The organism is Anaerococcus provencensis (assembly GCF_000312365.2).
Classification (GTDB): Bacteria; Bacillota; Clostridia; order Tissierellales; family Peptoniphilaceae; genus Anaerococcus; species Anaerococcus provencensis.
Genome location: NZ_HG003686.1, coordinates 161555 through 218930, shown reverse-complemented (window position 1 = coordinate 218930; position 57376 = coordinate 161555). Strand labels below are relative to the sequence as shown.

Genomic DNA, 57376 nt, shown 5'->3' with positions numbered 1-57376 from the left:
TGTTCATCAAGTTCTGCCTTTAAAAGTTCTTCCATAGTGTCTCCTAGAAGTTCTTTTAACACTTCTTGAATGTCTTGAGCGCTTTGAGGCTTGTATTCTTCGATTAACATTTTTGCTATCTTACTTCCTCTTGATTCGGGCCTTTTTCTTGGCATAAAAAATCCTCCTGATTAGTTGATTTTACCCTAATCAGGAGGTTTCTATACACAAAATTTTACACAGTCTCGAATTTTATTTTTTCTTGCCTTTGTTTTGAGAAGCAGATTTTTCTTTTTCTTCTCTACGTTTTTTCATAGATTCTTGGATTCCTTCAACTATGGCATCCATATCTGGTTCTTTCATACGTTTTAGTGAACTTACGATTTCTAGTTGTTCTGGTAGAACGTCCATCAATCTCATTTCTTCATCTAAGTATTTTTCCATTTTTTCTGCAGCTTGTGGTGCCCAAGATCCGTTTCCTATGATAGAAACTGCTCTGTTTTGTACGTTTAGAGCCTTCATATCTTCTATGAAGTTTTGCATTGGAGGATATACTCCAAGGTTATAGGTTACAGATGCTAAAACTATGTTAGTATATTTAAATGCTTCTGCTATAAGAGTTGATACGTGTGTGCTTGATACATCTCTTAGGCTAATATTTGTTATGCCTGCTTCACAAAGTTTGCTTGCTAGTGCTTGAGCAGCGTATTCTGTGTTTCCATACATTGATGCATATACTATTAGTACACCTTCTTCTTCTGGTTCATATGTTGCCCAGTGAGTGTATTTATCAAGGATATAGCCGAAGTTATCTCTCCATACCAAGCCATGTAGTGGACAGATGTATTTGATGTCAAGTGTTCCAGCTTTTTCAAGAGCTTTTTGTACGAAGGTACCGTATTTTCCTACGATATTTGTATAATAACGTCTTGCTTCGTCTAAGTAATCACGATCCCAATCAACTTCATCTGCAAATAATCTACCGTTGTTTGCTATAAATGATCCGAAGGCATCTGCTGAGAATAATACGCCATTTGTTGTATCATAGGTCATTAGTACTTCTGGCCAGTGAACCATTGGTGCTTCCACGAAAGCTAGGGTATGTTTACCAAAGTTCATGGTGTCGCCTTCTTTAACTTCGATATATCTATCGTCTACGTGATAACCAAATTGTCTCATAAACATTACTCCTTTTTCAGAAGAAATGATTTTAAGATTTGGATATCTTTCTAGCATCAATTCGATTGATGAACAGTGGTCTGGTTCCATGTGGTTGATAATCATATAATCTAGGTCACGTCCATCAAGAACACGGCTTACATTTATGATATATTCACGAGTGATTGCCCAGTCTACCGCATCTACTAAAACTGTTTTTTCGTCCATTAGTAGGTAAGAGTTATATGATACACCTTCAGGAATTGGGAATATATTCTCAAATAGGGCAAGTCTTCTATCATCCCCACCTACATAGTATAAATCTTCTGTTACTTTTCTAACTGTATACATATTTACCTACTTTCTATCTTCTGGGAATTCTACTTTGATAAATTCTTCTTTAGCTTCACCTGATACTGGTGATACCCAGCTATCTGGCAATTTATCAAATGGTGTTCCAGGTTCGATACCTTGTGTTGGATCGCCAACTTCTGGGTCATATTCATAACCTGAACCTAAGTCAACATAAACATCTTCTTTTGGAGCCATCTTACGTGGTTTGCTTCTTTTTACTTTCTTCATTGGTGGAGCTGGTTTCTTTTCTTCACCATTGTCAAGTTCTGCTATTAGTAGTGGTAGCACTTCTTTGAAGTCTCCAACTATACCGTAGTCAGCGTTTGCAAAGATTGGAGCGTTTTTGCTGTTGTTGATTGCAACTATTGTAGATGCATCACGGATTCCCTTTAAGTGTTGGCCTGCTCCAGATACTCCAACTCCGATGTAGAGGTTGTTTTTGAAGTTTTGTCCACTCATACCTACGTATCTATCAAGTGGAACGTATTTTAATGTTTCTGCTACTGGTCTAGATGATGATATAGCTGCACCTGCTTGGTAAGCTAAATCTTCTATTAGTTTCATATTTTCTTTTTCGCCAATACCACGACCAGCTACTACTATTCTTTCAGCTTCTGTTACTGGTGTCCATGGATCGATTCCTACTGTGAAGTCATATCCGTCTTTTTTAAGGGCTGCAACTAGATTTTTAACCGCTTCTTTAGGATCTCCCTCAAAGATTTCGCCCTTTCTAACTCCTGCGATTGGACCTTGTTTAGATTTTCTTCCAACTGCTTGGACTCTGGGAGCACGACCTACTGTGCTAGCTCCAACTACTACTCTCATGATTTCGTTAGTACCTTCATAGATTTGAGTGATTTTTGCGTCTCTGAAGAATCTTTCAACGTCAACACCCTTGATAAAGCCAGAACCACCGTATAGTTGGATAGCTTCAGTTGTTATTTGCATAGCAAGATCTGATGCAACTTGTTTTGCCATAGCAGCTTCTGCAGAATATCTTTCGTGGTGAGTCTTAAGGTCTGCTGCATGATAAATCATAAGTCTAGCGCCGTGTAGGTATGTTGCCATATCAGCAAGTTTAAATGTATTTCTTTGTAGATGAGCTATAGGCATACCAAATTGTTCACGTTCTTTGGCATAAGCTAGAGCTGATTCATAAGCACCTTGTCCAATACCTAGAGCTTGAGATGCTATACCAATTCTACCTCCGTCAAGTGTAGCCATGGCAATCTTAAATCCTTGACCTTCTTTGCCAAGTAAGTTTTCTTTTGGAACTTTAACATTGTCAAAGTGAAGCTCTGCTGTAGAAGATGATCTGATACCTAGTTTGTCATAGTGATCAGAGAAGGTAAATCCTTCAAATTCTTTTTCTACTATGAAAGCTGAAATACCATGTGTTCCAATACCTGGTGTTGTTACTGCAAATACAACATATGTGTCAGCTTTTGGAGCGTTTGTTATAAATATTTTTTTACCGTTTAATATGTAATGATCTCCGTCAAGTTCTGCTGTGGTTTCTGTACCGCCTGCATCTGAACCTGCGTTTTCTTCTGTAAGACCAAATCCACCTAGTTTTTCTCCCTTAGCAAGTGGAACTAAGTATTTTTGTTTTTGTTCTTCTGTACCAAAGGCAAATATTGGCCAGCTTCCTAGTGAGGTATGTGCCGAACAAATTACACCAACACCGCCGTCAACTCTTGATAATTCTTCTACTGTTATAGCATAAGAAATTGCATCAAGGCCTTGGCCACCGTATTCTTTTGGATATGGAATTCCCATAAATCCTAGTTCGCCCATTTCTTTTACAATGTCATCAGGAAATTCGTTGTTTTGATCTAGATCAAAGGCAATTGGTTTTACTTTTTCTTCAGCAAAAGCTCTAACTTTTTTACGTAAAGCTTCATGCTCGTCTGTTGTTCTAAATAGCATTGAGACCTCCTTTATTTATCACTACTATTTTACTATAGTATAAACCGAAGAAAACGTTTTGTCAATACGTATTTGCATTTTATTTTTAGCTCGCTAATATTCCTTAAATTATATTATTAAGAAAAAAAAGACTGACAAAAATAAATCTATTTTCATCAGTCATAATTCTTATAATTTTTCTATTTCGATTTTTATCTTCTTATCATTTAGGTCTATTTCCTCTGCTGACAAGTCTTTGTTACTTAGGCTATCTGCTAGGGTTTCTTTCTTGATTTCATCGGCAAATTTTTCTAATGATTTGCTTAGCTCTTCTTCTGCTCCATAAGAGATATTGATCCTATCAGTCACTTCGAAGCCAGAATCTTTTCTCAAGTTTTGGATTTTTGATATGAACTCACGAGCATAACCTTCATCTTTAAGATCTTCTGTGATTTCAGTGTCTAAAACTACAAAGACATTGCCGTTCATTTCCACATCAAAACCTTCTTTGGCAGAAATTCTTACATCTAGGTAGTCGCTTGTAACTTGGTATTTATCACCAGCAAGGTCAATTTCCACAGGGCCCTCGTTTGTTTGATTTACAAAGTCCTTGGCATCTACACTAGCCAAATATTTTGCAAAATCATTTACCTTTGATTGGAAGATGCGACCAACAACTCTGAAGTCTGGTTTTAGTGAGAAGTCCATAAATTCAGAAAGGTCATTTGCAAATTCTACTTCTTTTATATTTAGCTCTTCTTTGATTAGAGGGATTAAGTCAGAAATCCTATCTTGGTAAGAACCATCTACTATGATTTTTGCTAGTGGTTGGCGAACCTTGATAGATTCTTTCTCACGGCTTGCACGGCCAAGAGTTACAATTTTACGTACTAAGTCCATATCAGCTTCTAGATTATGGTCTATTAGCTCATCATTTGCTTCTGGCATAATTTGAGTATGAACTGTCTTTTCATCTGTTAGATTTCTATAAACTTCTTCTGCAATGTGAGGTGTGATTGGTGCAATTAGTTTTGCAATAGTTATTAGGGCATCATAAGTTGTTTTATAGACTGCCTTTTTGGAATCTGTAAGTTCACTCATCCAGAACCTCTTTCTATTGCGGCGAATGTACCAATTTGATAAGTCTTCTACTACAAAGTCTGAAATCAAGTGAACAACCTTGTTGTAATCAAATACTTCCATTTGTTCACTATATTCTTTGATAAGTGTGTTTAGTCTAGAGTATAACCACTTATCAATTTTTTCTAATTTTACTTCCCCAATATTTTTAAGATCTTCTATACCAAGATTGTCTGTATTTGCATATAGGCTAAAGAAATTGTAGACATTTTCATAGGTTCTAAAGAAATTGTTTCTCACTTCCACCAAACCAGATTCATCAAATTTTGTTTGCATCCATGGTGGTGATACATATAGGGAATAGAATCTCACTGCATCTGCTCCGTACTTGTCAAATAGTGCAAATGGGTCTAGGGTATTGCCCTTTGATTTAGACATTTTTTGGCCGTTTTTGTCAACTACAAGGTCATTTACCAAAACATTTTTGTATGGTGCCTTGCCTGTTGTTATAGTTGATATAGCCATAAGTGAGTAGAACCATCCACGAGTTTGATCTATACCCTCACAAATAAAGTCTGCTGGATAATAATTTTCAAATAACTCCTTATTTTCGAATGGATAGTGTAATTGGGCAAATGGCATAGCTCCTGAGTCAAACCAAACGTCAATTACATCTGGTACACGGTGCATAGTTCCATTGCAGTGGTCACACTTGATAGAAACTTCGTCCACATATGGTCTGTGAAGTTCTATATTCTCATCTATATCTTCTATGGCAAGCTCTGCCAGTTCTTTTCTTGATCCAACGGTTCTAGTATGGCCACAATCATCACAACGCCATATGTTTAGAGGTGTACCCCAATAACGGCTTCTAGATATTGCCCAGTCTTTTACATTTTCTATCCAATTGCCAAAACGCTTTTCACCTATAGTTGGTGGATACCAATTTACAGACTTGTTGTTTTCAACTAACTTATCAGAAAACTTGCTCATCTCTATATACCAAGATGGTGTTGCATAGTAGACAAGTGGTGTGTGGCATCTCCAGCAGTGTGGATAGTTGTGCTCTACAGTTTGTTTTTTGAAGACTTTGCCTTCGTTTACAAGGTGGTGCCAGATATCTTCGTTGGTATCAAAAATAAATTGACCCTTCCAAGGAGTTTCTGTAAACTTACCCTCTTTATCAACAGGTTGAACGAAGTCTAGGCCATATTTTCTACCAATTTGATAGTCGTCCTCACCAAAGGCAGGTGCAGAGTGAACTATACCTGTACCATCTTCTGCAGAAACATAGTCTGCAAGGGTTACTATAAAGGCCTTTTCTTCGTTGACATCTACATATGGAAGAAGCTGCTCATATTTCATATATTCCATATCGGAACCCTTGAGAGTTTCTACCACTTCGTATTCATGATCTGCCATCAGGCTTTCGCACAAGGATTTTGCCATATAATAATATGCATTGTCAGTTTTATCGAAGACTTTTACATAGTCAAGGTCTGGATTTACTGATAGGGCCACGTTAGATGGTAGGGTCCATGGTGTTGTTGTCCACGCTAAGAAATATTCATTATCTGTATCTTTTTTCTTAAATTTGACTGTAAGGGTGATGGTTTTATCCATTTGGTAACCTTGGGCTACCTCATGGCTTGCAAGACCTGTACCACATCTTGGACAGTATGGCATAACTTTTGCCCCTTCGTAAATGTAACCATTTTTGAAGGCCTTATCTAATAGATACCATTCTGTTTCTATATAGTCGTTGTCCATGGTTACATAAGGGTGGTCCATGTCATATAAGAATCCCATGCGATCAGACATATCGCGCCACATATCAGAATAGGTCCATACTGATTCTTTACAAAGCTTGTTGAACTTTTCTATACCATAGCCTTCGATGTCGTTTTTGTCGTGGAAACCTAGTTTTTTCTCAACTTCGATTTCTACTGGCAGGCCGTGGGTATCCCAGCCTGCTTTTTTTAGGACCTTGTAGCCTTTCATATTCTTGTAACGGCTAGTCATATCCTTTAGTGTTCTTGCTATAACGTGGTGGATACCTGGCTTGCCGTTTGCTGTTGGTGGGCCATCATAGATTATGTATTCTTCTGCACCCTCACGTGTTTTGAAAGTTTGATATAATAGGTCAATTTCTCTCCAATATTCTTCTATACTTGCTTCACGATTTTTTGTATCGCTTGTATTTAGAGATTTGAATTCACTCATTTTTACCTCCTTAATAAAAAAAGAACCGTCCATACAGACGGTCCACTTATTGATAGTTTTGCTCTTAACGATTGGCTTTCGTACAAGGCTAATAATTTCACCTTGCAAACTAAAAGATGATATTCGCTTATCCTTCCCTTAGCGCTTTTCACCAGCCAGCGCCTCTCTATAAGTTATTGATAAGTTACTGTTCTCTATAACGTTGATATTCTACATAGATAATACTAATCTCACCCTACTTGTCAAGGGCAAAAGCCTTAGATATGTTTTACCACCTTGAATTTATACAGGGAGAACACATCTTGACTATCTACATTTGCCTTATCCAGGGCATCTTCAAACATTTGATAGTCAGACTCATAGTCATTTCTAAACACCATAGTGTCTTCGTTGTTGTATTTGACAACAAGGCCATGGTACATACCAAATTCTTCCATATATTGGATTTGTTGGACCTTAACTACTTCATAAACCATGATGTACAAATCATCTATGCCATAGTTTACCAAATCAATGGCATTGTTAAATATAGTAGCGTTGACAGATTCATAGATTACATCAAGGCCTATATCAGAACGAGTTGGGTAGATAGAACCACTTGTTTCGATTCTATCTTCCTGGCTAACAACAATAATCGCCCCATTGTTATTGCCCTTAAACTCATCATCATAGTCCTTTAGATAGGTCTTGTTTTCCTCATAGTATTTGATTGAATCTTTTGCTAATTGTACTAGTTTGTCCATATCAGTCTTCCAATAATTTTTCTATATCTTTAGCGATATTTTCTGGCTTTTTTTGAGAAGCGTAGCGATTTACTACATTTCCATTTTTATCTACAAGAAATTTGGTAAAATTCCACTTAATTTTATCCCCAAAAATGCCCCCTTTAGCATTTTTTAGGAACTTAAATAAGTCTGCTTCATTTTCTCCATTTACATCAATTTTGGCAAATCTATCAAAAGTTGTTCCAAAGTTTGATGTGCAAAAATTAGCTATCTCTTGGTCACTTCCTGGAGCTTGTCCTCCAAATTGATTGCATGGGAAGTCTAATATTTCAAAGCCTCTATCTTTGTATCTTTCATACAAATTTTGCAAGGCATCGTATTGGGGAGTAAATCCACATTCTGTTGCAGTATTTACTATCAAAAGTACCTTGCCTTTATATTTTTCAAGGGATATATCATCACCATTATTATCTTTTACAATTATGTCATAAATCTCTGTCATAGTAACTCCTTATTTTACGATGATATTACTATACGTGATTTTTATAACATTTAAAGATTTTACCAAACTGGGATTGATGATCCCTTTGTTGTTTCATCCACTATTTTCTTGGTTTCATCCGTGTGATAGTAATTGTCAATCAAGTCCTTTAGGGTTGGGCTATCCTTTTTATCTTGTGTTGTTGCTATGATATTTACATAAATATCTTTACCTGGTTCATTGTGGTCTTCTAGGTAAATTGCATCTTCTGTTGGTATGAAGCCAGCATCTACTGCCATTCCAGAGTTAACACAAGCTATGTCCACATCATCTAGAGATCTAGCTGTTTGGGAAGCTGATAGCTCTACTATTTCAAAGTTTCTTGGATTTGATGTGATTTCATTAAGAGTGATGGAATCTCCATCTTCGCCTTCTACTTCTATAAGTCCTGCTGATTGTAAGAGGAATAGTGATCTTGATCCATTTGTTGGGTCATCAGGTATTGCTATTCTTGCACCATCTTCTAGGTCAGCTAGGTCCTTTATTTTTGATGAGTATATACCAAGTGGAGCAATTGATGTATCTGCAATTGAAACTATATCTGATCCACTAACTTCGTTAAAGTCTTGGAGGAATTTTTTGTGTTGAAAGGCATTTATATCAATGTCTCCTGATAAAAGAGCTTCGTTTGGCTCTCTATATTCGCTAAATGTGACTATTTCTATAGTTTTTCCTGTGCCTTCTTTGTATCTTTTTGCTACATCTTCCCAAGCTTCGTTATTTTCTCCGACCACACCAAGTTTTATCACATCTTTATCTTTTAATGGATCTGTTTCATTTTTAGCTTCTGTTGTTGTTTCTGTCTTTTCTGGCTCTGCTGTTTGTGCGCTTTCGTTATTTTTTGCCCCACAAGCACTAAGTCCTAAGATTAAGGCAAGGCCTAGGCCGATTTTACTGATGTTTTTCATTGTTATTCTCCTTATAATTTTTTACCAGGATGCTATCCAAGCACCATTTGTATATGTGTCGTAGTCTTTCTTTGTTTCATCTGTTTGATAGTATTTTACAAGTTCCTTGTAGGCTTCATTGTCCTTATCTTCTGCCCTTGCCGCTATCACATTTACATATATTTTAGCATCTGGATTTTCTGGGTCTTCTAGAAATATTGCATCTTCATTCGGACTTAATCCAGAGTCTAGGGCATAGTTGTCATTAACTGCAGCCACTTTTACATCATCTAAGGCTCTTGCAGTTTGAGCTGCATCCATTTCAATAAATTCAAGATTTTTTGGATTTTCTGTTATATTATCTAGGGTGATAGCTTCACCAGGATTTCCATTTACTTTGATAAGCCCTGCTGCTTGGAGTAAGAATAGAGCTCTTGGTCCATTTGATGGGTCATTTGGTATAGCAACCTTATCTCCATCTTCTAGCTCATCTAGGCTTTTTATTTGATTTGAATAATAACCTAATGGGGCAAGCATAGTGTCAGCTATGGCTACTAGTTTTTCTTCTCCTTGGGCATCGTTATATTCATCCAAGAACTTGTAGTGTTGGAAGCTATTTACATCTATATCCCCACTAGCCAAGGCTTCATTTGGCTGGGTATAGTCAGAAAACTTTACTAGCTCAGCTTTTTTGCCTGTGCCTTCTTCATATCTTTTGATAACTTCTTCCCATACTTCATTTTTCTCACCTACAACACCGATTTTTATAGTATCAGCAACTTCTGTTGGAGCTTTTTCTCCTGAACTTGCTTCATTGTTCTCTCCATTTGATCCACATGAGCTAAGTCCTAAAACTAGGGCCAATCCTAAAGTTAATTTTCCTAAATTTTTCATATTAAAGTCCTCCTTAATGACTTGTTTTCCTTATTAAATGATTTGCTATAGCCTGGATTAAAAATACGACTATTAGTATCAAAACAACACTTACTATTACTACATCATCCTTGTAGCGTTGGTAACCGACTGCTATGGCCAAGTCTCCTATACCGCCTCCACCTACAAGTCCAGCCATGGCTGTTAGGCCAAGTAGGGAGATTAGAGTAATTGATCCTGCACGCAAAAGTGATGGTAGGCCTTCTCTAAGATAGACCCTTGTTATTATTTCAAAAGGTGACGCTCCCATGGCTTCTGCCGCCTCAACCTTTCCTGGTTCTACACTTGCTAGGGCTTGTTCTACTTGTCTAGCAAAAAATGGCACACAAGAAAATACTAGGGGAACTATGGCTGCATTCGGGCCAATTCTTGTTTTTACAATTTCCTTTGTAATTGGTGCAATAAGAGCGACCAAGATTACAAAAGGTATAGACCTAAATATATTTGTAAGTTTATCCAAGATGCTATAAATAACCTTGTTTTCCAAAATCCTCTTATGGTCTGTGACAACCATTATTATGCCAATTACAAGTCCAAATATTCCAGCAAATATTGCTGAGATAAACAACATATACAAGGTCGTTTTAAAGTCTTCGATTATCCTATCTCTTATGGACCATGAGTAATCAAAAAATCCCATCTTTACCTCCCAATACTTCTGCACTAACTTCTCTTTCTTCTAGGTAATTTCCAAGCTTGCTTAGGGAATCCGGATCCCCAGAAATACTAACTATTAGATTACCAACAGGAACTCCTGTGATAAACTCAATATTTCCTGCAAGTATATTTGTCTTTATACCAAACTTTTGGTAAATATCATTTATAAGTGGTTCTGTTGTAGATTCTCCAACATAGTTTAGCTTAACCAAGAGTTCATTTTCCTTAAGGATTCCTATATTTTGTTTAACTTCCTCTATGGTATCTGTAATATTAGTTGAAGTTTCAACGAATTCTTTGGTTAGAGTATCTCTTGGATTGGCAAATATGGAAAGAGTTGAACCGGACTCTACGATTTTGCCATCTTGCATAACTGCACACTTGTTGCAAAGGTCTTTTACCACTTCCATCTGGTGGGTAATAATTACAATGGTAAGTCCCAAGGATTCATTAAGGTCTTTTAGTAGTTTTAATATTTGTTTGGTTGTCTTTGGGTCTAGGGCACTTGTAGCCTCATCGCAAAGAAGTATCTCTGGATCTGATGCAAGGGCTCTAGCTATAGCACATCTTTGTTGCTGGCCACCAGAAAGTTCCCTAGGGTAATTGTCAGCCTTATCTGCTATACCTACTAATTCTAGTAGCTTTCTTGCCTTTGCTTCTTTCTCTTCTTTTGGTATCTTTAATTTCCTTATAGGAAATATTACATTATCCAAAATAGTGATGTTATTGAGCAAATTGAAATGTTGGAAAATCATTCCGATGTTTTTTCTTTTTGCTCTCAAATCCTTGTTGGAAAGGTCCAAAAGATTTTCGCCATTTATCAAAACCTGGCCACTTGTAGGTCTTTGGAGAAGATTTATGGTCCTTACCAAGGTCGATTTACCAGCTCCAGAAAATCCTACAATTCCATATATATCATTTTTTTCCACCCTAAGGTTTACATTATCGACAGCCTTAAAGCCGTCAAAGTCAACTGTTATATTTTTTAAATCAATCATCAAAAACTCCATTTAAGAAATCACTGGCAAATTTTACTTGTAGACCTACTGCATATTTGATACCTTCTGGGTCTAAGTCAAATTCTGGCGTGTGAGCACCTGCACTGATTCCTTTTTCTTTATTTCCAACACCAAATCTAGTATAAACTGAAGGGCAAAGTCTAGAATATCCAAAAAATGATTCTGAACCATAACTAGTTGCTGCTTCTTCGAAAGCATTTGGATAAATATCACTTAGTGACTTTCTAACATCTTCTGATAGGTCTGGGTCGTTTATTGTTGGGTAGGCTACTATCCTTGTGTAGTCTGTAAATTCTATATGGCACTTGTGAGCCTTGGCAGTTTGCCTTGTTACTTCTTTCAATACTTCTAGGGCATCTTCTCCAGCCTTATCATCAAAAAATCTCAAGGTTCCTTTTACATTGCAGCTATCAGGTATTACATTTGATGCTGAACCACCGTTTATAGCTCCTAGGCCAAATGTTACAGTTTTACTTATGTCAAGCTGGTTGACCCAAGCTGTTGTAAGGGCTGTAACAATGTTTGCTGTTGCTGTAAGAGGGTTTATACACTTATCAGGACGAGAACCATGGCCACCCTTGCCTATAACATTAAATTCCACACCAGCACATCCTGCATGAGATGGGCCCTTGATTACAGAAATCTTTCCAATTTCCATAAAGGGTGATTGGTGGTTGCCATAGCAAGCATCTAGATTTTTGTCTCTAAGGTGGTCTACCATTGCTTCAATTCCACCGCCTGTCTCTTCGCCTTCTTCAAAGATAAAATAAATTTTTCCTTTAAGTTCATCTTTTAAATCAAGAAGGATTTTTGCTGTTGTAAGAAGTGTTGCCATGTGTGAGTCGTGCCCACAAGCATGACTTACTCCATCAATTTTTGATACAACTGTCTTTTTGTTTTTGAGATTGTATTGACTTTCTCCTATTGGGAGTGCATCAATATCTGTTCTTATCCCAATTGTTTTGCCAGGCTTTCCAGTATCAAGTAAGGCCGTAAAGCCAGTTGTATTTGCAGCATCTTCTACTATAAGTCCAAGCTTCTCACACTCAGCTTTAAGGTATTTTGCTGTTTGGTATTCCTTATCACTTACTTCTGGGTTTTCGTGCAGGTAAGTTTTCCAGGATATGGTATCAGTAAAATACTGGTCTATTTTTTTCTTTATCACTTCATTGCTGGTCATTTTTTCACCTTTCTAATTCGCATAAAAAAATCGTCCCTAAATTCTAATAATAGAATCTAAGGACGACATTAATCGCGTTACCACCTTAATTTATGTATACTCACGCATACATACTCTCATCAAGTACAAACATACTCTACTTCTATAACGGGAAGTCCCGTGTGAATCTAACTATCGACTCACCCCAATCCAAGGCCATCTTCATCTAAACTTGTATCCACCCATCTCACCAATACTGGGCTCTCTGTAGAATATCCATCTAGACTACTCTTCTTATCATTTGGTTTTGTAAAATCTATTTGATGGGATTATAATACCACCATAAAAAAACTATGTCAAATTTATTTAATAAATTATTTTACATTATTATCAATATTTTTTCTTTTGTATCATCGAATTTTGCAAGCAAAAACGCCCATATTAATGAGCGTTTGCAAATACTATACTATTTTTTGAGGGTCATTGCGTTGATTTGATATTGAGCTGGCCATTCTGGTGTATTTAGATCGAAGCCTTCTACCCTGTTTGTATATCCTGTGTGGTATTGGTTAGAATATAGTGGGATTTCTGGCAAGTAATCATTGTACCATAATTGGAAGTCAACCCATTTATCCAAATATCCTTCTTTATCTTTTGGATCTGTCTTTCTCAAAGCTTCTGTTACTTCATCAGCCTTTGGATCATTTGTCTTTGTATGGTTGTCAAAACCTTTTGAGTTGTATTGGTAGTATGGGTCAAATGGTGGTTCGAAAGATTGGCCCATGTTGAATGCTGTGTATTCAGCATTTTCTTTTGGAGAATAGTAGTAGTCTAGCAAGGTTGCAAAGTTTCCTGCTGTTACGTTGTATTCCATACCTACTTGCTTAGCGTTGTTTGGAACTTGGTTAGAGATTAATGTTGTAATTGGAGATTCATCAGAACCAAATTGGTTTACAACTAGTCTATTACCATTTTCATCATATCTGTAGTAATCATAGCCATCAGGATCATTTTTAAATGCTTCTTCAGCCTTTGCTATATCCCAAGGAGTTTTACCATCTTCTTCAAATGTATATGGGGTCTTATCTAGCAAGGCATTCGCTTCATCTAGGTTTAATTGATAGTTTGTAAGCTCTGGATTGCTTTCTAAGTCTGGTCCTTTTTCCTTATACATCCATTGGCTTGCACCATAAAGACCATTGGTTACAACTCCATATCCACCTGCAAATTGTTGTACGAAAGTATTTCTATCCATTAGGTGGGCTATGGCTTGTCTTACTTCTTTATATTTTGTAGATCCACGATCTGTTAGGAATGTTACGTTACCATAACCGTTTCTGTCATATGAATTGTATTTGATTTTACCTGCATCAGCAGCTGCTCTGATTTGGTCAATCTTGCCGCCTTCAGTTTCATCTTGCCAAATATCTATATCTCCATTTTCAAGAAGATCTACAGCTATATTAGCATTTACAATTTGTACTATAACATTTGGTATAGTGGCTTTTTCACCCTTGAAGTTACCCTTGTAGTTAGGGTTTAGGGAAAGTTTAACCATGTTGTTTGAATAGCTATCAAATACATATGGTCCACATACTACTGATGGTGCCAATCTGTATTCATTAGCAATCTTAAGCATAGCTTGTTCTTTCAATTGTTCAGTAGGGTCTACGTCTCCCTCTAATCTATTTTCTAGGTCTGCTATAGCGTCATCGTGAGCTTTTTGTGTTTCTTCGTCGACTTCTGCCCCTTCATTATCTTCTTCAAATTGTTTATTTAGATTATCAATTTGAGTTTTTATAGACTCTTGGTAGGCTTTTTTATCTTCTTCTGTTACTTCATAGCCTTCTTTTGCAACAAGTTTCTTACCATTGTCGCTTATAGACAAGTTGTCAGTAACTGCATGCATTGGGAATGGCGATTGTTGGGAAAGGTATGATTCTTCGTAGTATGGCAAGAATGATGAATCGATTGTTACAGAAAATGTATAATCATCAATCTTTTCCAAACCTTCAAACTCATCCACATCACTTTTTGGATCATGGAAGGCTTCATAGCCCTTTAGTGCATCTTTACCAACTGTTGAAGCCCCAGACACCTTACTATAATTTGCATCGGAAAATAGTAGGGAATAGAATAGGTAGTCATCTGCCGTTACAGGCTCGCCGTCAGACCATTTTAAGTCTTCATTTAGCTTATATGTAATAGTCTTTGACCCATCATCATTTTCCTCTTCTTTTGGTTTTTCAGCAAGAACTGTCATATTATCTTGCCATTGACCAGCATCATCAACTACAGCTGTATTATAAGCATTGGTTCCTTGGGTACCTATAAGTTGTCTAACTATTACATCATAGGTGTTGTTAGCCCAACCTTCAAAGAAGTCACCATTCATTGGACTTGTACCAATAACTAGGGTATCATCAGCTGTCACATTGTCGAAATCAGCTATTTCTTTTTTGTCGTCATCAGACATAGCTTCTTTGTCTGTATTCTCATCATCACTGTTTTCATCTGTATCTGTAGATTCATCAGTAGATTCAGAATTATCAGTTTCTTCATTAGTAGTCTCTTCGCTACTTTGACTTTCTTCTTTTTTTACATCTTCTTGTTTTTCAGTATTATCTCCACCACCACAAGCTGCAAGGCTAGTTGCCAAACCTAAAGCCATTAGTGAGGAGAATATTCTTTTCATTTTCATTTTGTGTCCTCCTAATATATATTCTATATATTGCTGTTATTCTATTACTTAAAATTCCTTTTGTCAATAGCTTTAATGGCTTTTTATTAACGTTGGTGAATTATTATCCATAGTGTTGTTGGTATTGCTATATCATTGCTAATAGATTGCAATTTCTTCCATATTTCTTTAATACTTTATCTAATTATATAACTAAATCAAATTTACTTTCTTAGCTAGTTTCTTAAAAATCCAGCCTAAATTTGCACAAAAAAAGAGGAGGTAAAACCCTCCCCAATATGGTAAAATAAATTCATTTATAATATACGTTAATATAAGACTTTTGCAATGGTATTTCCTATTTTCTATAAAGATTGTAAGGAAATTTGTACCATCTTTCCCTAGGCATATATTTTTCTATTGGTTTTGTTAATTTTTTTTGAAAATATTCCTCAAGCTCATAAAGTCTTTTTTTCCTATCTTCAAAATATGGGTTAGATCCATGCTTTTCCAAAACTCCCTGGGCCCTTTTTTCTATGCCAAGGTATTCTGTCTTTATTAGTCCATCTAGAAGTTGAATCAATAAATCATAATCATTGTAATGATTATAGGCTAGAAAATCTCTTACAAAATCTTTTTCTTGGTCACTTACATTCCAATCCCCCACATAAGCATCGACATTTTTTATTTGAAAACTGTGGCTTAGGGCAATTCTTGCCGGGAAAAAATAGGAATCACCCCTTAAAATCTTATATCCTCTTATGAAATGTGCTGCATTGTCTAAGGCTTCTGATTTTCCAAAATCGTGCAATGCTCCGCAAGCAAAGGCAATGTCTGGATCCAGTCCTAAGTCTTTTGCCATATTTTTGGCAGTTTGGCCGATAATCCAAGAGTGCAAAACCCAGTTGCCAGGATTATTATTATATCCTTCTTCAAGATATGATATTATTTTGTCTCTATTTGCTATATTTCCATATCCTTCTTTATACATTTTTTCTAATCTTTCCGTATGTGTAAATTGTATTATCTTCTACAGACCTTAATCTAAAATCTATAACTCCATCACTTTCAACAAATTCTCCCAAAATAGATTCCTTGTTTCGGATTTCATTTTTATAGACTATATTAAAAAATGCCAAATCTTTTGTATCTAGCTTGCATAGGTCACATATATAATCAAAATATACTGCATTGTTGACGTGAAGATTGCTATCTATATCAGTATATCTTACCATAATTTCCTTTGAATTTGTAAAGTCATTCCTATATGATAAGTCATTTTTACCATAAATCTTATCGTCAATTTTGTAAGCTGATATTAGATCTTTGCTCATTTTTATAGGACGCATCCTATCTATATCCACTAGCATAAAGACTCCATAGGCCTTTGCTATCATATTTCCATCTCTTTTGATGTAGGCATTACGATAAGCATAGAACTTATTCATTCCCAATACTAAGCTTGTAACTTCTATCTGGTCATTTGCTTTAATTTTTTCTTCTAATTCAATATCCCAAGAATATACTATCCACCTAAGTCTAGTCATATCTATGTTTTTTTCTAGAATATGTGAATGGCAAATTAGAACTTCACCCATCAAACTAACTAGATTTCTTATTGATAGATTCCCATCTTTATCGCACATTACTTCTGGTATATTGTATATTTCGCTATAGGCCATAAATTCCTTCTTTCTACATATACTATATTTTAAAGCTTTTGCTATGGCAAATATTGTTCTCAAGACAAACATTAAAAAAGAACCAGCAAATGTGGTTCTTCTCGTACTTATACTTATTATAGGCCGCCTATGAACATTTTTGCTATTGAAAAATAAACAATTAATGATAGGGAGTCCACTATAGTTGATATTAGTGGGCTTGCCATTATTGCAGGGTCTCCTCCAAATTTCTCTGCTATGATTGGAAGTAGAGATCCTACAGTTTTGGCCATTACAACTATTCCAACTATGGTAATGCCTACTATTATAGAAACTTGCACGCCTACCTTGTCAAAGAAAAAGCATTTTAAAAATGCAACTATGCCTAGGGCTAGTCCACATATTAGGCCTACTAAGATCTCTTTAAGAACTACCTTAGCCCAATCACTTGGCTCAATATCGTGGGTTGCCATAGCACGAATAATTAGGGTTGATGATTGGCTACCAGCATTTCCCCCTGAGTCTGTAAGCATTGGTATAAACATATTTAGAGCTATTACTGCTTGTAGGACATATTCATAACCTCTTAGAATGGTTGATGTAAATGTAGCAGATATCATCAAAAACATTAGCCATGGTATCCTATTTTTGGCAAGGTCCCAAGGACTTTTTTTTGAGTAGTCTTCCTCATCTGGTCTGGTACCAGCCATAAGTTGGAAGTCCTCTGTTGCCTCTTGTTCTATAATCCACATGATATCATCTACAGTGATTATACCAACTAGTCTAGATGTATTATCTACCACCGGTAGGGCTGTAAATCCATATTTTTGGAATTTGCGTGCTACATCTTCTTGGTCGTCTGTTGTCTGAACTGTGATTACATCCTCATACATCAAGTCTTCTATTATAGTATCTGGTGGACTTGTTACAATTAACCTTAGTGATACGTAGCCCAAGAGTTGTTTTGTAGGGCTTGTGACATAGCAGGTATAGACTGTTACACTATCATTGCCAACTTTTTTGATATGAGCTAGGGCTTCTCTGACTGTCATATAGGCTTTGATTTCCACAAATTCTGTGGTCATCAAGCTACCAGCTGAATCCTCTGGAAATTTGAGATATTCATTTACTAGCTTTCTAGTTTCTGCATCAGAAGACCTTAGTATTCTTTGAACCAATGCAGCTGGCATTTCTTCTAAGGTATCGATCATATCATCGAAATTTAGTTCTCTTAGTAAGGCCTTAAATTCATTTTCATTTAGGGCTTTTTGTAAATTTTCCTTTTGATCTGAATCAAGCTCAGCAAATACTTCAACTGCGTCATCTTTTTTCAAAAGCCTAAATACGACCAAGGCCTCTTCGGCTGTCAAGCCTTCCAAAAATTCTACTATATCTACTGGGTTTGTCCTTCTTAGAAGTTCGGATAGTTCATTAGATCTTTTCTTTTCTAGAAGATAGGATAGTTCTCTTATTCTATCTTCTGTTGATTTGTACTTATACATCCTATCCTCCTTCTACACACCTAGTCCTGGTAAGATCATTTGAGCTATATTAAAATAAACGATCAGTCCCAGTGAGTCTACGATTGTTGTTATAAGTGGACTTGCCATAATTGCTGGATCTGCTCCAAATTTTTCTGCTATAATTGGTAGCAAGGATCCGATTGCTTTTGCAATCACTACAATTGAAAGAATAGTTAGAGCTACTACAAAGGCAACATTTATAGCAACCTTATCAAAGAAATAACACTTTAAGAATGCTGCCAAGGCTAAGATTGCTCCACATATCAAACCTACCGATATTTCCTTTAGAACAACTTTTGCCCAATCACTTGGCTCTATGTCATGGGTTGCCATGGCACGGATGACAAGGGTTGATGCTTGGCTTCCGGCATTACCACCAGAACCTGTAAGCATTGGTATAAACATATTTAAAGCTATAACAGTTTGGATTACATCCTCGTATCTTTTTAGGATTGTCGATGTAAAAGCTCCCGATATCATCAAAAACATCAGCCAAGGTATCCTGTTTTTGGCCAAGTCCCAAGGACTCATCTTTGAATAATCTTCTTCTTCTGGTGAAGTACCTGCCAAAAGTTGGAAGTCTTCTGTTGCCTCTTGTTCTATAATCCACATGATATCATCAACTGTGATTATACCGACAAGTTTATTGGTTAAGTCTACTACTGGCAAAGCAGTAAAACCATACTTTTGGAATTTGTGAGCTACATCTTCCTGGTCTTCTGTGGTTTGAACAGTAATAACGTCCTCATACATCAATTCTTTTATTTTAACGTCCAAATCACTTGTTACAATCATCCTAAGTGATACATATCCCAAAAGTTCTTTTGTGGGACTTGTTACATAACAAGTATAGACCGTTACCTTATCTTTTCCAACTTCCTCTATATATGCTAGAGTTTCGCCAACAGTTGTTTCCGGGCTTACTTCTACAAACTCGGTCGTCATTAGACTTGCAGCAGAATCTTCTGGGAATTGCAAGTACTCGTTTACAAGTTCTCTTGTTTGATCATCTGATGCCTTTAAGATATTGTCTACAACTGCTGCAGGCATTTCTTCTAAGGTATCAATCATATCGTCAAAGTTTAAGTCGTCAAGAAGTTCCTTAAACTCTGTATCATTTAGTCCAGCTTGTAGTTTTTCCTTATCTTCGCTATCAAGCTCTGCAAATACTTCTCTAGAGTCTTCCTTTTTTAGAAGCCTAAATACTATAAGGGCTTCTTCCGCTGGTAACTCTTCTATAAATTCAACTATATCTATTGGGTTGGTCCTGCGAAGCAAGTCTGATAGTTCATTTACTTTTTTTCATCTAGCAAATGTTTAAGGTCATTGAGCCTTTTTTCTGTATCGGTATAGGAAAACATATCTGCACCTATTTAATTTCTTCTAAAAGCTCATTTAGTGCGTATACAAACTGTTTATCATTTGCTAAGTCTTTTTTGCTTATATCAAAGTCTTCTTCTGCTTCAACCTCGATATCTGGAGTAACACCAACCTTATTAATCTGAGTTCCATTTGGTGTAAAATATTCACTTATAGTGATTTTTGCACCAGCACCATTTTGAAGATTGAAGATTTTTTGAACAACTCCCTTTCCAAAAGATTGGGTGCCAACTACCTTAGCTCTTCCTCGATCTTTTAGAGCTCCAGCAAGGATTTCACTAGCTGATGCTGAGTTTTCATTTTGGATGATGGTTAGTGGTATATCATCAAAGTCAGCGTTGCTCTTTTCAACAGTTTCACTGCCATCTTTTTCCTTTGTAGTTACAATTGTTCCTTCGTCTAGGAAATTATCAGCTATGTTAATTACTACATCTAAAGCGCCACCAGGGTTGTTTCTAACATCTAGGATAAGTCCATCAATATCTTGGCTCTTAAGTCTATTAAAGCTTTCAGAAAAGTCATTCCAAGTCACATCGTCAAATGCCATTATGTGAATATAGCCAATTTTCTTTCCATCGATTTCTACAATATCATCATCAATAGTATCTACATTTACATCAGCCCTATCAACCTCGACATCAAACTCCTTAGAATTTGTAGAATTTTCCTCCACTCTTAAGATAGTCAAATTAACACTAGTACCTGGTTCGCCTTTGATTTCTGCAACAGCTTCTTCTAGCTGATCTGCACCAAAAGCAGTTCCATTGACCTTTGTTATATAATCACCAGGCATAATACCAGCTTCCTTGGCAGGGGAATTATCAAAAACAGAAATAGCTTTTATATATCCTTCCTTGCTAGCTTGGACAGAAACACCAATACCTTGGTATCTACCGTTTAATGTTTCCATAAGCTTTGAAAACTCATCTGGTGAATAATAAGAAGTATAAGGATCACCTAGGTTTGCAAACATCCCTTTTAATGAACCTTCATATATTTGATCATCTGTAAAATCATATAAATAATTTTGTTTTAATAATGCCTTTAGTCCTTGCATATCGGCTATGTGTTCACTATCCCTATTATCTGCAGTAGAAACACCACCCATATTGCCACCTATTGTATAGCCTGTGTATCCGACACCAGCTACAATAAGTAAGGCTAAGATAAATTTGCCAAATTTTTTCATAAAACCTCCAATCTATTACTCAAATAAAGTAGTAATTTTTAAAGAATATAATAATATAACTATACAATTTTTCAGCTATTTTTAAACAGCTACTTATTAATATTAGCTATATAGACACCCACCATAATCACAATAGCTCCAAGGACTTGATAAAGCTCAAATCCCTCATTTAGTATCCAAATCCCTGCAAGGATCGAAACTGCTGTAGACACCCCAATAAAAGAAGAAGTTCTATTAACGCCAATCCTTGCAATAGCCATATTAGATAAGAAAAATGCCAAAACAGAACAACCAATAGCTTGGTATAAAATCGCAATCAAAAAATTCCTATCATTAAATGGAAGACTTATTAGATTTTGCATACTACCATTAGCAGAAGCCTCGATTAATGCAAGAATCGTAAAAAATAAGCCTCCACAAATAAGCATCATATATGTGACCTCAGACTCTGTGTAAGTTTTGACCTTGCTAACAAAAACGCTGTATAGAGCATAGGAGATAACAGCAATAAGCAAAAACAAATATCCGATTACAGAAAAACTTGATGATAATCCAAGAGATAAAACAGTAATCAAGACTCCAATTAGAGTTACAATTATACCAGTAACTTGTCTTTTGCTAGGCTTTTCGTTTAAAAGTAAACTTGATGCAATAAGAGAAGCTATAGGAATAGAGGCCAGAAAAATACCACTTTCAGAAGCCGTCGTGTGATCAATACCAATAGTCTCAGCTATGTAATAAATACAAGGAGAAAATAAAGCAACAGGCAGAAGTTCCTTAATAGACTTACCTCTAAAATCAACCTTAATAACTTTAAACAAAACAAATAAAGTCATCACAATATCCCCAAGCAAAAACCTCCAACCGAGAAGGGCAAAAGCAGTCGCTGATTGAGTAGCCTGTTTTGTAAAAATATACGATAGACCATAGAGAGTTTCGCAGAAAAAAGCCGCCAAAATCCCAATAGTTTCATTCTTTTTATTAATATCTGTCATAAGCATCTCCAAAAAAAATCAATTACCTACTAATCATTATAACAAATAAAATAGAAATATAGAAAAGTAAGGATATCTAACAATAAAATAATATATACGTTTAATATAAGAATCTAAAAAGAACAAATAGATTTTAACTGGATCCTTCGGTCGTTATCACTCCATCGAGGATGACAAGTTTTTACTGCCAAAGATGATTATAATAAAACTAAACATCCTTATATAATGATCCAATATATTTTCTATAGAAAAGTATGCTTGGTGAAAAAATAATTGTTATAAGCTAAGGATGGTATGATTCTGACTAATCCAGATAAATATAACTTTGCAGCATATTTACCTCGAAAATTTAACACAAAAGTGCACAAGAGTTTTGAAAGAAAGGTAGCCTAAAAAGGATCCAACCTTGGTGGGCTAGCACAAGTGCGACCACTCCGTGGAGGGTCCTCTATCAGCCAGACGGGCTTGCCTCGTCGCTACACTCCTGCGGGTGCTCCGCACAGGTCCTCCCTTAGCCGGACGGGCTTTGCACTTCGTGCAACCATTCCATGGAGGCTCCTCTATCAGCCGGACGGGCTAGTTATGAACTCTAACCCTGGACGCAGTCTGCAGTGCAGTTTCAGATGCTTGCATCTGAAATCTCTGAGGTGAACGTAGTGAACCCAGAGAACTGTTATGAGCGTGCTCATAACCGGTACCTCAAACGAAGTCGATATGTAGATAATAAGAAAGGCACCCTACAAAGGGTGCCAAACTTGGTGGGCCTCCAGGGACTCGAAACCTGGACGCAGTCTGCAGTGCAGTTTCAGATGCTTGCATCTGAAATCTCTGAGGTGAACATAGTGAACCCAGAGAACTGTTATGAGCGTGCTCATAACCGGTACCTCAAACGAAGTATAAACGTATATAAAAAGAAAAGCACCATCAATAGATGGTGCTAGTCTGGTGGGCCTCCAGGGACTCGAACCCTGGACCTACCGGTTATGAGCCGGGCGCTCTAACCGACTGAGCTAGAGGCCCACAAATAAAATGTGGTATTAAATTTACAAATAAATTAATTATGGTGGACCTGAGTAGACTCGAACTACCGACCTCACGCTTATCAGGCGTGCGCTCTAACCACCTGAGCTACAGGTCCATATGGCAGGGGAGACAGGACTTGAACCCGCGACATCCGGTTTTGGAGACCGACGTTCTACCAACTGAACTACTCCCCTAGATGGTAAAAACTAATTATGTAATTTTGGGCGATTTATCCTTTATATACAAATAATAATAACTAATCAAATAAGAATTAATGTTCGGCAACTTTGACAAAATATTTTATGGTCCTCGTCGCTTCGCTCCTGCGGTAATTCCGTGCCTATTGGGCACGGGCCCTCTCAAGACGCCGGGCAGGCGTGCTATGGTGCCCAGAGGCGGAATCGAACCACCGACACGAGGATTTTCAGTCCTCTGCTCTACCGACTGAGCTATCTGGGCATAAATAAAAAAATGGCGGAGAAGGAGGGATTTGAACCCTCGCATCCCTATTGAAAGGATCTACTCCCTTAGCAGGGGAGCCTCTTCAGCCACTTGAGTACTTCTCCATTAAATAAAAATGACCATTTGGCTTATATTGGAATACTTCGTTACAATGGTCTGAAGAAGTCTCCTCGCCATCTATTTTTAAATTTTTGTTTATAAAATAATTGGCGGAGAGGAAGGGATTCGAACCCTTGTGAGCCAAAGACTCTAACGGTTTTCAAGACCGCCCCGTTATGACCGCTTCGGTACCTCTCCATTGATAAATTATTGTTATAAAATTATATTAGATTAGCCTATCTCATAAGAAATAGGCTTATCTTTTTTGGTGACCCATCGGAGATTCGAACTCCGGACACCCTGATTAAAAGTCAGGTGCTCTACCGGCTGAGCTAATGGATCATATGGCTGGGATAGCAGGACTCGAACCTACGCATACCAGAGTCAAAGTCTGGTGCCTTACCGACTTGGCTATATCCCAAAATACAGTATGCAGATTATATCTAAAAGGTAGTGTTGGCGCGCCTGGGAGGAATCGAACCCCCGACACACGGATTAGAAGTCCGTTGCTCTATCCAGCTGAGCTACAGGCGCAAATTTTTGTGGAGCGGGTGAAGGGAATCGAACCCTCGCAACCAGCTTGGAAGGCTGGGGCTCTACCACTGAGCTACACCCGCATATCCGGCACAATTTGAAAATTTAGTTTGTGCCTCTTTCGCACTACGTGCGACCATTCCATGGAGGGTGCTCCAAGAGCCGCACAGGCTTATTCTCGGCCTAGGGCCTGCGACCACTCCGTGGAGGGTCTTCTCAGGGCCAGACAGGCCTGCATTTGGTGGGGATGAGCGGATTCGAACCACTGAAAGCAAAGCTAACGGATTTACAGTCCGTCCCATTTGGCCAACTCTGGAACATCCCCAAATTTATTTAAAAATTTTATTTTGTATCATAAAAGGTTCATATTGGAGCTGATGATAGGACTTGAACCTACAACCTATTGATTACAAATCAATTGCTCTGCCAATTGAGCTACATCAGCACATTGGATTACTATTGCAATCCAAATGGCGACCTGGATGAGATTCGAACTCACGACCTCCGCCGTGACAGGGCGGCATTCTAACCAGCTGAACTACCAGGCCATAAACACGCCTCTCCGGCGCTTAGAGGAGCCCCCACTGAGTGGCCTCAAATAATGAACCAACTCTAATGTTGACTACTTCATGGTGGAAGTAACAGGGCTCGAACCTGTGACCCCCTGCTTGTAAGGCAGATGCTCTCCCAACTGAGCTATACTTCCGAATAAGCAACACCGGCATTCAAACAATATTTTTGTCCTCGGACTTTCGTCCTGCGGTATTTCGCACTGTGGTGCGACTCCTCCATTAGCCGGAGGGGCTTGCTTGGTGACCCTACCGAGATTCGAACTCGGGATACCACCGTGAAAGGGTGGTGTCTTAACCGCTTGACCATAGGGCCTTGTGAAACGACTTTATTAGTATAACATAAAGTTTGACATAATGCAAATATTTTTTTAATAAAAACATATTGGTTGCGGGAGCTGGATTTGAACCAACGACCTCCGGGTTATGAGCCCGACGAGCTACCAGACTGCTCTATCCCGCGATATAAATATCAGTTCTTAATGCAAGTCCTCCAAGGACCATACCACTAGTTTAATGGTGCCGAGGACCGGAATCGAACCGGTACGATGTTTGACCATCGCAGGATTTTAAGTCCTGTGCGTCTGCCTGTTCCGCCACCCCGGCAAATACTATGTTTTACTAGGTATCAGTCTTTGAGTAAATACTTAAAAACCAATTTTGGCGCTCAGGGTGGGACTCGAACCCACAACCTACCGGTTAACAGCCGGGTGCTCCACCATTGAGCTACCTAAGCATATTTATATTTCATCTATTACTAGTCTAGCATTTTAGGCTAGCTTATATTCTCGGGCTAACGCCCTGCGACCATTTCATGGAGCCCCAATATGACGGGGATTATTTCCTCCATGAGCTGGCCGGGCTTGCCTTTGTTTAGCGACTTCCTACTCTACCGGGAGGTCACCCTCCGAGTACCATCGGCGTTAATGAGCTTAACTTCTGTGTTCGGTATGGGTACAGGTGTATCCTCATTGCTATCGTCACTATATATTTAATTGATGAACCTTAATCTGTTCGTAAATTCCTTGGCAAGCCAATTCGTGCCTTGGGGAATTCCGAACGACGACCTGTCATACATTTTGCTTCGCAAAATGTGACTAGGTCTGTCAAATAGCAATCAATATTTCCAGTCAAGATTTAAAGTTTAGTATCCTTTAGCTTAATACATTACTGTACTTACACCTTGGACCTATCTAAGGTATTTTCTTTACCTTCTTTTAGAAATCTTATCTTGAGGGTTGCTTCGTACTTAGATGCTTTCAGTACTTATCAATGCCATACTTAGCTACCCAGCTATGCTTCTGGCGAAACAACTGGTACACCAGTGGTATGTCCATCCCGGTCCTCTCGTACTAGGGACAGCTCCTCGCAAATTTCTTACGCCCACGCTGGATAGGGACCGAACTGTCTCACGACGTTCTGAACCCAGCTCGCGTGCCTCTTTAATGGGCGAACAGCCCAACCCTTGGGACCTACTTCAGCCCCAGGATGAGACGAGCCGACATCGAGGTGCCAAACCTCCCCGTCGATGTGGACTCTTGGGGGAGATAAGCCTGTTATCCCCGGGGTAGCTTTTATCCGTTGAGCGATGGCCCTTCCATGCGGTGCCACCGGATCACTAAGTCCGTATTTCTACTCTGCTTGATCTGTATATCTCGCAGTTAAGCTCGCTTGTGCCTTTGTACTCTGCGAATGGTTTCCGTCCATTCTGAGCGAACCTTTGAACGCCTCCGTTACTTTTTGGGAGGCGACCGCCCCAGTCAAACTGCCAAACTGACAATGTCCATTGCCCAGGTTCATGGGTCAATGTTAGAATTTTGATATTAGAGGGTTGGTATCCCAAGGGTGACTCTGCCTACACTGGCGTACACACTTCATAGTCTCCCAACTATCCTGTACGTCTAATCTCAAAATCCAATATCAGCCTACAGTAAAGCTCCACGGGGTCTTTCCGTCCTAGCGTGGGTAAGTCGCATCTTCACGACTACTACAATTTCACCGGATCCTTTGTTGAGACAGTGCCCAAATCGTTGCACCTTTCGTGCGGGTCGGAACTTACCCGACAAGGAATTTCGCTACCTTAGGACCGTTATAGTTACGGCCGCCGTTTACTGGGGCTTAAGTTCTAGCCTTCGATTGCGCTAAGCCTTCCCCTTAACCTTCCAGCACCGGGCAGGTGTCAGCTCCTATACGTCATCTTTCGATTTTGCAGAAACTTGTGTTTTTGGTAAACAGTCGCTTGGGCCTGGTTTCTGTGGCCTGATCGCTCAGGCTCCCCTTCTCGCTAACTTACGGGGACATTTTGCCGAGTTCCTTAACAAAGGTTCTTCCGCGCGTCTTGGTATTCTCTACCTCCCTACCTGTGTCGGTTTTGGTACGGGCGCTTTGGTCTTGATAGTGACTTTTCTTGGCAATTTGAAGTCGGCTATTTCTCTACTTATGTTTTCGATGCCTATTACACATTAGCTTTTTGATTAGCGGATTTGCCTACTAATCAGCCTTTGTGCTTAGACTGCCATCCATCGGGCAGCTAGCTTATCCTCTTGCGTCATCACGTCTCTTTAGCGACTTTAAGCGGTACAGGAATCTAAACCTGTTGTCCATCGGCTACGCCTTTCGGCCTGGCCTTAGGGCCCGACTTTCCCTGAGGGGACGAGCCTTGCTCAGGAGTCCTTAGGGTTTCGACGGGAGAGATTCTCACTCTCCTTCTCGCTACTCATGCCAGCATTCTCTCTTGTATTAAGTCCACGCTTGCTTTCGCTTAGGCTTCTTCCCTAATACAATGCTCCTCTACCACTGATAGAGAGTTTAAATCTATACATAAGTAACCACTTTTTTGGTTTTTGAATACGCTTAACCAGGGTCATACTTTTTTGTATGTCTGTTTTTTTCGGTGATATCGTAGTTATCTTGTCATTGTTTTTTTAGTATGACGATCTTACCTTTATCTTTGTTTGATATTTGCGTAATTTGTTTAGCTGACTCGTTCGTACCTCTGACGCCACTCCGTGGGTCTCATGATGTGGAGACACGAAATGTCCTCTATTGGCCGGACGGGCCTGCTTTTGATAACTCGTTTTATCTTGATTGTGTGTTTTAATATTTCCTAGTTAAGTTTTTTCTTTTTCCTTTTTTATGGTTTCCTTTATGTGATAGGTTTAAATTCTCTATCAATCCGAAGCTTCGGTACTGGATTTTAGCCCCGTTTATTTTCGGCGCAAACCCACTTGACCAGTGAGCTATTACGCATTCTTTGAATGTATGGCTGCTTCTAAGCCAACGTCCTGGTTGTCTTGGTAGGTTCACATCCTTTTCCACTTAATCCAGATTTTGGGACCTTAGCTGTCGATCTGGGCTGTTTCCCTTTCGACTTAGGAGCTTATCCCTCTAAGTCTGACTCCATGACCTGATTTTTTGGCATTCGGAGTTTGATAGGCTTTGGTACGGTATGCCGCCCTAGGCCATTCAGTGCTCTACCTCCTAAAATCTTTAGTCATAGGCTAGCCCTAAAGCTATTTCGAGGAGAACCAGCTATCTCCGGGTTCGTTTGGTTTTTCGCCCCTATCCACAGTTCATCCGATGCGTTTTAAACCGCACCCGGTTCGAGCCTCCAGTGAATTTTACTTCACCTTCACTCTGACCATGGATAGATCACCCGGTTTCGGGTCTATCATATCTAACTAATCGCCCTGTTAAGACTCGCTTTCGCTTGGACTTCGCATCTTAAATGCTTAATCTTGCTTTATATGATAACTCGCTGGCCCATTCTACAAAAGGTACGAGATCACACTATTGTGCTCTCTCTGCTTGTAGGCACTAGGTTTCAGGTTCTTTTTCACTCCCCTTGCGGGGTTCTTTTCACCTTTCCCTCACGGTACTTGTTCGCTATCGGTCACATGTTAGTATTTAGCCTTAGGGGATGGGCCCCCTGTCTTCACAGCAAATTCCTCGTGTTCACTGCTACTTGCTCCCAAAAATATTTTGGCTTTCGTCTACAAGACTTTCACTTTCTTTGGTTCATTTTCCCAAATGATTTGACTTGCTTTCATATTTCTTATTGGGTTGGGCTGTTTTCTTTTCGCTCGCCGCTACTTGGAAAATCGAGTTTTCTTTCTTTTCCTCCTGCTACTTAGATGTTTCAGTTCGCAGGGTCTTACTTCATTAAGCTATGTATTCACTTAATGATGACTGTGTCTTCCACAGCCGGGTTTCCCCATTCGGAGTCCTAGGGGTTATGGCTTTTTGTGAGCTCGCCCTAGTTTTCGTTCACTTACGTCCTTCTTCGTCTTCATGTGCCAAGGCATCCACCTGGCGCCCTTTCTTTCTTGACTGGAAATATTGTTTGCTATTTAGTTTTAAGCCTAAGCTGATGGGGTTCGAAATCTTTGATTTCGAATCTTTTTGATTTCTGATATCTTTAGATATCAGAGGCAAAAAGACGCTAGTACTTTGTTTGTACTTTCCTTTCCTCTGTTAGGTGGTTCATATTTTTAAATAGTAATTTATGTAGCTAACTAGACTTGCTAGTAGCTACAAGATGCGTCGGCTTGCTGACAAAGTTGCAAGCAACTTTGAAACGCCGCGACGTCTGACCTTCCATCAATTTTGCTTTGCAAAATTGGGATAGGTCATTATGGTGGACCTGAGTAGACTCGAACTACCGACCTCACGCTTATCAGGCGTGCGCTCTAACCACCTGAGCTACAGGTCCAAGCAATTAATAGGTACCAATTAATTTGTTTCTAAAAGTTAGGAAACAACGTATCGTTTCCCTGCTCCGGTTACTGGTGTTTATTCCTCTGCGATTATGGTAACTATGATAGTTACTTGTTTAGAGGCGTAATTTGTCGTTGCTTTGCAACTGACAAATTATGGTAAATCGCTTCGCTAATTTGCCACCCAGTATGCCGGGCTTCCTTAGAAAGGAGGTGATCCAGCCGCACCTTCCGATACGGCTACCTTGTTACGACTTCACCCCAGTTACTGACCCTACCTTCGACTGCTGCGTCCAAATGGTTCGCTCACAGGCTTCGGGTATTGCCAACTTCCATGGTGTGACGGGCGGTGTGTACAAGACCCGGGAACGCATTCACCGCAGCATTCTGATCTGCGATTACTAGCAACTCCAACTTCATGCACTCGAGTTGCAGAGTGCAATCCGAACTGGGACAGGCTTTTTGAGGTTCGCTTGACGTCACCGTCTCGCCGCCCTCTGTACCTGCCATTGTAGCACGTGTGTAGCCCAAGTCATATAGGGCATGATGATTTGACGTCATCCCCACCTTCCTCCGGTTTGTCACCGGCAGTATTGCTAGAGTCCCCAACTTAATGATGGTAACTAGCCATAGGGGTTGCGCTCGTTATGGGACTTAACCCAACATCTCACGACACGAGCTGACGACAACCATGCACCACCTGTATTACAGTTATCCGAAGATATAGTGTCTTATCTCTAAAACACGCCGTAATATGTCAAGACTTGGTAAGGTTCTTCGCGTTGCTTCGAATTAAACCACATGCTCCGCTGCTTGTGCGGGTCCCCGTCAATTCCTTTGAGTTTCACACTTGCGTGCGTACTCCCCAGGCGGAGTGTTTATTGCGTTAGCTGCGGCACCCAGATTTACTCCAGACACCTAACACTCATCGTTTACGGCGTGGACTACCAGGGTATCTAATCCTGTTTGCTACCCACGCTTTCGTACCTCAGCGTCAGATAATGGCCAGAAAGTCGCCTTCGCCACCGGTATTCCTCCTAATATCTGCGCATTTCACCGCTACACTAGGAATTCCACTTTCCCTTCCATCTCTCAAGTTAAACAGTTTTAAAAGCTTACTATAGTTGAGCTATAGCCTTTCACTTCTAACTTTTCTAACCGCCTACGTACCCTTTACGCCCAATGATTCCGGACAACGCTCGGTCCTTACGTATTACCGCGGCTGCTGGCACGTAATTAGCCGGACCTTATTCGTATAGTACTGTCATTTTCTTCCTATACAAAAGATTTTTACAACCCGAAGGCCTTCTAAATCACGCGGCGTCGCTGCATCAGGGTTGCCCCCATTGTGCAAAATTCCCCACTGCTGCCTCCCGTAGGAGTCTGGGCCGTGTCTCAGTCCCAATGTGGCCGTACACTCTCTCAAGCCGGCTACTGATCGTTGCCTTGGTGGGCTGTTATCTCACCAACTAGCTAATCAGACGCAAGTCCATCTTACACCGCTAACACTTTGATTAATGCTTCATGCGAAGTATTAATATCATAGGGTATTATTCTCCGTTTCCAGAGGCTATCCCCTTGTGTAAGGCAGGTTACTCACGCGTTACTCACCCGTTCGCCACTAATCCAATTAAAATCATTCCGAAGAATTCATTTAAGTTTCATCGTTCGACTTGCATGTGTTATGCACGCCGCCAGCGTTAATCCTGAGCCAGGATCAAACTCTCATGAAAAATATTTTTACTACTTATATTGTAGTTTTAAGTTTATTTCATAAGAACTTTTTGATTCAAGCTCTTTTCATTTACACTGATTATTAATCAATGCGTGATTTATTTAATCGTCCTTTTCAAAAGAATCAACTTGGATAAGTTGTCAATAACTTATTTAAAGTTTTTTTGATAGGTTGATTATGTTTTGTTTTTACATAATCATTGATATTAAATTTCATTGTAGATAACGAGTCCTCAGGCTACGCCTTGCGGCAATTCCATTGAGGGTCCTCTTCTGGCCGGACGGGCCAGTTATCTGGTTCAGTGTCGTTTATTTGTAACGACTTTAATAGTCTACTACTAAAAAATACTTTTGTCAAGACTTTTTAAAATTATTTTTAAAAAATCTTTTTTATCATCTTCATTTCTTAGAAGCGACTTATAAAAGTATACACCCTTTTATTTTGAATGTCAAATGTTTTTTATTATTTTCTTTTTAATATATATTCTGCTGTCTTAATACCATCTATAGCTGATGATACTATACCTCCTGCAAAGCCTGAACCTTCACCTATTACATATAAGTTTTCAACATCCTCTGCTTTATTTTCGCCATCCCTTAGCATTTTTATTGGAGATGATGATCTTGTTTCCACTCCAGCTAGTATAGCATCGTAGTCATCAAAACCTTTGATCTTATTACCCCAGTTTTCCACTGCTTCTATGATCATTGCTTCAATTTCTTCTGGATATAGACCCCTTAGATTGCTTTTTTGATAAAAACCTTCAATTGATGGTTTTATATGACCAAATTCTTCAGTAGCTTTATTATTTTTATAATCTATATATTTTTGAACAGGTACTTTGCCACTTCCTAGTTTATATGCCTTTGCTTCTATTTCTCTTTGGAATCTCATTCCATCTAATATATTTTTACCGTATATATCCTCGCCAACAGTGACTATTATTGCTGAGTTGGAATTTTCTCCATCTCTTGCATGATAGCTCATTCCGTTGACACAAAGTTCACCTTCTTCACTACTTGCATTTACTACATATCCACCTGGGCACATACAAAATGTATAGGCAGATAAGCCCTTTTCTCTATTATTATAGGAGAGATTGTATGAAGCAGCTGGCAAGGGATTATTATCTATATCAGTTTCTTTGCCATTATATTGGGCATCATTTATAGTTTTTCTCTTGTGTTCAATTCTAAATCCAACGGCAAAGTTTTTGTTTTCCATTTTTATTTTATCTTTTAACATCTCAAAACTATCTCTTGCAGAGTGTCCCAGGGCTAGGACATAGGAATCACTAACCAACTTATTACCATTGATGGTTAAATCGCTTACTTTACCATCATTTATACTTATATCGTCCATATGGTGGGAGAATAAAAATTCGCTTCCATTATTTATAATCTCTTTACGCATATTGACAATTACATCCCTTAATAAATCTGTCCCTATGTGCGGCTTGGAATCTATTAGTATATCATCTGGTGCTCCATGTTTGTGAAATGTCTCAAGAACTAATCTAACCCTTGGGTCTTTGGATCTTGCGGTAAGTTTTCCGTCTGAATATGTTCCTGCTCCACCTTCTCCAAATTGGATATTACTTTCTGTATTGAGTTTGCCAGTTTTTTTGAATTTTTCAATAGTTTTTATCCTGTCTTCTATTGGCTCACCTCGTTCGATTACTTTTACCTTTACTCCGTTTTGAGCTAAGATGTAGGCACAGAATAATCCAGCTGGTCCAGATCCAACTATGGCAACTTCTTTTGGTGGATTGTTAATTTCTATAGAAAAATCTTTATAGGCAAAGCTCTCAGCACCCTTTATCTTCTTAATTTCCTTATCTGGCAAATCTATATCTACTAAAACTTGGTAGTTAAATTTTATTCCCTTGCGAGAATCAATAGATTTTCTAAAGATTTCATATTCAAAATCTTTGCGTCTGATTAGTTTTGCAATTTTTGCCCTTAGCTTATCTTTGTTGTCTGATTCTAGAATAATATTTCTAATTATTATCATAATTCCTCACTAAAAAAGACCCCTAGAGGTCTTAGATTTCAAATTGATTTTTGATTATCATCAAGTTATGCCTTATCTCATCGCTTAAATCATCGAAGGTTAGCAATTCTTCAATATCTTCTTTTGCCTTGTTAATATTTCCTATAACTAAGTTGATTTGTATTTTGTTATAGGAAAGCCTTGGATCTGATGGATATTTGCCTAAGCCTTCTTCTATTATATTTAAGGCATCGTATGGTTTTTCATTTAGATATAGGGAAACTCCGTAGTCATTGTAGACTTCCCTAAAGTCTGCACCTGCATCAAGGGAATTTTCGAAAGCCATAATAGAATTGTCGTATTGGCCGATATTTTGGTAGGCAACTCCCAGATAATAATATGCATCAGCACGTTTCTTATTTGAAAGAAGCCCAGTCAATTTTTTGATTGCATCATCATACCTAGATTTACCTATGAAATAAAGAGCTTCTTCAATCTCTGCATTGTCATTTATTTCTGTAAGCTTATCCCTTATTTCATCCATGGCTTCTGGTGAATCAGTTTTTTGCAAGGCATTGTTATAATAGCTTCTTGCCTTGATATATTCTCCCAAGTTTTTGTAAATATTGCCTAGTTCATAGTAAGCTATAGCAAAGTTTTGATCCCTAGAGATTATATCTTGCAAGATTTTAAGGCTTTCTTTTACAAATTCGTCTGCATTTTCTTCTTCTAGGTCAAAAGCAATTGGCCATAGATATCTGGCGTATAGATATGAATTGTAATTATCTTCTGGATTTAGAATATATCCACCCCTCAAAAACAAAAGGGACTTATCTCTATTGTCACTTGCCAAGGCCTTACTTGCAGTGTATTTGGAAATGGCTGGAATGTAATTGTTCAAAATAACCTTGTACTCGCCCGCATGGATAAAATCAGGATCAACACCAATATTTATAATCATCCCATCCAAGAATTTTTCCAAGGAAATTTCTTCTTGCATCTGACCCGTCATAATGCCAGTTTTCATATCGTCGATATATACTGGCAAATCTAGGTCTTTTAATAGTTCATTGGAGGAAGTATCCTTTAAGTTCAAATATGCCAAGTTTTCTGTATATTTTCGAAAATAATTATTCATATTAATATCTCATAAACTTTCTTTGGCGGTATGGGTGGTCGTTTAAGTATTTGAATAGATGTCCCTTAACCAGATAAAATAATAGTTCAAAAACTGCATATATCAGAATATATCCAGCCTTTGTGAGTCCTAAGCTTAGTCCATAGGTAAAGTTATAAGTAAAATAAACTCCAATTATTATAAATATTAATGATAATAAACCATAGGTTATTACATTGTCGCAAACAAATTTTGCTGATGATTTTATTGCATCAAATCCTGACTTGCCATTAATATAAACTTCTTCTACCATTGCCGACATAAAAAATTCAAATGCTACCATGGTTATCAAATAGCCCGCAAAGTTCATGCCTCTTTGGATGATTGATAATACCATGCTTATAAGATAATAGTAGAAGACTGTACTTAATATTGGCTGAAAAAAATTGCCTAGGGAGTTTCCTATAGATTTTTTGCCTGGGTTGCCGTAAACAACAAGGCTTCTCAAGGCTTGTGCTACAAAGCAAAGAAGGGCTGCATCAATAAAGTAGTTGATTAGCCCGCCTGCCATAGTTCTTGAGAACATCCCATTCATTCTATAATTCTGGTAAAAGGCTCTAACTAATATAACTATAAATGCTATATATACTTTGTCTAACTTGGCAAAGCTTTCTTTAAAAGCCTTGCCCGTTACTTCAATAAAGTCCTTTAGCCTATCATTCATTACATTTTCTCAACAGTTTTGATTCCAAGTAATGCTAGTCCTTCTTTGATAACAATAGAAGCAGCATATGTTAGAGCAAGTCTTTCGTTTTTAACATCTTCATCTTCTACCATGATTTGGTGAGCATTGTAGAATTTGTTGAAGTTCTTAGCTATTTCCATAATTTGTCTTGATACAATTGATGGTTCGTATTTATCGTGTGCTTTGATTAGTGAATCTTCAAAACCAGCTATTGATTTGATTAAGGCCATTTCTTCTGGAGTATTTAAGTTCTTGAAGTCAAGTTCTGCAAATTCTTCTTTGCCTGCTTTGGCAAGAACAGATTTTGCACGAGCGTATGTGTATTGTACATATGGACCTGTTTCTCCGTTGAAGTTTAGTAGGTTGTCCCAGTTAAATACATAGTCTTTGATTCTGTTATTGTATAGCTCTTGGAACTTAACTGCACCTATACCAACTATATGAGCTGTTTCGTCAATATTATCAATATCAGCATCACGGTCAGCCATGATTTCTTTTGTCTTTTCAATTGCCTTGTTTAGTACGTCTTCTAGGAAGATAACGTGACCACGTCTTGTTGATAGTGTCTTATCTTTCATAGATACAAGGCCAAAAGGAATGTGGATACAATCTTCCCAATAATCGTGACCCATCTTCTTTAAGATTTTTCTTAATTGTTGGAAGTGTAGGTTTTGTTGGCTTGCTACGACGTATAAGTTTTTGTAGTAGCCATATTCAATATCACGGTTTTCTGCTGTAGCAATATCTCTTGTGATATAAGCACTTGATCCATTTGATTTTAGGATGATTGCTGGTGGAAGGTCTTCATCTGTAAGGTCAATGATTTGAGCTCCCTCAGAATCAACTAATAAGTTTTTCTCTTTTAGTTCTGATATTACACGTGGTTCTGCAGCAGCGTTGTAGCTTTCACCGTGGTAGTTATCAAATTCGATGTCAAGCATTGCATATACTCTATCAAATTCTTTTAGTGAAAGGTCTTTGAACCATTGCCACAATTCTACAGCTTCTTCTTGGCCTTCTTCAAGATTTCTAAATTCTTGTCTAGCTGCATCCATCATCTTTGGATCATCTTCCGCTTCTGTATTATATCTTACATATAGTTTTAATAATTCATTGATTGGATCAGCATCTATAGCTTTTTTATCTCCCCAAAGTTTATAAGCTGCTATCATTACACCAAATTGTGTACCATAGTCACCTATATAGTTGATACCAATTGTGTTATATCCCAAAGCTTTGTAGATGTTTCTTATAGCATCACCAATTACAGTTGATCTTATGTGACCAATGTGGAATGGTTTTGCAATATTAGGAGCAGAGAAGTCTATGGTTACATTTTTGCCTGTACCAATTTGTTTTTTACCATAGTTTTCTTTTTCTTTTAATACTTCATTTAAAACTTGATTTTGGATAAATGCTTTGTCTGAATAAAAGTTAATATATGCATTTAGTACTTCAACTTTTTCAAATGTTTCAAGCTCGCCGATTTCATCTTTTAGTTCGCTTGCTATTTGTGCTGGGTTTTGTCTTTTAATTTTTGCTAGTGAAAAGCATGGGAATGAATAGTCACCCATATCATCTTGTGGCGGAATTTCGATTAGGTCATAGATTTCGTCATATGATAGTCCAAGGTCTAGTTCTTCAAGTTTTTTAGCAATAATTACTTTTTGATCTTTCATAAATTCTCCTTATATTAACTTAGGCTTACGATGGTTACACCAAAACCACCCTCTTTGTCATTACCAGTTCTAAATGAACCAATCATTCTATTAGATTCAAGATACTCTGTAATGCCCTTCCTGAGCGCTCCAGTACCCATGCCGTGGATAATTTTTACTTCATCAAGTCCTGTAAGCATGGCATCATCTAGATATTTGTCTACTTTTAAGAGAGCCTCGTCTAGCCTTTGGCCTCTTAAATCAAGGGTTGGTGAAAAACTCGCTACTTTCTTTGCATTATACACTTTGTTGATATTTTTTCTAGTTTCATCCACACTTGCAATCTTTGTTACATTTTTGATATTTGAATCCATTTTTAGTATACCCATTTGGACTTTGATATCGCCTTTTTGATCTGGTGCAGATATAACTTCTGCTTCTTCGCCAAGACCCGCTATGATTACCTTATCTCCAATTTTTAGGTCATCTGGTATATCTTTGGATTTTTTGACTTTTAGGCCGTCTTTTTGTCTATCAATCTTGTTTTTCTTGTATCTATTTCTAATGTTATTAAGAGACCTGTCGATGTCACTTGTATTGGCGTTTTTGGATTTTTTCGCTTCTTTGAGCATTTCTTGAGATTCACTGTTGGCTTTTTCTAGAATTTCATTGGCCTTATCTTCAGCTTCTCTTATGATTTTTTGGCGTTCTTTCTCAACTTCTTTGGATTTGGCTTCAAGTTCTCTTTTAATCTTTTCTATTTCTCTCTTATAGCTATCGATTTCGACGTTTTTCTCTTCAAGAACTTTCCTATCTTCTTCGATCTGTTCTAGGATCTTATTTACATTTCTCGTATCTTCTCCAAGAAGACTTTGGGCGTTGTCGAGTATTGTTTGGTCAAGACCAAGTCTTTTTGAAATTTCGAAAGCATTTGACTTTCCCGGTGTACCAATCTCTAGTCTGTAGGTTGGAGATAGTGTGTTTACATCAAATTCTACTGATGCATTCATCACTCCCTCTGTGTCAACAGCATAGTATTTTAGTTCACTGTAGTGGGTTGTGGCAAAGGTCATAACCTTCCTTTTTCTAAGGTTATCTAGTATTGATATGGCTAGGGCTGCACCTTCTGTAGGGTCAGTACCAGATCCAACCTCATCTAGTAATACCAAAGACTTATCGCTTGCTTTGGATAATATATCTACTACATTAGTAAGAGAAGCAGAGAAAGTAGACAGGCTCATCTCGATGGATTGCGTATCGCCAATATCCACATATATATCATCAAATACATTTACTATAGACCCTTCATCTGCCGGAATGTAAAGTCCACTTTGGGCCATAAGACTGATAAGGCCAACAGTTTTAAGTGATACAGTTTTACCACCTGTGTTGGGTCCTGTAATAATCAATGTTAGATAGTCGCCTCCAATTGAGACATCAATAGGTACAACGTTTCCCTTTAATAATGGATGGCGGGCTTGTTTTAGACTCATTATTTTCTCGTTTGTAATCTTTGGCAATGAGTGTTCTTTGTTAATGGCATACTTCGCCTTAGCAGCCAAGAAATCTATGCGGCCCATTATTTTTTGATTTTCTAAAATCTCCACGTCAAAGGCTTCTGTTAATCTTGATAGCCTGTCCAATATCCTTGCAATCTCTTCTTCTTCCTTCAATTCCAAGTCCCTAAACTGGTTATTAAGTTCAACAATGGCAGCAGGTTCTACAAAAATTGTATTGCCACTTGAGGACTTGTCATGGATGATGCCACCTATGGCTGATTTCTTATTAGTCCTAACCGGAACAACATATCTACCATCTCTTACAGAAACAACCTTGTCTTGTAGAACGTCATCAAATTTGGAATTTGTCACATAGGAATTAAGTTTCGCCTTGATTTCTTGCTCTTTACGAGCCTTTTGCCTGCGAATATTTCTTAGGGTCCCTGATGCATTGTCAGCTATTTCATCCTCACTAATGATTGACCTTTCAATCTCTTTTCTTAGGAAATCATCAGTATTGATCCTATCAAAGAGATCTTTGATATAAGGCTCAGATATACCTTTACCGTATTCTTTGAGATATTCACAAGCTCTAAGTAAGTCATTGACTTGCAAGAGCTCGTAGGCTTCTAGGATTCCCTTTTTCCTAACATAGGAAATCATATCGGTAAAATCATAGAGACAAAATAAGTCAATATTGCCAAATCTCTTGATAACTCCAAACATCTGTGATGTATGATCTAGCTCTTCTCTTATATCGTCAATATCAGTCATAGGAGTTAAATTTAAAATTTTATTTTTAATAAGCGTTGAGCGTGCTTCTTTAGATAAGGCTTCTAAAATTTTCCTATATTCTAGGACTTCTAAAGTTCTTTCTTGCATTAAATAACTCCTTTCTCGTATCTTTGGGATATTTTCTTTGTATTTTTTATGTCATCATCTTCCATAACAGAATAAAGTAGTGAGACCTGATTGGTAAATTTACTAATATCAACTATACTGGCTTCTTCTGGATAAATCTTGGAATATGATCCATAGCGGATGACCTTCATCTCGTTGCCATCAAAGGACTTCATGCTTGCGTTGTTAAAGGAACAAGTCTTGCATCCCTTTAAGCCACATTTTTTAATAACAGAAAATGGACAATGTCTCATATTCATAAGCTCTATCCTGCCATAGGCTAGGGCTTCTACTTGTAAGTCTTGTCTATTTATCGTTACAAAATCACTTTCTACCGACGATATGATACTTTCTGCAAGGTCAGCGTAGAAATCATAGGCATAGGAATTGAAAACATTGAGATATCTACCTATCCTAATTTTTATATCATTGTTTTTGAAATCATCTATAAAATATAAATCCCTATAATTATTTAAAATCACACCACGAATTTTATTTTCTTTAATATAGCCTATGAGTTCGTCAATATCATAATCATCGTGTGAATCTAGGTTAAGGTATAAGTTCAGACCAGCATATTTTTTATCAAAGGACCTTATATAAACATTGTCAAAATCATCTAGCAATTCTCTTGATATATGATTAGTCAAAAGCTCTATATTTTTCTCTCTTTTGATATTCTCTTTTGTCCTATGCTCTGGCAGCGTGATTTCGAAAGCTTGCCTATGATAATCTTTTAGTATCTCTTGGCAAATTAAGCTAATAGCCTCTCTGCGGCATTGATTGATGTCCTTTTTTCTAAGGAAAATCCCATCTTCTATATCCACTTCTATTAGACTTGGCTCAAAAATTTCATCATTAAACTTGGATAAATTTTTTCTGATATCAGCTTCATTTATAGAAATTTTGCTAGCTTTTTCACCTTTTACATTGTGAATGTAAGTTGCTGTGTGCTTGCCATGGACTATTGTAAGCTTTGGATAATCGTCAATTTTTGCCTCAAAATGTAATTTTACATCTAGATTTTTGTATCTTGTGAGTCCTTCTTCTAAGTCTTGATTTAAGGAAGTAGAATTTAGCATAAGAACATTAGAATTAATTTTGCTATCCTTGTATTTATCTAGGAAAATTTTATCTCCAGCCTTGTAGGATCTAGTTGTAGTAAATGGTAATTTCTTGCCCTTGTCTGTTGTAATTTCTAGATTATCTCCAAGATTAAGATTAGAATTGCTGATGAAGTACTTCTTGCCTTTTTCATTTGAAATTTTTCCGATAGACCTATGCTTATTGTCATCTTTCAAAAGAATATATTCTCTATTTTGGCCAAAAATGAAACCATCAGTGTAGCCTCTATTTGATGAATCTAGCAAATCATTTTTATTGTAATTATCCTCATAAATCTTGGACCTGTAGTTAGAAACAGCAGTATATACGTATTCTGCTGTCTTCATACGGCCCTCGATTTTCACGCAATCTACACCAATTTCTAGAAGCTCGTCTATATTGTCTATAGCATTTAGATCTTTCATATTGAGAAAATAGTCATCGGCAAGGACCTTCCCATTTGAAATGAGCTGGTATTTTTGCCTGCAAGGTCCAGCACATCTGCCCCTATTTGCAGATCTACCACCAAAATATGAGCTCATCAAGCATTCACCAGAATAGGACACGCACAAGGACCCATGGACAAAAACTTCTAGTTCACAAGGAAGTTTGACAATTTTTCTAATCTCTTCTATTGGAGTTTCTCTGGCTATGACAATCCTATCAAAACCAAGAGATGCCAAATATTTTGCCCCATAGTATTCCCTAACAGCCATCTGAGTTGATGCATGAAGCTCCATGCCAGTAACCTTATCTTTTATGATAGAGAAAAATCCTATATCCTGGATAATTAGCCCGTCAGTTCCATACTCATAAAGTTTTTCCACATAGGAAATAGCCTTTGCCATTTCACTATCTTTTATGAGGGTATTCATGGTTATAAATACCCTCTTGCCAAAGAGGTGGACTAGGTCTATCACTTCTTTGATATTTTCAATAGTGAAATTTTCGGCATAGGCTCTTGCACCAAATTCATCAAGGCTTAAATAAAAGCTATCAGCACCAGCAGCAAGACCTGCATAAAGCCTGTCGAAGTTACCAACAGGTGCTAGGATTTCAGTTTTTGTCATTAAAGTTTTTCCTTAAAATTATCATTTTCTGCTTTTAAGCTGATAACTTCTTCTTGGAGTTTCTTTACTTCATTTCTAAGTTTTTCTATAGTTTTTGTGGACTCTTCGTTGTTTTTAACTCTTCTATAAAGGTTGGCATTTTCTTCTTCAAGTTTTTTGTTTTGGTCAACTTTTTCATCAAGCCTATTTCTCAAATCTTCATTTTCTTCTATAGCTTTTTTATAATTTTCGCTAAGGCTTGGGTAGTTTTCTACTGCTTCTCTTGAATCTTCCTTTAAGTTATTGTATTTGTTGCCCACATTGAACAAGTCATTGGCTATGTTTAAACTAGTAAGAACTAACTCTCTGTCAAAGCTTAAACGTTGTGATTTTACTTCACTGATTTTCTTTTCTACGTATTTTGCAATATCTCTGATTTGATCTTCATCTTCATCTGTCAGAAGTGTGTAGTTTACACCGTCAATTTCAACTTGAACTTTATTTTCAGACATTTATACTCCTAACCACGTAAAATAATATTATTTTCTTCTAGTTCCTTCAAAATATTTTTTTCTATCTCGGACATATCTTCTTCTTTGAGGGTTCTATCATCAGATCTGAAGCTTACATTGTATGAGATTGATTTCTTGTCATCTGCAATCTGATCGCCTGTGTATACGTCAAATAGTTCGATTTCTTTGACCAAATCTTCTCCCTTACTTCTAATTATATCTTCAATAAATTTGGATTCTACTTCCCTGTCAGTAACAAAGGAATAATCACGTGTGATAGCTGGATATTTTGGAAGAGGCTTATATTTTCTTTCTACTTGCCTTTGGTCAAGGATTTGAGAAAGATTTATTTCTAGTATTTGGCAGCCCTTTTTGATACTATATTCTTCCCTGATTTCATAGGAAATTTCACCAATCATCCCGATTTTTTCATCTTTTAGGTAGATATCTGCAGATCTTCCCTGGTGAAGAATTGGGTTTGTTTCATTTGCCACAAAGCTAAATCCTCTTAAGCCAACATTTGCCATTGCCTTGATAAAGAAATCCTTCATATCATAGAAATCATATGATCCGTACAAGGCCATTGTTAATGTGTCATCTTCTCTAGGGAGCTTATCATCACATTTGACAAATGCCTTTCCAAGTTCAAATAATCTAAGGTCTTTTTGGCCACGATTGATATTTTTATAGATTACATCCAGCATATTTGGTATTTGAGTGGTTCTCATCACTGAGAAGTCTTCGCCAAGTGGGTTGATAAGATTGATAGTATCGCGAAGTTTGGAATCTTTTTCTATGCCCATCCTGTCAAATTCTTTTGGTGAGATGAAAGAATAAGTTGTTATCTCAGAAAATTTTTGACCAACTAAGGCATTTTTCAAGTCATCGCGCAATAATCTTGCCTTTGATCTGATGCCCCTTTGTAGGGTTGATTTTAGTGGTTTTGATTCAATCTTGCCCATACCATAAAGTCTAACAACTTCCTCTATAAGGTCTGCTTCTATGTCTATATCAGTTCTAAAGAAAGGAACTTTTGCCTTAATTGTATCATCGTCAATTTTTATGGCTTCAAATTCTAGAAGCTCGAGATTTTCTATAGCTTCATCCATGGTGAAGTCCACTCCGCTTAGGGCATTTAATCTTGAAATCCTAAGATTAACATATTTTTCTTCGCTATTATCATTGCCTACCCAGCGAAGTCCCTTGGCAACTTTACCAATGTTTAAGTCAGAGATAAGTTTTAGGGCTCTTTTTGATGCAAAGTCAGCCATGTCAACAGCTATGCCTTTTTCAAAACGGTTTGATGCCTCACTTCTAAGGCCTAGTTTTTTGGAAGTTTCCCTAACGCTTGTAGAATCAAAGTTTGCTGCTTCTAGCAAGATATTTTTAGTATCATTTGTTACTTCAGTGTCGAAACCACCCATTACGCCAGCAATGCCTACTGCCTTTTCTCCGTCAGCTATTACAAGCATAGATGGATCAAGTTCTCTTTCTTCGCCATCAAGAGTCTTTAGGATCTCGCCTTCTTTTGCATCTCTTACTATAAGTTCTTTGCCAGATACTTTGTCCAAGTCGTAAGCATGAAGTGGTTGACCTGTTTCTAGCATTACGAAGTTTGTAATGTCAACTATGTTATTAATAGGACGCATACCAGCAAGGATAAGGTAGTTTTGTAACCATTGAGGTGATTTGTCGATTTTTACATCTGTCACAGCTCTTAAGATAAATTTGTTGCACTTATCAGAATCTAGAGTCAATCCTTTGGTTAATTCTATGATGTTTTCTTCACTTTCTGGATAATCTACAGAAGGAAGAGTGATCTTTTCTCCAAAACTAGCAGCACTTTCCCTAGCCATACCTATGATAGAAAGGCAGTCTGGTCTATTTGGTGTGATTTCATATTCTATAACTGGAGTATTTGATTTTAGTACTTCGCTTACAGGAGTTCCTGGTTCAAATTCACCATTTAGGATAATAACACCATCCTTGAATTCCTTTGGTATAACATTGTCAGGATAGCCTAGCTCGCTATAGGAAGTGAGCATGCCTTCAGAGTTTATACCAAAAAAGTCATGGTCGCCAATTTCTGTTCCATTATCAAGTTTTGTTCCACTTGTTATGACAAATAGATAATCTCCAACCTTGGTGTTTGGTGCAGCTGTAATGATTGTAGTTGGTTCATCTTTGCCTATGTCAATTTTTAATACTTTGAGTCTGTCGGCATTTGGGTGTTTTTCTTGTTCTAGGACATGGCCTACAACAACTCCCTTTAGCTCACTTGTTCTTATAGTAACTTCTTCTACGTGAGATCCAGTTTCTGAAAGTCTATCTGTAATTGTTTTTATGTCTTTGTCGATTTTTACATAATCATTTTGCCAAATTAAAGGTACTAACATTATATCTCCTAAAATTGTTCGATAAATCTTTTGTCATTATCATAAAGTAAGCGGATATCATCAAGGCCATATCTAACCATGGCAATTCTATCAACTCCTAGTCCAAAGGCAAAGCCAGTGTATTTTTCGCTGTCTATGCCACAAGCTTCTAGTACATTTGGATGAACCATGCCTCCACCAAGAAGTTCCATAGACCAACCTGTATTACCACAAGCAGGACAACCCTCTCCATGACATATTGGACAAGTTGCATCTACTTCGAGTGATGGCTCTGTAAATGGGAAGTGGTGAGGACGATACCTAAGTTCTATATCATCGCCAAACATTTCCTTGATAAAGGTCTCAAGGGTTGCCTTAAGATTTGCCATAGACACATTTTCATCTACAACCAAACATTCCAATTGGTGGAACATTGGTGAGTGAGTTCTGTCTACTTCATCGTTTCTGAAAACCCTACCTGCTGAAACCATCTTGATAGGAAGTTTGCCCTCGTTCATCACGCGAATTTGTACTGATGAAGTGTGTGGGCGTAGCAAAATATCATCTGTAATGTAGAAAGTATCAGATGTTGACCTTGCTGGATGGTCTGCTGGTGAGTTTAAATCGTCAAATACGTTTTTAACTGTGTCAATTTCTGGACCATCTACAACTTCAAAGCCCATATTTTGAAAGATTGTTTCCAAATCATCTAGGGTTTGGTTGATTAGTGATAGGTGGCCACTGTCGTGCCTATCAAAGTGGGCTGTCACATCTAGTTTTTCTTTTTTAATTTTTTCTCTAAGGATTTCTTTGTTAAGGGCTTCAGATTTTTGTCCAAGCGCTTCTTCGATCTTTTTGCTGTTTTCATTTATTAGCTTACCAGCCATTGGTTTTTCTTCTTTTGGCAACTTAGAAATATTTTTCTTTAGGTCTGTAACAAGGCCTTTTTTGCCAAGATATTTAACCCTTGCCTTTTCCAAATCATCTAGGCTACTTGCAGCTTCAATTTCTCCTTTTGCTTTTGCCAGTATGTCATTAAGTTTTGCTTCCATCATCTTCTCCTAAATTTTTGCATAAAAAAATTCCATCCTAAAAAGGACAGAAATTCTGCGGTACCACCTTAATTGATTTTATAAAAATAAAATCCACTCATAAGCTTATAACGGGGCTTAGCCGTATCAATTTTCATATCAAGCTTCATCGGTGAATTATCTAACCGGAACTTAAAAGGCTCTCATCATCCCCTCTTGCTGTATAAGAATAGCTAAACTTTTGTCGATTCACAAGCTAAGTTTATTCATAATAATGCTAGCTGCAATAGCTGCATTTAGTGATTCAATCTGACCTTTCATAGGGATTTTGACAAAGGTATCTGTCAAAGACGTAATATCCTCTGACAAACCATTGGCTTCATTTCCTATGGCTAGAATCAAATTGCCATCAATATCACATTCATTAATATCATACCCACTCATGTCGGCAGATACCATATGGTAATTTTCTTTTAGTTTTTTTACTTGCTCTAGATTTTTCTTTATAATATTCAATCTAAATATAGAGCCCATAGAGGCTCGCAAAGTTTTTTCATTGTATATGTCACAAGTTTTGGGCATAAGGATAATGTCATAAAAACCAAAGGCTTCAGCAGACCTTATGATTGTCCCCATATTCCCTGGGTCATTTATCTGGTCTAAGAGTAAGACTCTACTAGCCGAAACTTCCTTTTGACCAGGCTTTTTTACAACAGCTCCGAATCCATCGCTTGTAACCATACCAGTGACTTTATCAAAAAGTTCCCTAGTTAAGACAATCTTATCCAAATCACTTTTGTAATCTTTGTTTTCTTCGCTAAAAAAAATAAAATCAATATCAGCAGAAGAGATGGCCTCTTCTACCAATTTTTTTGATTCTATTATAAAGGAATTTTCCTTATCCCTAAACTTTTTTTGTCTAAGTTTATTTATATATTTATATTTTTGATTATCACTACTAGTTATAATCATCTATATTGTTAATTAAGCGTTTTGATTAGCTAGTTCTACTAGTTTTGTGAATTCAGCTGGGTTTTCTACTGCAATTTCAGCAAGCATTTTTCTGTTGATGTCGATGTTTGCTTTTTTAAGGTTACCCATAAATTGTGAGTAGCTTGTTCCGTTTGCTCTAGCTGCTGCGTTGATTCTTGCAATCCAAAGTTTTCTGAAATCTCTTTTTCTGTGTTTACGTCCAATGTAAGCATAGTTTAGTGATTTCATTACAGCTTGGTTGGCTGTTCTGTATAGAGTGTGTTTTGAACCGTAGTATCCTTTAGCTTGTCTTAATACTTTTTTATGTCTTTTTTTAGCGTTAATTCCTCTTTTTACTCTTGCCATTTTCCTTACCTTCCTTTGAGATTACATTCCTAATAATTCTTTTGTTCTCTTGTTGTCAGCTTTTGAAAGTACAGCACCTTTTCTTAGTCTTCTCTTTCTTGCTGGAGATTTTTTTGCTGTTAAGTGGCCTTTATAAGCTTTTCTTCTCATAAGTTTTCCACTTCCTGTAACTTTAAATCTTTTTGCAGCTGCTCTTCTTGTTTTATTTTTATTTGCCATATATTACTCCTTATCTGTATTTGGTTCTAAAAACATTACTAGAGATCTACCTTCCATTTTTGGCTTTTTGTAAACCACACCGGCACCGCCAAGCATTTGGGTAAATTTGTCCATCAGCTCATAGCCAGGCTCTTTACGTCCTAGTTCACGGCCTCTAAATCTAATAGAAACTTTTACTTTATCCCCGTTGTTTAAGAATTTGATAGATTGATTTGCCTTTGTTTGCAAGTCATTATCTTCAATATTTAAAGAAAATCTAGTCTCTTTTAGTTGAGCATTTTTTTGATTTTTTCTATTTTCTTTTTCTTTTTTCTCTTGATCGTATTTGAACTTTCCATAGTCCATGATTCTAGTAACTGGTGGTTTTGCATTTGGACTCATTAGTACAAGGTCAAGTCTTCTCTCATCAGCACGGTCTAGGGCGTCACGAAGAGATGTAATACCTACTTGGTTACCATTTTCATCAATCAATCTTACCTGGTCAGCTCTAATTTCATCATTTATTCTTAAATCTTTTATAGTTATACCTCCAATGTATAATTGCATAAAAAAAGCGGGCACAAAGTACCCGTTTAAATTTTAAAAATATAATTTTAAAACTATTAACCTACAAACCAATGTCGGTAGGTGAGTAATTGGGTACTTCTTCGTTGTCTATGCAAAGTATAATACCCTAAATCATTAATCTTGTCAAGACTTTTTTTACTCATTAATTACTAGATAGCCTAGAGCAAAGGTCTTACTACCAGCATGGGCTGATACAACTGATCCAAAACGTCCTTGGTGGATACTCTTAGCTTTAGAATCTATATCTACAAGTCTTTCCCTAAGCTCATCTATGACATAATCATCCTTGCCAGATACATAAAATAGATAATAATTTTCAGCATCTCCAATATCTGCTCTAATTTTTTCTTCTAGTAGCTTGTAGGCCTTTTCTCTGGTAAGTTTTAACTTAACTAGTTCAAAATCTCCTTTACCATCTAGTACCAAAAGTGGTTTTACATTAAATATAGTAGATACTCTTTTTGCAAGCTTACCTATTCTTCCACCTGCCTTGAGGTATTTAAGGGTGTCAAAATAGCAGTAAGAGTATTGCTTACCTATGCTAGCATTTAGTTTTTCTACTATATCATCAGCACTTAAACCTTCTTTGAGCAAATCAACTGCATAGTTTACAATGATTCCTTCCATCAAACATACACTACCACTGTCTATAATGTGAACCTTTAGACCATTCTTTTCTGCAATATTGGCATTTGTGAGTGTTGCTGACATCTTTGAAGTTATGCCCATATATATTGCTGTATCAAAGCCATCTTCTTTTATTTTTGCAAAAAGCTTAGAAAAATCATCAGGTGAAGTTGCTGATGTTTTTGCTGTATAGTCTCTGTCGGATTCATTTATTGTTGCAAAGTAATCAGCCTTTATTTCTTCTCTATCTCTATAGATTTTATCATCTAAGATAACATACAAATTTGCAACGTATATATTATTTTCTTTGATATAAGCTTCTGATAAATCAGCTGTAGAGTCTGTTATTATTGCTATTTTTTCCATAATTAATCCTTTTCTCATTATTCATATTATCTCTAAATTAAAATATTTTTTGGTATACAAAAATACTCATGGGCAAATCCATGAATACTATTATTAATCTAGTGTAAAAATCCCAAAGCCAAATAAACCTGGACCAGTATTTGCTCCTAGTGTTGGTGATATTTGTACCTTATAAACTTTCTTGGCGTTAGCTATCACATCACCGAGACTATCTTCTATTTTTGATAAAGCTTGGTCATAGCCACCATGTCCGTAGAAAAAGTAATAATCTTTAACATCTGCCACCAAATTTTCACCAATTTTCTTAAGCTCTCTTAGTACTCGCCTCTCTCCTCTAGCAACTTTCATTAGCTTGAAAGATCCTTCTTCTGGATTTACAGTTATGATTGGTTTTACAGAAAGTGCATCTCCAATTTTACCAAAGGTTCTTGGGACTCTGCCTCCTTCTACCAAGTATTTGAAAGTTTCCAAGGTAAAGAATACGTGAGAATCGTTCCTCTTTTGATTTAGCTTATCTATGATTTCTTCAAAAGGTAGACCCTGATCTATCAATTCCTTTGCATAGATGGCAAAAAATCCCTCAGTCATAGTAAGATTTTTACTATCAAATACATAGGTTTCCAGCCCATCAGCTTCAAACATATGCATTAGATTATGAGTGCTTGAGAAATGACTACTTAGACTTATTGCTATTAGCTTGTTATAGCCATCGCTTTTGATTCTTTCATAAATCTCAGTAAGATCTCCTGGTGATGCAGTGGACGTCTTTGGCATAGTTTCGTTTTTTTCCATCCAAGCATAAAATTCATCGGGAGAAATCTCTATCCTATCCTTATAATACTTGTTATCTAAGTTCACATACAAAGGCAAAAGATATATACCAAGTTCTTCAGCCATTTTTGTATCTATATCTGCTGCAGTGTCAACTAGTACTGCTATTTTTTCCATATTATTCCCTCACTTGTTAACGGAATATAATATATCTTTATTCCCAAGATATAATAATATATTATACCACATTAATTATCTATAAATCATCTCTATTTGATTTTCTTCTCTTATCTCTCTTACATCAGTAAAGTCGTATTTAAATTCTTCTTTAAATTTTCTAGATACTTGCTCATTTGAACCAAAATGCATAGGAAAGAAGACTTTTGGTTTAACTTCCCTTATAAAAATGTCTGCTCCCTTGTAATAGTTCTCTTCCAACCTATTATCTAGGGCAAAAAAGCAAATATCTATGTCTTCTTTCTTAATCTTATTGACCTCAACCATAAAGTCGTCGTATTCTTTTTTCATGGTAGCTTCATCATTGCTTGGCCAAGCCCAGAAGTTTAAATCTCCTCCATGGAAAATATTCACACCATCAACATTCATCAATATTGATATGCCAAGATCTGTTGATCCAAAAGTTTTGATATCAATTACTTTACCAGAAGCTAATTTGATTTGGCATGTCATATTTTTATCTACAAAATGTACATTGTCCGCCTTATACAAAGTCTTTAAATGGTCCATAGATAACTTGTTATTTTTGATAAAAACTATATTTTCATCACTTGGAAGCTCTCTTATATCGCTAGATAGAATATAGGTAATATTATCTCTGTCTGGCAGTTTCAAAATCTCTGATGTGTAGTGGTCAGAGTGTCCATGACTAGATACAAAAATAACTTCCTTGTCTTCAGGAATATTTAATTTTCCCTTATAATAATCAAAAACAATAAATAAATCTTTAGTTTCCACACTGTAACAAGAGTGGTAAACATAGGTAATAATATTTTCCATAAATACTCCAATTCTTTCTAGCTTTATACCCATTATCTTTGGATAATTTATAGTATAATAGGCAAATAGGAAGTGATTTTATGAAAAAAGAAATAAAAACAAATGCAATGAGAATATTAGACAAGTTAAATATCGAATATGACCACCAAGACTACGGCTTGGAAGGAGACTTTGTCTCATCGGTCGACCTTTCAGAAAAGACCCATCAAGATATACACTACATATACAAAACCTTGGCAACAGTCGCAAACACCAATGATATTTATATCTTTGTCATACCCGGTGAAGCAAATATAAATTTCAAAAAAGCTGCCAAGTGCATAGGTGTCAAAAAATTAGAAATGTTGCCATTAAAAGAATTGAAATCTAAGATAGGCTACGAAAGAGGTGCGACAACCTCTCTTGCTATGAAAAAAGACTATCCAGTTGTAATTGATGAAAGTGCCACAGATCTTCCATATATAAAGATTTCGGCAGGAAAAATTGGCCACGGACTAAAATTAAAGGCAGAAGACTTGGCAAAAGCAAATGGCGCAAAGTTTTTTGATGTGATCCAATGAATATAGAAAAAAATAAAGACTATATAAAACTAATCTTCCCAAATGATGATAACAATAACAACTTAAAGCTATTGGTGACCCTATCGCCCATATTCATAGCTTCATTTGACAGTAGGAAAAACGAACTAGAATTTCTAAAGCAAACAATAGAAAAGTCAAAATTCCCTTACGGCCTATATCCCAATTTTTTTGCAGATTTTGATATAGACAACTACAGAAAAGCTTATGAAAATTACGGTATTGAGGAAGATATATATTTAAACGAACAAAACAATATAGAATTTAGGATTAATCCCATTGACCATAGCTACCTAAATAGTCTAATCGCTCTCATAGAATCAATAATACTTGATAAAAAATCAAACGAGCATTTCACTAAATATTTTGACCAAATGAGAGATGATATAGTTAGAAATGGCAGAAGATCAATCCTAGCAAATGGCATCCAAGGCTTTTATCTGTCAAAATATGTAGTAGTTTGGATGCTTGACCTATGCCAATATGTAATAGACAATCATCCAGCAAAAAAGGACGATATTATGGCAATTTATGAACTGGCAAATATGCTCAAAACTCCAAGTTCTATTAAATAATTTCAAAACAAAAATCGGGTCAATTGGCCCGATTTTGCTTTTGTGGATTACTTATTAGATTTTCTCCAAATTTTCATTCTTTCTGCTTCTTTGATTAGCTCATCTCTAAATTGTGGGTGAGCAATTGATATGATATCTTCTGTTCTTTGCCATACAGACTTACCTTTAAGGTTCACTAGGCCTTGCTCAGTTGCAATGTAGTGAGTGTTGGCACGAGTGCCTGTTACCATGGTTCCTGGTGCAAAGTTTGGCACTATGTTTGATACTAACTTGCCATCTTTCCCTTCTCTTGCTGATAGCAAGGTTACAAAGGATTTACCACCCTTGGATTCGTATGCTCCAAGCATAAAGTCTAGGGCTCCACCAGAACCTGATATGTGTCTGTATCCTACTGATTCTGAAGAAACTTCACCTTGCAAGTCGATTTGGATTGCTCCGTTGATACTTACAAAGTTGTCAAATTGTTTGATTACTGATGGGCTGTTTACATAGTCAACGCTTCTTACAAGGCATTGTGGGTTGTTTTCCATATAATCGTAAAGCTCATGGCTACCTAGGGCAAAGGTAAATACGTGGTTACCCCTGTCTAGTTTCTTTCTCATACCTGTAACTTTGCCAGCTTTGATCAAATCAAGGAAGCCGTCTACAAATAGCTCTGTGTGGCATCCCAAGTCTTTTACATCAGATTTTGCCAATAGTGAAACTATAGCATTTGGTAGGTTACCAACACCGATTTGAATTGTAGCTCCGTCTACTATTTCTGGTACTACAAGCTCTGCTACCTTTTCTTCAAGCTCTCCATAGCCCATATTTGGTATGCCCTTTAGCTCTGGATTATCTCCCTCGATGATATAATCAACTTCGTCGATGTGAATATTGGCATCAGATCCACCAGATACTCTTGGCATACTTTCATTTATTTCTAGTATAACTATATCTGCTCTTTCAAAGCCTGCTCTTGTGTATGATCCTGATAGACCAAAGTTGAAATATCCATCTTTATCCATTGGAGTTACTTGCATCACATAGATATCTGTTGTTAGGTATCCTCTTTCAAAGTAGGATGGCAATTCTGAATATCTCATTGGTGCATAGAAAGCTTGGCCAGTTTTGAGGACATTTCTCATAGCTCCCAAACCGTGATAGCAAGTATAGGTAAAGTGTTCATTTTCTGAATCTGCGGCAAATACTGCAGGTTCTGTAAGTTCACAACCCCCACGAATGTGAATGTTGTTGAACTCACCCAATCTCTTTGCCAAAGCAGCATCAAAGTATCTAGATGTAGATATAGACCAACCGTAGTCTATGTTCATATCATCTTTGACTAAATCTACTGCCTGATCAACTGTGATTAACTTTTCTTGGTATTTTTCTTGATAAGTCATATAGCTTTACCTAACCCCTTAATTTTTCTATTAATATTGGAAGAATTTCCTTGTAATCGCCCACTATACCATAGTCTGCTTCTGCAAAGAATGGTGCATTTGGATTGTTGTTTATTACTATGATTTCATCAGTTTCCTTTAGGCCCAACAAGTGTTGAACTTGACCAGAGATTCCCACTCCGATGTATCTTTGGCCTGGGAAGTTTTGTCCGGAAAGTCCTATATATCTATCTATACCAATCCACTTTCTACTTTCTGCTATTGGTCTAGAAGCGCTTACTATAGATCCTGTCTCATTTGCAAGCTCGTTTATAAGTTCCATATCTTCTTCTTTTTCTAAGCCCATACCAAAGGCAACGACATTTTTAGCATCGCTGATTGGTCCGTTGATATCAACTTTTTCTGCCTTTAGATTTTCAAGGCCTATTGCTTCTATCAATTTGTCTACTTTTTCTTCTGGGCTTCCTTCATTTATTAGGACATTTTTACGTTCGCCTGTAATTTTTCTCTTAGCTTTCTTTGTATCTTTTTTATCCTTAGAATCACCATCAAGTTTGCCTATGATAGATCTAGAGATAACTATTTTTTGTACTTCTGACGCACCTTCGTAGATTCTATTGACTCTGGTATCTCTGTACATTCTCTCTATTGGAATACCACTGATGTAACCAGAACCACCGTGCATTTGCAATGCTTGGTCTGTGATATATCCTGCTGTTTCAGATGCAAATAATTTTGCCATAGCTGCTGCTTCTAGGAAATCAAGCTTTTCATCTTTCATCTTTGCAGCTGTGTAAACCATGTGTCTTGCTGCGTTTACTCTTGTTCCCATATCTGCGATTTTAAATTGGATATCTTGGATTGCTGCTAGAGGTTTGCCAAATTGGTATCTTGACTTGGTGTGGTTGATTGCTTCTTCTAAGGCACCTTGAGCTATACCTAGAGATTGTGAACCTATACCGATTCTTCCACCATTTAGGGTTGTCATAGCTATATTAAATCCTTTTCCTTCAGGACCTAGTTGGTTTTCTTTTGGAATTCTTACATTGTTAAAGGTCAATCTTCCTGTTGAAGATGAGTGTAAGCCCATTTTGCTGTAGGTATCTGGAATCTCAAATCCTGGTGTTCCCTTTTCAACTATAAAGGCTGTGATTCCTCTAGTTCCGATGCCTGGTGTTGTTAGGGCAAACACTATATAGATATCTGCATATGGTGCGTTGGTGATGTAAATCTTTTCACCATTGATGACAAATTCATCACCATCTAATACTGCACTTGTTTGTAAGCCACCAGCATCAGATCCTGCATCAGATTCTGTCAAAACAAAGGCTCCTAGTTTTTCTCCACTAGCAAGTTGTGGGATCCAGTATTTCTTTTGTTCTTCTGTACCCCAATCATATATTGGGCTTGTTGCGGCTGATGAGTGAACTGACATAAATACGCCAACACCTGCATCAACCCTAGAAATCTCTTCAACAAGGATAGCATATTCTAGGAAGCTTTTGCCCATGCCACCGTATTCTTTTGGCCAAGGTAAGCCTAACCAACCTTTTTCGCCCATTTCCTTGATAACTTCTAGTGGGAAAATATCATTTACATCCCAATCAAAAGCATTTGGTTTAATCTTCTTTTCTACAAACTCTCTAACTTCATATCTAAACGCTTTTTGCTCTTCGTTTAGTAAGTAATCCATATTAATCATCTATATAACCCCCAATTATTTATTTTCGTAATCGTAGAAGCCCTTGCCTGTCTTTTTGCCTAACCAGCCAGCTCTTACATAGTTTTTAAGAAGTGGATCTGGGGCATATTTTGGATCTCCATATCCCTCGTAAAGTACATCAAGTATATACTTAACAGTATCAAGACCAATGAAGTCAGCCAATTCTAGTGGGCCCATTGGGTTATTTGTTGCAAGCTTCATAATTGTATCGATATTTTCTGCACTAGCTACACCCTCGTTTAGGCAAGAAATTGCTTCGTTGATGTAAACTTGAAGAACCCTGTTAGAAATAAATCCAGGAACGTCATTACATACAACTGGCACCTTGCCTATAGCTTCAGATAGGTCGTGAATCACTTGATAAGTTTCATCAGAAGTTTGTAGTCCTCTAATAATTTCAACAAGTTTCATCACAGGTACCGGGTTCATGAAATGCATACCGATAAATTTCTCAGGGTTCTTATAACGGCTTGCAAGCTCAGTTATTGGAAGAGATGATGTGTTTGAAGCCATGATACAATCGTCACTTACTATTTCGCCAAGATTTTTGTAAAGTTCACCCTTTGTATCCAAGTTTTCTATAATAGCTTCAACAACTACATCTACATCGCTGGCTTCGCTTAGCTCTTTGCATTCTTTGATATTAGAAAGAGCCTTATCTCTTTCTTCTTGAGTTTTCTTTTCTTTTTTAACATCCTTATCTAGAATACTGGTAATGAAATCGATTTTTTTCTCTACTGCTCCCTCAAATGAATCGTATAACAATACTTCAAAACCTGATTGGGCAAAAACTTGTGCAATTCCTCCGCCCATTTGACCAGCGCCAACAACTAAAACTTTTTTAACGTCCATTTTTTTAAACTCCTTAAAATATTTATTTTGTCTAGTTAAATTGTTTTCCTTATACATATACCCAATTATTTCAAAAACCTGCAAACATTTTCACTATAGAACATTTTTTTATAAATTTTATCATATAAACTTTAGTATATGTTTTGTTTTCGATGATAAAGGGTGATTTACCTATTAGTATAGTTAGCAAACTATAAAAGATAACCATTCACAAAATTCTAAAAAGTGTAAGAAAACGTTAGGAGGATCAATGAACCTACTCGATGATTTAAAAATTTTGGACTTCACAACACTATTGCCTGGACCGTATGCTACCTGGCAACTAGCTGAAATGGGAGCAAAGGTAACAAAAATATCCGCTCCAAACAGACCTGATCTAGTTTTAGAAATGGAACCAAAAACAGAAAATGGAGTAAGCGCCAACTACGCATGGATGAACCATGCCAAAGATGAAATATTTCTAGACCTAAAATCAGAAGATGGAGTCAGCGAAGTAAAACGCTTGATAAAAGAAGAAGGCTACAACTGTATCATAGAACAATTTAGACCAGGAACTATGGCAAAATTCGGCCTATCATACGAAGAAGTCAAAGAATTTGCCCCAGACATCATCTACTGCTCCCTATCAGGTTACGGACAAAACGGTCCATACAGGGATAGAGCAGGCCACGATATCAACTACCTAGCCCTATCCGGTGTGGCAAGCTTTTCTGGTAGAAAAGAATCTGGTCTAGTCCTATACGGTAGCCAAATCGGTGACATAGCATCATCACTAAACGCTATAATAGGAATACTAGCAGCCCACAACAAGAGAAAAGAAAATGGCAAATCAATATTTATAGACATAGGAATCCTAGATTCACTCATACCACTAAACTCAATGCTAGGTGCAGGAGCTATTAACAATCCAACAAGAGAATGCCACTGGCTAAACGGTAGTGGTATATATGATTTCTACCAAACAAAAGATGGTAGATATATATCCATAGGATCAGTAGAAGGCAAGTTCTTTAAAACACTGCTAGAAGTCTTGGGACACGAAGATTGGCTAGAAGAAGGAGTCACAATAGAATCAGCTGGCCAATACAAAGAACAAATCATAGCAGATATCAAATCCAAAACATTTGACCAATGGGTCCAAATATTCAAAGAAAGAGACGCCTGCGTAGAACCAGTCCTATCAGTCACAGAAGCCCTAGTAGATGTAAATGTCAACCGAAAAATGGTCCACAGTTATTATTGAAAAATGGTCCACTTATGGTAAAGAAATACTTAATATCTTTTACTAGCTTTCCCCTAGGGGAAAGGCGCTTTTACATATATTTTTAAATATTTTTTGACCACTCTATGCTATCTTCCATCCTATATGATTTTTCCCTAGACATATCCATGATATGGGCTCTATGAGCAAGTCTATCTACTATTGCTCCCGTTAGCACTGGATCTTTAAATACTTCTTCCCATCTTTCAAAGTTTAGGTTTGTGGTTAATATTATTGATCCCTTATCATTTCTTGATGAGAGGAGATTAAATAATATTTCGCATCCTGTTTTATCAAATGATACATATCCTAGCTCATCTAGTATTACTAAATCATATTTTTCAAATTTTCTTTTGTAATTAGTAATTTGATTTTTACTCATTGCCTCCTGTAATTCTATTACTAAGTTGGGAACTGATGTAAAGAGTACATTTTTTCCTTTCATACACGCTTTTATGCCTAAGGCTGTAGCGTAGTGAGTTTTTCCACAACCAGGTGTTCCTATCATGATTATGTTTTCTTTGTTATCTATGAATTTTAGTGTTTCAAGATATTCAAATTTTTTGTTTAGTTCTAGAGAATATTTTGTTTTATCAAAGTCTTCTAAGAATTTCTTGTTGATAAATTTAGCATTTCTTATTCTTCTTGCTATCCCGTTGTTTTTTCTTCTTTCTACCTCTCTTTCTAAGAAAAGTTTTAAGAAGTCTTCGTTAGATAAGTTTAGATTTGATGATTCTTCTATTAAATCCTCATATGACTCTCTTAGATAAGAGAGCTTAAGTATGTTAGAAGCTTCTTTAATATTCATATTAGCCTCCAATAACAAGGCTATCATAGGAGGATACTATTTTTCTTGCCTTTATTTCTATGTCAGCTTCTTTTTTATCAGTTTTTACAATATCTAATACATCAAGTTCTTTCTTAGTG

40 protein-coding genes, 19 tRNA genes, 3 rRNA genes and 1 other annotated feature are annotated in these 57376 nt (G+C 37.2%); of the genes, 3 read left to right on the top strand and 59 right to left on the bottom strand.

Going from position 1 to position 57376, the window contains the following annotated elements; translation table 11 throughout:
• Positions 1-231 precede the first annotated feature (231 nt).
• The 55 genes from BN38_RS03775 to BN38_RS03505 form a co-directional block, all read right to left on the bottom strand.
• On the bottom strand, positions 232-1488 hold the full coding sequence (locus BN38_RS03775; RefSeq protein WP_044565665.1) for an FprA family A-type flavoprotein: 1257 nt from the start codon (positions 1486-1488) through the stop codon (positions 232-234).
• A gap of 6 nt (positions 1489-1494) precedes the next feature.
• A complete protein-coding gene (locus tag BN38_RS10895) occupies positions 1495-3420 on the bottom strand; it encodes an acyl-CoA dehydrogenase family protein (RefSeq protein ID WP_084593740.1) in 1926 nt (641 codons plus the stop codon).
• Positions 3421-3588: 168 nt separating this feature from the next.
• Positions 3589-6702: an isoleucine--tRNA ligase gene (gene ileS / locus BN38_RS03765; protein ID WP_044565664.1), complete on the bottom strand. Its 3114-nt coding sequence runs from the start codon at positions 6700-6702 to the stop codon at positions 3589-3591.
• A 257-nt stretch (positions 6703-6959) separates the two neighbouring features.
• Complete coding sequence (locus BN38_RS03760; protein WP_044565663.1) at positions 6960-7445, bottom strand: hypothetical protein; 486 nt, start codon at positions 7443-7445, stop codon at positions 6960-6962.
• Position 7446: 1 nt separating this feature from the next.
• Positions 7447-7929 carry a glutathione peroxidase gene (locus BN38_RS03755; protein WP_044565662.1) on the bottom strand — a complete coding sequence of 161 codons (483 nt, stop codon included), beginning with the start codon at positions 7927-7929 and terminating at the stop codon, positions 7447-7449.
• 59 nt (positions 7930-7988) lie between these two features.
• Positions 7989-8876: a MetQ/NlpA family ABC transporter substrate-binding protein gene (locus tag BN38_RS03750; protein WP_044565661.1), complete on the bottom strand. Its 888-nt coding sequence runs from the start codon at positions 8874-8876 to the stop codon at positions 7989-7991.
• Positions 8877-8897: 21 nt separating this feature from the next.
• Positions 8898-9749 carry a MetQ/NlpA family ABC transporter substrate-binding protein gene (locus BN38_RS03745; protein WP_044565660.1) on the bottom strand — a complete coding sequence of 284 codons (852 nt, stop codon included), beginning with the start codon at positions 9747-9749 and terminating at the stop codon, positions 8898-8900.
• A gap of 13 nt (positions 9750-9762) precedes the next feature.
• Positions 9763-10428: a methionine ABC transporter permease gene (locus tag BN38_RS03740; RefSeq protein WP_044565658.1), complete on the bottom strand. Its 666-nt coding sequence runs from the start codon at positions 10426-10428 to the stop codon at positions 9763-9765.
• Positions 10415-11443, bottom strand: a complete 1029-nt coding sequence (locus BN38_RS03735; RefSeq protein WP_044565656.1) for a methionine ABC transporter ATP-binding protein — start codon at positions 11441-11443, stop codon at positions 10415-10417. Before BN38_RS03735 ends, BN38_RS03740 begins: the two co-directional genes overlap by 14 nt.
• Positions 11436-12644, bottom strand: a complete 1209-nt coding sequence (locus BN38_RS03730; protein ID WP_044565653.1) for a M20 metallopeptidase family protein — start codon at positions 12642-12644, stop codon at positions 11436-11438. Before BN38_RS03730 ends, BN38_RS03735 begins: the two co-directional genes overlap by 8 nt.
• A gap of 55 nt (positions 12645-12699) precedes the next feature.
• Positions 12700-12933 (bottom strand) — a binding site (T-box leader).
• Between the two features lie 156 nt (positions 12934-13089).
• Positions 13090-15324 carry an ABC transporter substrate-binding protein gene (locus tag BN38_RS03725; RefSeq protein WP_044565651.1) on the bottom strand — a complete coding sequence of 745 codons (2235 nt, stop codon included), beginning with the start codon at positions 15322-15324 and terminating at the stop codon, positions 13090-13092.
• 337 nt (positions 15325-15661) lie between these two features.
• Positions 15662-16294, bottom strand: coding sequence for an HD domain-containing protein (locus tag BN38_RS03720; protein WP_044565650.1), 633 nt, complete (start codon positions 16292-16294; stop codon positions 15662-15664).
• On the bottom strand, positions 16287-16985 hold the full coding sequence (locus BN38_RS03715; RefSeq protein WP_044565649.1) for an acyl-[acyl-carrier-protein] thioesterase: 699 nt from the start codon (positions 16983-16985) through the stop codon (positions 16287-16289). The genes BN38_RS03720 and BN38_RS03715 overlap by 8 nt, the downstream gene beginning before the upstream one ends.
• 116 nt (positions 16986-17101) lie before the next feature.
• Positions 17102-18466: a magnesium transporter gene (mgtE, locus tag BN38_RS03710; protein ID WP_044565648.1), complete on the bottom strand. Its 1365-nt coding sequence runs from the start codon at positions 18464-18466 to the stop codon at positions 17102-17104.
• Positions 18467-18478: 12 nt separating this feature from the next.
• Entirely contained in the window at positions 18479-19765 is a 1287-nt protein-coding gene (mgtE, locus tag BN38_RS03705; RefSeq protein ID WP_230197719.1) for a magnesium transporter, read from the bottom strand.
• Positions 19766-19856: 91 nt separating this feature from the next.
• Positions 19857-21056, bottom strand: coding sequence for a S41 family peptidase (locus tag BN38_RS03700; protein WP_044565647.1), 1200 nt, complete (start codon positions 21054-21056; stop codon positions 19857-19859).
• 89 nt (positions 21057-21145) lie between these two features.
• Positions 21146-22051: a DMT family transporter gene (locus BN38_RS03695; protein ID WP_044565646.1), complete on the bottom strand. Its 906-nt coding sequence runs from the start codon at positions 22049-22051 to the stop codon at positions 21146-21148.
• Between the two features lie 943 nt (positions 22052-22994).
• Positions 22995-23071, bottom strand: a tRNA-Ile gene (locus BN38_RS03690).
• A 41-nt stretch (positions 23072-23112) separates the two neighbouring features.
• Positions 23113-23189: transfer RNA gene (locus BN38_RS03685), tRNA-Ile, on the bottom strand.
• A gap of 3 nt (positions 23190-23192) precedes the next feature.
• Positions 23193-23268 (bottom strand) — tRNA-Trp (locus BN38_RS03680).
• Between the two features lie 189 nt (positions 23269-23457).
• A tRNA-Phe gene (locus BN38_RS03675) sits at positions 23458-23533 on the bottom strand.
• A gap of 13 nt (positions 23534-23546) precedes the next feature.
• Positions 23547-23640: transfer RNA gene (locus BN38_RS03670), tRNA-Ser, on the bottom strand.
• Between the two features lie 103 nt (positions 23641-23743).
• Positions 23744-23833 (bottom strand) — tRNA-Ser (locus BN38_RS03665).
• Positions 23834-23901: 68 nt separating this feature from the next.
• Positions 23902-23977: transfer RNA gene (locus BN38_RS03660), tRNA-Lys, on the bottom strand.
• Positions 23978-23980: 3 nt separating this feature from the next.
• A tRNA-Gln gene (locus tag BN38_RS03655) sits at positions 23981-24056 on the bottom strand.
• Positions 24057-24092: 36 nt separating this feature from the next.
• A tRNA-Arg gene (locus tag BN38_RS03650) sits at positions 24093-24169 on the bottom strand.
• Between the two features lie 9 nt (positions 24170-24178).
• Positions 24179-24252 (bottom strand) — tRNA-Gly (locus BN38_RS03645).
• A gap of 156 nt (positions 24253-24408) precedes the next feature.
• Positions 24409-24494: transfer RNA gene (locus tag BN38_RS03640), tRNA-Tyr, on the bottom strand.
• A gap of 44 nt (positions 24495-24538) precedes the next feature.
• Positions 24539-24614 (bottom strand) — tRNA-Thr (locus BN38_RS03635).
• A gap of 26 nt (positions 24615-24640) precedes the next feature.
• A tRNA-Asp gene (locus BN38_RS03630) sits at positions 24641-24717 on the bottom strand.
• Between the two features lie 82 nt (positions 24718-24799).
• A tRNA-Val gene (locus BN38_RS03625) sits at positions 24800-24875 on the bottom strand.
• Positions 24876-24979: 104 nt separating this feature from the next.
• A tRNA-Glu gene (locus tag BN38_RS03620) sits at positions 24980-25054 on the bottom strand.
• A 70-nt stretch (positions 25055-25124) separates the two neighbouring features.
• Positions 25125-25201 (bottom strand) — tRNA-Met (locus BN38_RS03615).
• Positions 25202-25255: 54 nt separating this feature from the next.
• Positions 25256-25344: transfer RNA gene (locus BN38_RS03610), tRNA-Leu, on the bottom strand.
• 55 nt (positions 25345-25399) lie between these two features.
• Positions 25400-25474: transfer RNA gene (locus tag BN38_RS03605), tRNA-Asn, on the bottom strand.
• Between the two features lie 135 nt (positions 25475-25609).
• Positions 25610-25726: ribosomal RNA gene (gene rrf / locus BN38_RS03600) — 5S ribosomal RNA — on the bottom strand.
• Positions 25727-25864: 138 nt separating this feature from the next.
• Positions 25865-29069, bottom strand: a 23S ribosomal RNA gene (locus tag BN38_RS03595).
• A gap of 303 nt (positions 29070-29372) precedes the next feature.
• A tRNA-Ile gene (locus BN38_RS03590) sits at positions 29373-29449 on the bottom strand.
• 210 nt (positions 29450-29659) lie between these two features.
• Positions 29660-31186 (bottom strand): 16S ribosomal RNA (locus BN38_RS03585).
• The 16S, 23S and 5S rRNA genes sit together here with 19 tRNA genes alongside, the layout of an rRNA operon.
• Before the next feature lie 464 nt (positions 31187-31650).
• A complete protein-coding gene (locus BN38_RS03580) occupies positions 31651-33201 on the bottom strand; it encodes an NAD(P)/FAD-dependent oxidoreductase (protein ID WP_044565644.1) in 1551 nt (516 codons plus the stop codon).
• A 31-nt stretch (positions 33202-33232) separates the two neighbouring features.
• Positions 33233-34318: a tetratricopeptide repeat protein gene (locus tag BN38_RS03575; protein WP_044565643.1), complete on the bottom strand. Its 1086-nt coding sequence runs from the start codon at positions 34316-34318 to the stop codon at positions 33233-33235.
• A gap of 1 nt (position 34319) precedes the next feature.
• Entirely contained in the window at positions 34320-35021 is a 702-nt protein-coding gene (locus BN38_RS03570) for a hypothetical protein (RefSeq protein WP_044565642.1), read from the bottom strand.
• On the bottom strand, positions 35021-36721 hold the full coding sequence (argS, locus tag BN38_RS03565) for an arginine--tRNA ligase (RefSeq protein ID WP_044565641.1): 1701 nt from the start codon (positions 36719-36721) through the stop codon (positions 35021-35023). Before argS ends, BN38_RS03570 begins: the two co-directional genes overlap by 1 nt.
• Positions 36722-36735: 14 nt before the next feature.
• Positions 36736-39081, bottom strand: coding sequence for an endonuclease MutS2 (locus tag BN38_RS03560; protein ID WP_044565640.1), 2346 nt, complete (start codon positions 39079-39081; stop codon positions 36736-36738).
• On the bottom strand, positions 39081-41273 hold the full coding sequence (locus tag BN38_RS03555; RefSeq protein WP_044565638.1) for a peptidase U32 family protein: 2193 nt from the start codon (positions 41271-41273) through the stop codon (positions 39081-39083). Before BN38_RS03555 ends, BN38_RS03560 begins: the two co-directional genes overlap by 1 nt.
• Positions 41273-41764 (bottom strand): cell division protein ZapA, encoded by a 492-nt coding sequence (gene zapA / locus BN38_RS03550; RefSeq protein WP_044565637.1) that lies wholly within the window; start codon positions 41762-41764, stop codon positions 41273-41275. Before zapA ends, BN38_RS03555 begins: the two co-directional genes overlap by 1 nt.
• Positions 41765-41772: 8 nt before the next feature.
• Positions 41773-44160 (bottom strand): phenylalanine--tRNA ligase subunit beta, encoded by a 2388-nt coding sequence (gene pheT, locus BN38_RS03545; protein WP_044565635.1) that lies wholly within the window; start codon positions 44158-44160, stop codon positions 41773-41775.
• 8 nt (positions 44161-44168) lie between these two features.
• On the bottom strand, positions 44169-45191 hold the full coding sequence (gene pheS, locus BN38_RS03540) for a phenylalanine--tRNA ligase subunit alpha (protein WP_044565634.1): 1023 nt from the start codon (positions 45189-45191) through the stop codon (positions 44169-44171).
• Positions 45192-45419: 228 nt separating this feature from the next.
• Positions 45420-46142: a TrmH family RNA methyltransferase gene (locus BN38_RS03535; RefSeq protein WP_044565632.1), complete on the bottom strand. Its 723-nt coding sequence runs from the start codon at positions 46140-46142 to the stop codon at positions 45420-45422.
• Between the two features lie 12 nt (positions 46143-46154).
• Positions 46155-46508 carry a 50S ribosomal protein L20 gene (gene rplT, locus BN38_RS03530; RefSeq protein WP_044565629.1) on the bottom strand — a complete coding sequence of 118 codons (354 nt, stop codon included), beginning with the start codon at positions 46506-46508 and terminating at the stop codon, positions 46155-46157.
• Between the two features lie 21 nt (positions 46509-46529).
• Entirely contained in the window at positions 46530-46727 is a 198-nt protein-coding gene (rpmI, locus tag BN38_RS03525) for a 50S ribosomal protein L35 (RefSeq protein WP_044565627.1), read from the bottom strand.
• A gap of 3 nt (positions 46728-46730) precedes the next feature.
• Positions 46731-47273 carry a translation initiation factor IF-3 gene (gene infC, locus BN38_RS03520; RefSeq protein ID WP_195890878.1) on the bottom strand — a complete coding sequence of 181 codons (543 nt, stop codon included), beginning with the start codon at positions 47271-47273 and terminating at the stop codon, positions 46731-46733.
• Positions 47274-47429: 156 nt separating this feature from the next.
• On the bottom strand, positions 47430-48287 hold the full coding sequence (locus BN38_RS03515; RefSeq protein ID WP_044565624.1) for a DegV family protein: 858 nt from the start codon (positions 48285-48287) through the stop codon (positions 47430-47432).
• Positions 48288-48380: 93 nt separating this feature from the next.
• Positions 48381-49235, bottom strand: coding sequence for a DegV family protein (locus BN38_RS03510; RefSeq protein ID WP_044565622.1), 855 nt, complete (start codon positions 49233-49235; stop codon positions 48381-48383).
• A 75-nt stretch (positions 49236-49310) separates the two neighbouring features.
• Positions 49311-50075, bottom strand: a complete 765-nt coding sequence (locus BN38_RS03505) for an MBL fold metallo-hydrolase (protein ID WP_044565620.1) — start codon at positions 50073-50075, stop codon at positions 49311-49313.
• 80 nt (positions 50076-50155) lie between these two features.
• Here BN38_RS03505 and BN38_RS03500 point away from each other — a divergent pair, with 80 nt between their 5' ends.
• A complete protein-coding gene (locus BN38_RS03500) occupies positions 50156-50635 on the top strand; it encodes an aminoacyl-tRNA deacylase (protein ID WP_044565618.1) in 480 nt (159 codons plus the stop codon).
• A complete protein-coding gene (locus BN38_RS03495; RefSeq protein ID WP_049944437.1) occupies positions 50632-51228 on the top strand; it encodes a hypothetical protein in 597 nt (198 codons plus the stop codon). Before BN38_RS03500 ends, BN38_RS03495 begins: the two co-directional genes overlap by 4 nt.
• Positions 51229-51275: 47 nt before the next feature.
• Here the strand turns inward: BN38_RS03495 and BN38_RS03490 are convergent, their stop codons facing one another.
• Genes BN38_RS03490 through BN38_RS03480 form a run of 3 tightly spaced genes read right to left on the bottom strand, consistent with a single transcriptional unit; the run spans position 51276 to position 55188 of the window.
• Positions 51276-52613, bottom strand: a complete 1338-nt coding sequence (locus BN38_RS03490) for an acetyl-CoA hydrolase/transferase family protein (RefSeq protein WP_044565616.1) — start codon at positions 52611-52613, stop codon at positions 51276-51278.
• A gap of 10 nt (positions 52614-52623) precedes the next feature.
• Entirely contained in the window at positions 52624-54315 is a 1692-nt protein-coding gene (locus BN38_RS03485) for an acyl-CoA dehydrogenase family protein (protein WP_230197718.1), read from the bottom strand.
• A 15-nt stretch (positions 54316-54330) separates the two neighbouring features.
• A complete protein-coding gene (locus BN38_RS03480; RefSeq protein WP_044565614.1) occupies positions 54331-55188 on the bottom strand; it encodes a 3-hydroxyacyl-CoA dehydrogenase family protein in 858 nt (285 codons plus the stop codon).
• Between the two features lie 250 nt (positions 55189-55438).
• On the opposite strand from BN38_RS03480, the gene BN38_RS03475 reads away from it, so the two are divergent.
• A complete protein-coding gene (locus BN38_RS03475) occupies positions 55439-56431 on the top strand; it encodes a CaiB/BaiF CoA transferase family protein (protein ID WP_044565612.1) in 993 nt (330 codons plus the stop codon).
• Positions 56432-56513: 82 nt separating this feature from the next.
• On the opposite strand, the gene istB is transcribed toward BN38_RS03475, so the two are convergent.
• On the bottom strand, positions 56514-57257 hold the full coding sequence (gene istB, locus BN38_RS03470) for an IS21-like element helper ATPase IstB (RefSeq protein WP_044565610.1): 744 nt from the start codon (positions 57255-57257) through the stop codon (positions 56514-56516).
• Between the last annotated feature and the right edge of the window lie 119 nt (positions 57258-57376).

What these genes read in the sequence shown, in the direction of transcription:
- BN38_RS03775 (WP_044565665.1), bottom strand. Translation starts at nt 1,488, where the DNA reads ATGTATACAGTTAGAAAAGTAACAGAAGATTTATACTATGTAGGTGGG.
- BN38_RS10895 (WP_084593740.1), bottom strand. Translation starts at nt 3,420, where the DNA reads ATGCTATTTAGAACAACAGACGAGCATGAAGCTTTACGTAAAAAAGTT.
- ileS (WP_044565664.1), bottom strand. Translation starts at nt 6,702, where the DNA reads ATGAGTGAATTCAAATCTCTAAATACAAGCGATACAAAAAATCGTGAA.
- BN38_RS03760 (WP_044565663.1), bottom strand. Translation starts at nt 7,445, where the DNA reads ATGGACAAACTAGTACAATTAGCAAAAGATTCAATCAAATACTATGAG.
- BN38_RS03755 (WP_044565662.1), bottom strand. Translation starts at nt 7,929, where the DNA reads ATGACAGAGATTTATGACATAATTGTAAAAGATAATAATGGTGATGAT.
- BN38_RS03750 (WP_044565661.1), bottom strand. Translation starts at nt 8,876, where the DNA reads ATGAAAAACATCAGTAAAATCGGCCTAGGCCTTGCCTTAATCTTAGGA.
- BN38_RS03745 (WP_044565660.1), bottom strand. Translation starts at nt 9,749, where the DNA reads ATGAAAAATTTAGGAAAATTAACTTTAGGATTGGCCCTAGTTTTAGGA.
- BN38_RS03740 (WP_044565658.1), bottom strand. Translation starts at nt 10,428, where the DNA reads ATGGGATTTTTTGATTACTCATGGTCCATAAGAGATAGGATAATCGAA.
- BN38_RS03735 (WP_044565656.1), bottom strand. Translation starts at nt 11,443, where the DNA reads ATGATTGATTTAAAAAATATAACAGTTGACTTTGACGGCTTTAAGGCT.
- BN38_RS03730 (WP_044565653.1), bottom strand. Translation starts at nt 12,644, where the DNA reads ATGACCAGCAATGAAGTGATAAAGAAAAAAATAGACCAGTATTTTACT.
- BN38_RS03725 (WP_044565651.1), bottom strand. Translation starts at nt 15,324, where the DNA reads ATGAAAATGAAAAGAATATTCTCCTCACTAATGGCTTTAGGTTTGGCA.
- BN38_RS03720 (WP_044565650.1), bottom strand. Translation starts at nt 16,294, where the DNA reads ATGTATAAAGAAGGATATGGAAATATAGCAAATAGAGACAAAATAATA.
- BN38_RS03715 (WP_044565649.1), bottom strand. Translation starts at nt 16,985, where the DNA reads ATGGCCTATAGCGAAATATACAATATACCAGAAGTAATGTGCGATAAA.
- mgtE (WP_044565648.1), bottom strand. Translation starts at nt 18,466, where the DNA reads ATGTATAAGTACAAATCAACAGAAGATAGAATAAGAGAACTATCCTAT.
- BN38_RS03700 (WP_044565647.1), bottom strand. Translation starts at nt 21,056, where the DNA reads ATGAAAAAATTTGGCAAATTTATCTTAGCCTTACTTATTGTAGCTGGT.
- BN38_RS03695 (WP_044565646.1), bottom strand. Translation starts at nt 22,051, where the DNA reads ATGACAGATATTAATAAAAAGAATGAAACTATTGGGATTTTGGCGGCT.
- BN38_RS03580 (WP_044565644.1), bottom strand. Translation starts at nt 33,201, where the DNA reads ATGATAATAATTAGAAATATTATTCTAGAATCAGACAACAAAGATAAG.
- BN38_RS03575 (WP_044565643.1), bottom strand. Translation starts at nt 34,318, where the DNA reads ATGAATAATTATTTTCGAAAATATACAGAAAACTTGGCATATTTGAAC.
- BN38_RS03570 (WP_044565642.1), bottom strand. Translation starts at nt 35,021, where the DNA reads ATGAATGATAGGCTAAAGGACTTTATTGAAGTAACGGGCAAGGCTTTT.
- argS (WP_044565641.1), bottom strand. Translation starts at nt 36,721, where the DNA reads ATGAAAGATCAAAAAGTAATTATTGCTAAAAAACTTGAAGAACTAGAC.
- BN38_RS03560 (WP_044565640.1), bottom strand. Translation starts at nt 39,081, where the DNA reads ATGCAAGAAAGAACTTTAGAAGTCCTAGAATATAGGAAAATTTTAGAA.
- BN38_RS03555 (WP_044565638.1), bottom strand. Translation starts at nt 41,273, where the DNA reads ATGACAAAAACTGAAATCCTAGCACCTGTTGGTAACTTCGACAGGCTT.
- zapA (WP_044565637.1), bottom strand. Translation starts at nt 41,764, where the DNA reads ATGTCTGAAAATAAAGTTCAAGTTGAAATTGACGGTGTAAACTACACA.
- pheT (WP_044565635.1), bottom strand. Translation starts at nt 44,160, where the DNA reads ATGTTAGTACCTTTAATTTGGCAAAATGATTATGTAAAAATCGACAAA.
- pheS (WP_044565634.1), bottom strand. Translation starts at nt 45,191, where the DNA reads ATGGAAGCAAAACTTAATGACATACTGGCAAAAGCAAAAGGAGAAATT.
- BN38_RS03535 (WP_044565632.1), bottom strand. Translation starts at nt 46,142, where the DNA reads ATGATTATAACTAGTAGTGATAATCAAAAATATAAATATATAAATAAA.
- rplT (WP_044565629.1), bottom strand. Translation starts at nt 46,508, where the DNA reads ATGGCAAGAGTAAAAAGAGGAATTAACGCTAAAAAAAGACATAAAAAA.
- rpmI (WP_044565627.1), bottom strand. Translation starts at nt 46,727, where the DNA reads ATGGCAAATAAAAATAAAACAAGAAGAGCAGCTGCAAAAAGATTTAAA.
- infC (WP_195890878.1), bottom strand. Translation starts at nt 47,273, where the DNA reads ATGCAATTATACATTGGAGGTATAACTATAAAAGATTTAAGAATAAAT.
- BN38_RS03515 (WP_044565624.1), bottom strand. Translation starts at nt 48,287, where the DNA reads ATGGAAAAAATAGCAATAATAACAGACTCTACAGCTGATTTATCAGAA.
- BN38_RS03510 (WP_044565622.1), bottom strand. Translation starts at nt 49,235, where the DNA reads ATGGAAAAAATAGCAGTACTAGTTGACACTGCAGCAGATATAGATACA.
- BN38_RS03505 (WP_044565620.1), bottom strand. Translation starts at nt 50,075, where the DNA reads ATGGAAAATATTATTACCTATGTTTACCACTCTTGTTACAGTGTGGAA.
- BN38_RS03500 (WP_044565618.1), top strand. Translation starts at nt 50,156, where the DNA reads ATGAAAAAAGAAATAAAAACAAATGCAATGAGAATATTAGACAAGTTA.
- BN38_RS03495 (WP_049944437.1), top strand. Translation starts at nt 50,632, where the DNA reads ATGAATATAGAAAAAAATAAAGACTATATAAAACTAATCTTCCCAAAT.
- BN38_RS03490 (WP_044565616.1), bottom strand. Translation starts at nt 52,613, where the DNA reads ATGACTTATCAAGAAAAATACCAAGAAAAGTTAATCACAGTTGATCAG.
- BN38_RS03485 (WP_230197718.1), bottom strand. Translation starts at nt 54,315, where the DNA reads ATGATTAATATGGATTACTTACTAAACGAAGAGCAAAAAGCGTTTAGA.
- BN38_RS03480 (WP_044565614.1), bottom strand. Translation starts at nt 55,188, where the DNA reads ATGGACGTTAAAAAAGTTTTAGTTGTTGGCGCTGGTCAAATGGGCGGA.
- BN38_RS03475 (WP_044565612.1), top strand. Translation starts at nt 55,439, where the DNA reads ATGAACCTACTCGATGATTTAAAAATTTTGGACTTCACAACACTATTG.
- istB (WP_044565610.1), bottom strand. Translation starts at nt 57,257, where the DNA reads ATGAATATTAAAGAAGCTTCTAACATACTTAAGCTCTCTTATCTAAGA.